A 57,355-nucleotide genomic window follows, 5' to 3' on the forward strand; every position below is an offset into this window, starting at 1 on the left:
CGGAGGTGTAACCTATGTCCCCGAACAGGTGTCAACCATGTCCCCGGTCCATACAGAGGGGAGGGTGGGAAGGGAGGCGTGGGCGACGAAGCATCGGGACGCGGTCGCGCCTAGATCAGCTGCAGCGTGACGGCCGCGAGGAGCGTGTAGCGGCCGAACTTGGCCAGCGCGACGAGGAGGAGGAAGCTCCAGAGCGGTTCGCGCAGGAGGCCGGCGGCGACGGTGAGCGGGTCGCCGATGACGGGGGCCCAGCTCAGCAGCAGCGACCAGCGGCCGTAACGCGCATACCAGCGGGAAGCGCGAGCGAGCGCGGCGGGGCCGGCCGGGAACCAGCGCCGGTCCTGAAAGCCGAGCGCCGCGCGGCCGAGCACATAGTTGACCGTCGCGCCCAGCACATTGCCGATGCCGGCGACGAGGACCAGCGCCAGGACCGGATGATCGCCGGCGACCAGCAGGCCGACCAGCACCGCTTCCGACTGCGCGGGCAGCAGCGTCGCGGCGATGAAGGCGGCCGCGAAGAGGGCGGCATAGGCAGACAGTCCGGTCATGCGGGGCATCCGGCGGGGCGAGGGGCGGCTCTCTCATAGAGCGCGGCGGGCCAAAGGGAAAGGCAGCGGGCGTGCAGGCCCGTTCTTGCCAAGGCGGCGGATTTGCCCGACGCTCGGTGCCGGCCGAAGCATCCGCGCGGCCGGAGCATAGCGACAACGGGACAATTCGCGTGAGCCTTTCGACACCGGCCGCCATGGCGCGGCGCCGCGGCGCATGCTGATCGACGCCAATGGCTTTCCGGCCGGGACGGAGCTTGCGGCCGATATCTGCATCATCGGCGCCGGCGCAGCCGGGCTGATCGTCGCGCATGAACTGGCGCAGACCGGGCGCGACATCCTGGTGCTGGAATCGGGCGGGCCGGGCCCGGCGCCGGCCACCGCCGCGCTGATGACCGGGCGCGCGGTGACGCGGCCGCCCTTCCAGCTGGCCGGGGCGCGGCGCCAGCTCGGCGGGTCGTTCAGCGACTGGGGCGCCAATTGCGCGCTGATCGACGCGGCCGATCTTGCCGCGCCGGCCGAAGCCGGCGGGCCCTGCTGGCCTTCCGCGCTGGCGCAACTCAACGGGCTGGCGGCGCGCGCGGCCGATTATCTTTCGGGCTTCCGGGGCTTCGGCGATTTCAGCCTCGACGAGACCGCGGCGCTGCGGCCGATGCCGGGGCGCGGCGATGGCGATGCGGCGGGCGGGGCGTGGCGCGAGAAGCTCTATCTGCGCGGTGCGGCCGACGCGGCGGCGCGGCTGGCCGGGCGGCTTGCCCGCGCCGACAGCCCGGTGCGGCTGGTGCTGCATGCAACCGCGCTCGAGATCGCGATTGCCGACGGCGAGGCGACGGCACTCCATTTCGCCAATCTTGCCGGGGCGCGCTCGACCGTCCGTGCCCGGACATTCGTGGTCGCCGCCGGGACCGAGAATGCGCCGCTGCTGCTGCGCTCGTTCGGGCCCGACAGCGCGGCGGCGCGGCGGCGGCTGCCGGCGCTGGGGCGCTTCCTGCATGCGCATCTGCTGTCACTGCACGGTTTCCTGCTGCCCGGGGGCCCGCGCAAGCGGCTGCATCGCTATCTGCTGCCGGTGACGCGGGACGGGATCGGCGAAAGCCCGCGGCCGCATTTCTCCGGGCTGGTGCCGCCGGCCACCATCGCGGCGCCCGACGAAGGGCTCGGCCATTGCCTGTTTCTCGAACCGGCGATCCATGACGCGCCGCTGCTGACGCGCGAGACCGTGGCGCGGGCCGGGCGCTGGCGGCGCATTCCGCGCCATCACAATCCGCGCTTCATGGCCGCCGCCAAACGCGTCGGCTGGTCCTGTGCGCCGGCGATCTACGGGCTGCGCCATTACATGGAACAGCCGCCGCGCTGGGAGGCGGAGGTATCGCTGGGGGCGCCGGCCGGGCCGTTCGGCCTCGGCGCGGCGCAATTCCGCTGGCAGATCGGCGAAGCCGAAAAACGCCAGATGATCGCGGCCTGTGCAAGCCTGGCGGCGCTGGCGCCGGGTGACGGGTTCGGCCGCGCGGTCGATCACCAGGAAATCGCCGATGCGGCGGGGGCCGATTTCGGGCGCAACGCGCATCCGATGGGCGGGACCGTGATCGGCACCGACCCGGCGCGCAGCGTGGTCGACGAAAATCTGCGCGTGCATGGCGTCGGCAATCTGCATGTCTGCGGCGGCTCGGCGATCCCGCGCAGCGGCACGGCGATGACGACCAGCCTGATCGCGCAGCTGGCGCTGCATCTGGCCGACCGTCTCAAGCGCGACGGGGCCGGGCGATGAGTTCGGCCTCGACGCCGCGGCAGGCGGTGCTGGTGCTCGGGATCGCGCGTTCGGGCACCTCGGCGCTGAGCGGCGCGCTGGCGGCGATGGGGATCGATTTCGGGCGCGGGCTGAAGCCGCCCGACCGGCAGAACCCCAGAGGCAATTTCGAGCATTTCGAATTGTCGCGGCTCAACCAGCAGGCGCTGGCGCATTTCGGCCTGGACTGGTCGTCGGGGCGGCCGCTGCCGGCGGGCTGGCTCGACGCGGCGGCGATGGCGCCGCTGCGGGCGCGGATCGAGGCGATCCTCGCACGCGATTTCGACGCGGCGCTTGCCGGCATCAAGGATCCGCGGCTGGTGGCGCTGTGGCCGCTCTACCGGCAGGCGCTCACGGCGGCGGGCTGCGAAACGACATTCGTGACGATCGAACGGGCGGCGGGTGAAGTGGCGCAATCGATCCGGGCCTCGGGCTATCTGCACGGGCCCGAGACGCCGGGGCGGCTCGCGGCACTCCACCGCTTCTACATGGACGAACTCGACCGGCTGGTGGCGACAGAGGGCGCGCTGCGCATCCGCCACGCGGCGTTGATGCGCGACCCGGCCGCGACGCTGGCGGATCTCGCCGGCCGGCTGCCCTTCGGCAAGGCCGGGGTCAGCGCCGATATCGATGCCGGCGCGGCGACGATCGACCGGGCGCTGCATCGCCAGCGCGGTTAGACCGGGTCAGGCGTCGAGACGGGCGAGGCTTTCGGCGGTGTCGACGGCGGATTGTTCCCAGCTCCGCGGCTGCCAGCCGAGCAGGCGGATCGCCTTTTCGCCGGTGGCGTGTTTTTCCTTGCCGAGTTCGGGCAGCACCAGTTTCAGCTCGGGCATCCGCATGGCGGCGATGAAGACCAGCCAGTTGGGCAATTGGCGCGTCGGCACCCTGGCCGCCGCCTTGCCCAAGCGCGCTTTCAGAAGTTTCGCGATATCGCGCATCCAGACATAGTCGCCGGCGATGGCGAGGAAACGTTCGCCCTTTGCGGCCGGATCCGTCATCGCGCGGATGTGGAGATCGGCGACATCGCGCACATCGACCAGGCCGAAGGAGAGTTTCGGCATGGCGGGCACCGAACCGTCGATCAGGCCCTTGACGATCTGGATCGAGGTCGAGAAGTCGGGGCCGAGGACGGGCCCGAGCACGCCGACCGGATTGACCACCGACAGTTCGAGGGCGCCGCCTTCGCGGGCGATGAAATCCCAGGCGGCGCGTTCGGCGATGGTTTTCGATTTCGTGTAGGGCGAGAGATCGTCGCCGTCGAGATTTGTCCAGTCGGTTTCGTCGAAGGGCTGCTTGCGGACGGGGTGGCCATAGCCGATGGCGGCGAAGGAGGAGGTCATCACGACGCGCTTGACGCCGGCGTCGCGCGCGGCGCGCAGCACCCGCAGCGCGCCGTCGCGGGCGGGCACGATCAGTTCGTTCTCGTCCTTCGGCAGGCCGGCCGGAAAGGGCGAGGCGACATGGAGCGCATAATCGCAGCCCTCAGCGGCCTCGGCCCAGCCCTTGTCGGCTGTCAGGTCGGCGGCGAAGAAGGAAAGGCGCGGGCCCGGATCGGCGGCGCCGCCCGCCTTCAGCATGGCGCGGACTTCCGGCTCGCGGGCCAGATTGCGGACCGTGGTGCGGACCGCGTGGCCCTGGCCCAGAAGCTGGAGGATGGAATGGGCGGCGATGAAGCCCGAGCCGCCGGTGACGAGGATGGTGGACATTTTTTCTTCCTTCGAGTCGGCGCCCCCGCCCTTCGCTTGTGCTCCGGGCGTTCGGCGCTCGAAAAGGTCCACCGGACCTTTTCGTTTGCTGGCGCAAACTGCGCCTCACCCCCTCACCCTTCCGCGAGCTGACGCTCGCTCCCTCCCTCTCCCCAATGGGGAGAGGGAAAGGATCGTTGCGCGCCGGCTAATCCGCCGCCTGAGCGAACTGGCCGGCGGCGGGCGAGAGCTTGTGGTTCTTCAGCGGGAGCTGGCGGATGCGGGTGTCGGTGAGTGCGAAGACCGCGTTGGCGACGGCGGCGGCGATCGGCGGCGTGCCGGGTTCGCCGAGACCGCCCAGGGCCGCGCCGCTTTCGATGAAATGCACCTCGATCGCCGGCGTCTCGGCCAGTGTCAGCATTTCGTAGTCGGTGAAGTTCGACTGCGCCACGGCGCCGCCCTCGATCGCGATCTCGCCGTAAAGTGCGGCGGTGAGGCCGTAGATGATGGCGCTCTCGACCTGCTGGCGGGCGGTGTCGGGATGGATCACCTCGCCGCAATCGACGGCGGCGGTGACGCGGTGCACGCGCACGCGGCCTTCGGCGTCGATCGAGATCTCGGCGACCTCGGCCGCGATCGAACCGAAGCTCTGCTGGATGGCGATGCCGCGGGCGCGGCCGGCCGGCAGCGGCCGGCCCCAGCCGGCCATTTCGGCGGCCCGTTCCAGCACTGCCAGATGACGCGGCTGGTGCTGCAGCAGCGCGCGGCGATAGGCGAAGGGGTCCTGCCCCGCTTCATGCGCCAGTTCGTCGGTGAAGCTTTCGGTGAAGAAAGTGTGCTGCGTATGCGCGACCGAACGCCAGGGACCGAAGGGCACATGGAACGTGCGGTCGACGACGCGGATCGACTGATGCGGCACGGCATAGGGAATATGCGCGGCCTCGGCCGGTTCGTTCCTGCCGATGTAGCGGTTGTCCCAGGCGACCGGCAGGCCCTTGTCGTCGAGCGCGGCGCGGAAGGTCGAGACAATGGCCGGGCGGTACTTGTCCTGGCGGATGTCGTCCTCGCGCGACCAGACCAGCTTGACCGGCGCGCCGACCTGCATCGCGATCAGCACCGCCTCGTCGACATAGTCGAGCGAGCCGGTGCCGCGGCGGCCGAAACCGCCGCCCATATAGAGCGGATGCACGGTGACGTCGTCGAGGCCGAGGCCGGCCAGTTTCGCAACCCGGGCCGCGGTGCCGAGCCCGTCCTGGGTGCCGGTCCAGATCTCGGCCTTGCCATTCTCGACCCTGGCGGTGCAGTTCATCGGTTCCATGCAGGCATGGGCGAGATAGGGCACGCGGTAGGTCGCTTCGAGGACGCGCGTGGCGGCGGCGAGCGCGCGCGGCGCATCGCCCGTTTCAACATCCTTGTCGCCCTTCTCGGCAGCGAGGATCTTCTCCTGTTCGACGAAGATCGTTTCCGACGTCACCGCGCCGAGACCGGCATCGGAGAAACGCGGTTCGAGCGCGGCCAGCGCCTGCTTGGCGCGCCAGTAGCTGTCGGCGACGACGGCAACCGCATGGGGCAGTTCGACGACCTGCCTGACGCCGCGGCGGGCCAGTGCCGGGGCGGCATCGACGCTTTCGAGACGGCCGCCGAAGACCGGCGCATGAAGAATCGCCGCATAGAGCATGCCCGGCACGCGGGCATCGATGCCATATTGCGCCGAGCCGTCGACCTTGGCCGGAATGTCGAAGCGGGCCGGCGCGGTGCCGACGATGCGGTAATCGGCTCTTGCCTTCAGCTTCGGTGCGCGGGGCGGCGACAATTCGGCCGCCTCGGCCGCCAGTTCGCCGAAGCTGGCGCTGCGGCCGCTCGCGCGGTGATGGACATGGCTGAGTTCGGCGACGACTTCGGCCTGCGGCACACCCCAGCGGCGCGCGGCGGCGCGCGTCAGCATCTCCTTTGCCGCCGCGCCGGCGACGCGCATGCCGTAATGGCCGGTGAAGCGCACCGCGGTCGAGCCGCCGGTCAGCTGCAGGTTCATGAATTCGGCGATCTTCAGCATCGAGAAATCGGTGACGCCGAGAAGCGCCGAGGGAATGGCGATGTCGCCGGCGAGATAGCCGCGGGCCAGCCCGTCATTGGCGAAGGCGCGCGCCGCCGGCGCCTGTTCCATGCGCACCAGCTGCCAGTCGGCTTCCATTTCCTCGGCCGCCATCATCGGCAGCGCGGTGTGGATGCCCTGGCCCATGTCGGAATGGGGCACATAGATGGTGACCGTGTTGTCGGGGGAAAGCTTGATCCAGGTCGTCAGCAGGCGTTCGTCGCCGGTGGCGACGGCGCGCGCGGCCGAGGTCAGACGCGAAGGACCGGCAAAGGCGAAGCCCAGCAGCAGGCCGCCGCCGGCAACGCCGCCGGCGACGAGGAGCTGGCGGCGGGTCGGCTTTTTCAGTTCGATGGCCATGATGCTCTCCCTCAGGCGGCGGTGACGGAACGGATGGCGGCGCGGATGCGCGGATAGGTGCCGCAGCGGCAGATATTGGTGATCGCCGCGTCGATATCCTCATCCGTGGGCTGAGGATTTTCGGCGATGAGCGCCGAGACCGCCATCAGCATGCCGGACTGGCAGTAACCGCATTGCGGCACCTGGGCCTCGATCCAGGCCCGCTGAAGATCGCTCAGCATGCCCTCGGCGGCGCCGGAGACGGCGGCAAGGCCCTCGATGGTGGTGATCTCCGCGCCGTCGACCGCCTCGACCGGGGTGACGCAGCTGCGCGTGGCGACACCGTCGACCTGGACCGTGCAGGCGCCGCAGGCGGCGATGCCGCAGCCGAATTTGGTGCCGGTCAGGCCCAGCTCGTCGCGCAGGGCCCAGAGGAGCGGCATCTCGGGTTCGATGTCGAGCGTGCGGGGCTCGCCATTGACGCGGAGGGTGATCGGCATGGGCGGTTCTCCGGCAGTTCGATGGATTGCGGGTGTTCGGGACGCGACTGACCGTTTTTACCATTTCGGTCAGTCTGTTGCCAGCGACAATCGCCGCCTGGCGGCCCCGGTCACGGATTCGTGAAGCCGGCGGTGGGCGCGGCGGCGCGGAGAGCCTATGTTTGCCGGAGATCCGTTGCCTTCAGGAGGATATTCCATGCGCCTTGCCCTGTTTGCCCTTGCTGCCGCCGTCGCCGCCCTGCCCGCCTGGGCCGCACCGCAGGCAAGCGCCAGTTTCAAGACCCATGACGGCGGGGCCGCCGGCATGGCGGCGATCAGCGAAGGGCCGAGCGGCGTGCTGCTGCGGATCGAGACGGAGGGACTCGCGCCCGGCTGGCACGGCGTCCACTTCCATGCCGTGGGCGATTGTTCGGACGAAAAGTTCATGGCTTCCGGCGGACATCTCAACCATGCGGAGGAGGCCGAAAAGGCGCCGCACGGGCTGCTCAATCCGGACGGCCCCGATTTCGGCGACCTGCCGAATCTCTATGTGCATGCAGACGGGACCGGCAAGGCCGAGATGTTTTCGGCGCTGGTCAGCTTCGACGGCGCGGGCGGGCGCGCCGCGCTTTTCGACGCCGACGGCGCGGCCATCGTGATTCACGAGGCTGCCGACGACCATACAAGCCAGCCGATCGGCGGCGCGGGCGCGCGGGTCGCCTGCGCGGTGATCGAGCGCGCAGAATAGAAGGCTGAACGCAGCGCCGAATTCCGGGTCAAGGACCCGGACGGCGAAGCGGCGCCCTGCAAGATGTTCGACTGAAATGATCCATCTTTCAGAGGATCAGCCGACTTCGAGCCTTGTCGGCGCGCCAGCGGCCGGGGCGAGGCTGGCCGGCGGCGCGGCGCGCACCGGCAGGTGGCAGGCGACGCGGGTGCCAATGCCGGGCGTCGATTCCAGCGTCACCCAGCCGCCATGCAGTTCGATGAAGGAGCGCACGAGGCTGAGGCCGAGGCCCGCGCCGCGGCGGCGGTCGCCCGACCCATGGGTCTCGAAACGGTCGAAGACATTGGACTGGAATTCCGGCTTGATGCCGTCGCCGGTGTCGGCGACCCAGAGCTCGACCGAATTCTCGAAGCGCGCCGCGCCCAGCGTGATGGTGTCGCCGGGGCTGGTAAAGGCCAGCGCATTGGAGAGCAGGTTGATCATGATCTGCTTGATGCGCTTCTCGTCGGCACGGACGATGCCGATGTCCCGCGGGCAGTCGATTTTCAGCACGACCCTGTTCTTCTGCGCCGGGCGCTGGGCGAATTCCTCGGTCGCATAGATCACTTCCGACAATTCGACATCGGAGAGGTCGAGCGTCATGGCACCCGCCTCGATGACGGCGAGATCGAGAATGTCGTTGACGACATCGATCAGTGTCTCGGAACTCTCGAGAATGCCCTGCATGTATTCGTGCTGGCGCGGATTGAGCTGACCGAACATTTCGGTCTCGAGGATCTCACCGAAGCCCAGAATGTTGGTCAGCGGCGTGCGCAGCTGGTAGGAGACATGGCTGATGAATTCCGATTTCAGCCGGTCGGCGGTTTCGAGCGCGTCGTTGCGCTCGCGCAGCGCGTTTTCCATGCGCGTCGAATCGGTGACATCGACATAGGTCAGCAGCGTCGCGCCATCGGGCAACGGCACGCGCGCGAAATCGATCACCGCGCCATCGGTGCGCTCAAGACGGCCAGTCGCCTGGGACCGGGTGCCCGACATCTCGGTAATGCCGGCCTTCATCGCGGCCCAGTCGGCCTCGCTGGCATAAAGCCCGCGGCAGAGATCGGCGATGTCGTTGACATGTGGCTCGCCCTCGAGGTCGGCCGGATCGAGATTCCAGATCCGCGCCCAGGCCGGGTTCGAGAGTTTCAAGCGGCCGTCGGAGCCGAACACCGCGACGCCTTCATAGAGATGATCGATCGTCTCGCGCTGCACGCTGGCCAGCGTGTTGTAGGAGCTTTCGAGATTGAGCCGCTCGGTGATGTTCTCATAGAGATAGACGACGCCGCCGAAGGGGTGGGCCTGGCCGATCAGCTTGATCGTGCGGCCATCGGGCAGATGCCAGAATTCCTCAATCGGATCGGGCGATGTGTAGAGTTCCATACGGGCCTGTTTCCAGGCCTGGAAATTGGCCTGTTCGGGCAGGCGGCGGCGGGCGCGCAGCTCGTCGAGAATCTCGCCATCCGACGGACCCTGATCGAGCCATTGCGCCTCGAGCCCCCAGAGCGCCTCGAAGGCGCGGTTGCGGAAGGCAAGGCGCTTGTCCGGTCCGCAGATCGCGACCGCCGTGGTGACGCGGTCGAGCGTGGCGGCATGGCTTTCAATATGACGGCGGAGTTCACCCTCGGCCGCGTCCAGCGCCGAGACGTCGATGGCGATGCCGGCAACGCCATCGCTCATTCGCTGTTCGATGATGTCGAGCGTGCGGCGCTCGCCAGCCATGATGGCGCGGCTGCGCTCACGGGCGCGGGGCCGGTCGAAGAGCCCGCGGCGCAGCGCGGCAAGCGTCTCGTCGTTCAGCAGTTCGAGCCCCTTCAGCACTGCCTCTTCCGGCGAGGCCGCATCGACCGCCTCGGCATAGGCCGCATTGACCCATGCCAGGCGGCCATCGCCGTCGCGGCGCCAGGCGGGCAACGGCGCCGTCATCAACTGTTCCTCGAAACGGGCGCGTGCCGTATCGGCATGGCGCAGGCGATCCTTCAGGCGCGAGACTTCGGCGCGTTCGCCCGAGACATCGCGCAGCCAGAGCACCGCCAGCGCGCCGGCCGGGCGGCCCTCGGCCTCGAAGGTCCGGCCGTCCAGCGACTGCACATGCAGCGAGAAGCGCGCGCCGCGCGTGCGCAGCCGCTCGACCGCCGTATTGAGGCGGCCGGCATTTTCAGGTTCGAGCCTTGTCAGCAGATAGTTGAAATCGAGATCGCCGGAGGAAGGATCAACCAGCGTCGCCGTCGAACCGACAATACGGGGGCGTGCCTGGAAGGTGCCGGGTGCCGCGCGCAGGCTTTCGGGCGTCCAGATGAAGACGGCATCGGGCTCGGCAGCCAGGATCGCTTCGGCCGCGTCGAGCCGTGCGGCCAGGGCGCCGGCATCAGCCTCGCGCGTCAGCGCAACGCGACGTGCGGCCCGAGCTGCACGCAGGCCGACAAGGGCGGCGAGTGCGCCAACAAAGGCGATGCCACCGGCCACCGCATAGGCCGCGGCGATGCCCGGATCGACGGCCGCCTCCGGCGGCAGACCGATCGCGGTCAGCCTGTCGAGCAGGCCGCGCGGCACGATTTCCTGCGCCGGCGCGGCAGACGGGATCAGCGCGGCGCCGATGCCCGCGGCCAACTTCCCCATTCCTGACCGGCGATCCTGCGCCCTCATGCCACACTTTCCGCCTGCCGGCTCCCCCCGGAGAGCTCAAGCCCTTTCGCCCGCAAATCAGCGGGCGCCGCCCATACTACACGATCGGCGGACATGTCGCGAAAAACGACAAAAAGGGCCCGGCGTTTCCGCCGGGCCCCGATTTCGCCAGCCGATGCGCCGCCGGTCAGTAGCGGTAGGTCTCGGGCTTGAACGGACCGGACTGCGCAACGCCGATATAGGCGGCCTGCTTGTCGTTCAGCTTTTCGAGCTTCACGCCGATCTTTTCGAGATGGAGCATGGCGACCTTTTCGTCCAGCGCCTTGGGCAGGACATAGACCTTCTTCTCGTAGCTGTCCGGCTTCGTCCAGAGTTCCATCTGAGCCAGCGTCTGGTTGGTGAAGGAGGCCGACATGACGAAGCTCGGATGGCCGGTGCCGCAACCGAGATTCACGAGACGGCCTTCGGCCAGCAGGATGATGCGCTTGCCATCCTGGAACTCGATTTCGTCGACCTGCGGCTTGACGTTGTGCCATTTCAGGTTGCGCAGGCCGCCGATCTGAATCTCGCTGTCGAAATGGCCGATGTTGCAGACGATCGCGCGGTGCTTCATGTTCCGCATATGGTCGACGGTGATGACGTCGATATTGCCGGTCGTCGTGACGAAGATGTCGCCGCGCGTCACGGCCTCATCCATCGTCGTGACTTCATAGCCTTCCATCGCGGCCTGCAGCGCGCAGATCGGATCGATTTCGGTGACAATCACACGGCAACCGGCCTGGCGCAGCGATGCGGCCGAGCCCTTGCCGACATCGCCGAACCCGGCGACGACGCCGACCTTGCCCGACATCATGACGTCGGTGGCGCGGCGGATGCCGTCGACCAGCGACTCACGGCAGCCATAGAGATTGTCGAACTTCGATTTGGTCACGCTGTCATTGACGTTGATCGCCGGCCAGAGCAGCGTGCCCTTCTTCTGCATTTCATAGAGGCGGTGGACGCCGGTGGTGGTTTCCTCCGTCACGCCGCGCACGCTTTTCGCGACCTGATTGTACCAGCCCGGCTTGTGCTTGAGGCGGCGCTTGATAGCGGCGAAAAGCACTTCCTCTTCCTCATTGCCCGGCGTTTCGAGGAACGCCGTGTCGCCGTCCTCGGCGCGCTTGCCCAGATGGATCAGCAGCGTCGCATCGCCGCCATCATCGAGGATCATGTTGGGTGTGCCGCCGTCCGACCATTCGAAGATGCGGTGGGTATATTCCCAGTAGTCTTCAAGACTTTCGCCCTTGATGGCGAAGACCGGGATGCCGCGCGCGGCGATTGCGGCCGCGGCATGATCCTGGGTCGAATAGATGTTGCAGGATGCCCAGCGGATGTCGGCGCCGAGTTCGGCCAGGGTTTCGATCAGCACGGCGGTCTGGATCGTCATGTGGAGCGAGCCGGCGATGCGGGCGCCCTTCAAGGGCTTCTTCGCGCCGAATTCCTCGCGCGTCGCCATCAGGCCCGGCATTTCCGTTTCGGCGATGTCGATTTCCTTGCGACCCCAATCGGCGAGATTGATGTCCTTGATCGCGAAATCGCGCGGATCGGCTTTGGCAGCTTGGCTCATGGGGCGGAGGCTCCTTGGAAGGGCTTGATTTCAGGCGGCCGGCGCGGGCGGCGCAATGCAGCGCCTCGGCCCGCGAGGCGGCCGGTTCGGAGGGGTTATAACAAGGGCGGCCATCAGGGGCAAGAGCGATATAAAGAAATCTTTATATGTATCTTCCGAGGCGATCACCCGACGAGCGGGCCGGCCGGCAACCAGCGTGCAGTCCGTCTGCTGCAGGAACAGGCGCCGACCCGTCAGTCGCGCTCGCCGAAACCATCGGCAACCAGGGCCTCGAGGGCATCGAGGGCCGCTTCGGCATCGGCGCCCTCGGCCTCGATCAGAATGCAGCAGCCGGGCGCGGCGGCCAGCATCATCAGACCCATGATCGAGGTGCCGGGGACGGTGTAGCCTTCGCGTGAGACGCGAATGTCGGCATCGTAGCGTTCGGCCACCTGAACGAATTTCGCCGAGGCGCGGGCATGAAGGCCGCGGGTGTTGACGATATTGACAAGCCGGGATGCGGGGCGCGCCGCCCCGCCGCTTTCGACAGTCACTTGCCTTCGCCCGCCAGGACGCGGCTCGCAATCGAAATGTATTTGCGGCCCGATTCCTGCGCCTGATCGGCCGCCTCGCCGAGGCTCGCCGTTTCGCGCACACTTGCCAGCTTGATCAGCATCGGCAGATTGACGCCGGCGATCACTTCGACCTTCGCCTTGTCCATGACGGAAATCGCCAGATTGGACGGCGTGCCGCCGAACATGTCGGTCAGCAGGATCACGCCATCGCCGGAATCGGCCGCCGCAACGGCCTTGAGAATGTCCTTGCGGCGCTGCTCCATGTCATCGTCGGGACCGATGCTGATGGCCGCCACCTGCGCCTGGGCGCCCACGACATGTTCCATAGCGGCGACAAACTGGCTGGCCAGTTGACCATGCGTTACAAGTACCAATCCGATCATCGACCGCCCTCATTGCCGCAACCCGTCCGCCCCTGCGGGCGGGGCGGCGATACCGCACCCCTGCGAGGGGCGTATCGTGACCTCATTCCGGCGTCAATGACAAGCGCTGCGATGCAACAATCGGCATCGAGGCAACGCTTTTTCCAGGTGAGGAGACGTGCGGTCACAGCCGGCCATCGGCGCCGGGAAAACCATTGTCCGGTATGGCCGCCAGCGCGAGACGAAGCTTTTCCGGCGTCGTCGCGTCAAAGGCATGGAACGCCAGAACCGGCAGCGACAGTCCGGCGACCACCTCGTGGCGCGGCACAGGCAGGCGCGGCACGGTGTCGCGCGGCACGAGATCGACGATCAGCGCGACAGGGCCCTGTGCCACAGCCGGCACCGCCACCAGACCGAGACCGCGCAGTTCAATGAGGCCGGCGAGGGCTTCGGGCGCCGAGGCGACGAGCCTGCCGCCGTCGCGGACAAGGCGGACCTGATCATCGGCCACAAGGCATGTTTCGCCGGCCGGATCGGTGCGGATCAGGCGGAAGGCCAGGTCGGACTTGCCGGCACCCGAAGGCCCGCGCAGCAGCAGGGCGCGGGTGCCGCAGGCCACACATGTACCATGCATGTATATGGCGTCTTCGTTCGACGGAAGGGTGGGCGGGGACATCGGCGATCAGTCCGCGGCCGGCAGATCGACGATGAACTGCGCCCCGCGGATTGTTTCGCCGTCCATCAGATTGGCGGCATGGATGAGGCCGCCATGCACCTCGACGATCTGGCGCGAGATGGCCAGGCCGAGGCCGGAATGCTTGCCGAAACTGTCGGGCCGGTCGGTGTGAAAGCGATCGAAGATGCGCTCGAAACTGTCGGGCGGAATGCCGGGCCCCTCATCCTCGACCCGGATGACAATCCGGTTGCGCTCGCGCGCGGCGGAAACCCGGACCGTGCTACCTTCGGGACTGAAGGACAATGCATTGTCGACCAGGTTGCGGACAACCTGACCGAGACGCATGTCGAAGCCTTTCACGACCATGCGCTCGCGGCCCGGCGGGCCCGGATCGATCTTGAGCACCACCTGTGCATGGCTGGCGACGCCGGTTTCGGTGAAGAGATCGCAAACCGTCTCAAGCAGCGTCACGACATTCACATCCTCCATTTCCTCGCGCGACAATTCGGCATCGAGCCGCGAGGCGTTGGAAATGTCGCTGATCAGACGATCGATGCGCCGTACATCGTCCTGGATGATCTGCATCAGTCGTTCCTTGGCTGCATCGTCCTTCGCCAGCCGGAAGGTTTCGACGGCGCTGCGGAGCGACGTCAACGGATTCTTCAACTCATGAGCAACGTCGGCTGCGAAACTCTCGATCGCATCGATGCGATTGTAGAGCGCATTGGTCATGTCGCGCAGCGACCCCGACAATTCGCCGATTTCATCCCGGCGGCCGGTGAAGTCGGGAATCTGGGCACGCGCGTTCTTGCCCCGGCGAACGATTTCGGCCGCCTGTGCCAGGCGACGCACCGGTTCGGCGATGGTGCCGGCCAGCACGACCGACAGCAGGATCGTGACGCCGAGCGCCACCAGAAAGACCTGCATGATGGCGAACCGTTCGGCACGTACGATCGCATCGATATCGCCGCCTCGCGTCGAAAGCATCAAGGCACCGAGCACCGCACGATAGCGCTGGATCGGCACGGCGACCGAAACGATCAGCTCGCCGCGATCATTGACGCGCTCCATGCTCGAGGGCGTTCCGGACAATGCGCCGATGACCTCGGCATACATGGTGCCGTTCTGGCTTCCCGCCTCCCGGAAGCGCTCGAGATTGCGCCCCGGAAGCAGACTCCGCATCCAGTCGGCGATACCTTCGAGAAAGCCTGGATCGTCAGCACCTTCCGGCGGCGGCAATTCGAAGGCGACGACCTGGCCGGACGCCGAGAGCTGCCGCGAATCGAGGATCAGCCAGCCCTCCTTGTCGTAGAGGCGCGCGCGGGTCTGTGTCGGCAGCACCAGACGGCGGAGAATCGGGGCGGCGTTCTCCGGAACGATCGGTAATGTCCGTTCGGCCATTTCCGTCTCGATGTCGGCGGGCGGGCGCGCCGCGCCGATGCGATTGGCGGCAAGCGGGTCGATCACCTGGGCATCCTGCGTCGAGGTCGCGCCCTGGGCAATGGCACCGGCAATGATTTCGGCCTGTGTCAGCAGGCTCTGTCGGCGGGCATCGATCAACCCTTCGCGAAACTGGTTGAGATAGAGGATGCCGGTCAGCAGAACGAAGAGCGCCGCAACATTGAAGGCAACGATGCGGCGCGTCAGGCTCGAAAAGCGACCGCGCGCCAGAAAGCCGCGAAAGGCCGCAAACAGGCGCGCCACCCATGCCGACAGCCGGTCGGCCAGCATGGCGTCGGACGCCGCGCGCGGCGAGGCGGCAGGCGCGATCCGCCCGCCGGTCTCGTCTTCGTCCTCGCTCAGGCTCGCCATGACATCTCTTTGGCCTTGTCGTGCCGCGGCACGGTTATGCAGGCTGGCGCCGCAGCCGGGCCTCAGGCCTCACGATAGCGGTACCCGACGCCATACAGGGTTTCGATGGCGTCGAAATCGTCGTCGACTTCCTTGAACTTCTTGCGCAGGCGCTTGATATGGCTGTCGATGGTCCGGTCGTCGACATAGACCTGGTCGTCATAGGCCGCATCCATCAAGGCATCGCGGCTCTTGACGTAGCCAGGACGCTGGGCCAGCGCCTGCAGGATCAGGAATTCGGTGACGGTCAGCACGACCTGCTTGCCGCCCCAGGTGCAGGTGTGGCGCTCGGGATCGAGCAGCAGCGAACCACGCTCCATCACCTGATTGACCGCGCCCTCGAGCGGCGCGCCCTCGGCCTTCGGGCTGACGCGCCGCAGCACTGCCTTGACGCGCTCCACCAGCAGCCGTTGCGAGAAGGGCTTGGTGATGTAATCGTCGGCGCCCATCTTCAGGCCGAACAATTCGTCGATCTCGTCATCCTTCGATGTCAGGAAGATCACCGGCAGATCGGATTTCTGGCGCAGGCGGCGCAGAAGTTCCATACCATCCATGCGCGGCATCTTGATGTCGAAGACGGCGACATCGGGCGGGTTGGCGGCAAGGCCCGCCAGCGCCGCCGCCCCGTCGGTATAGGTCTGGACATGATATCCCTCGGCTTCAAGCGCGATGCTCACCGAGGTCAGAATGTTGCGGTCGTCGTCGACCAGCGCAATGGTCGGCATTTGCCCCTGTCCCTTTTGACGGTCGCGGCCCTTTTTCGCTTCGGGACCGTTTCCGCTCAATTCGTTCCGGACCTCTTCCATCGCGTACCCCGCTCTCAGATCCGCCCGCCCAGCGGCGACGAGGCATAGGGACGCTTTTGGCCCAAAATGTGGCGGCAGTATAAGGGGTTGAATGCTCAAGTGATAGGCCGGAAGGCAGGGTGCGGCGCTGCCGGCAGGATCGGCCGATTTGACAAGGCCGGGGCGGCGCGGTCATTGAAGGGACGTGGCGGAACGCGGGCTTCCGGCAAGCGGACTATCTGGGGGGACCATGACAAAACGCATTCTCATCGGCCTTGCGGGCCTTGTCGTTCTGCTGATCGTCATCGTTGTCGGGCGGACGCTGATGATACCGACGCTCGATATGAGGTCGGCCGGCGAGGCGTCAAGCATCGATGCCGAACGCGCGGCGCAGCATCTTGCCGAAGCCGTCCGTTTCGAGACGATTTCCCACCAGCGCGGTGCCGACCCCGCGGCCGTCGCGCGCTCGGAGGCGGCCTTTACCGGCTTTCGCAACTGGATGGACGCAACCTATCCAGCCTTCACGGCTGCCAGCAGCCGCGAAATCGTCGGCGGCCAGACACTCTTCTATACATGGCAAGGCCAGGACACGTCGCTCGATCCCGTGCTGATGATGTCGCATATCGACGTCGTGCCGATTGCGCCGGGAACCGAAGACCAATGGGAGCACCCCCCCTTCGGGGGCGTCATCGCCGATGGTTATGTCTGGGGGCGCGGCACGATCGACAACAAGGGCTCGCTGATCGCCATGGTGGAGGCAGCGGAACTTCTGGCCGCGCGCGGGTTCCGCCCGACACGCACCATCATGTTCGCCTTCGGTCATGACGAGGAAATTGGCGGCCCACGCGGCAACAAGGCGCTGGCCGAACTGCTGCAGCAGCGCGGCGTGCGGCTGGCCTGGGTCAAGGATGAGGGCGGCGTGATCGGTCATGGTCTGCTGCCGGGCGTCAATGCGCCGGTCGCCATGATCGGTGTCGCCGAAAAGGGTTCGATCTCGCTCGACATCGTCGCCTATTCGCGCGGCGGCCATTCCTCGATGCCATCGCCCGCGGCGCAGACCGCGATCGGACGACTCGCCCGCGCGCTCGACCGGATCGGCAACACGCCGTTCAAGTCGCGCGTCGACGGCGCAACGCGCGGCATGGTCGAGGGGCTTGCCCCCGCCGTGCCGTTTCTGCAGCGCATGGTCTATGCCAATCTCTGGCTGTTCGAACCCGTGGTGCGCGGCGTGATGGAAAAGAGTCCGACAAGCGCCGCCCAGCTTCAGACAACGATCGCGCCAACGATCATCGAAGGCGGCAACAAGGAGAACGTGTTGCCGCCGGAAGCGCGTGCAGTCGTCAATTTTCGCATACATCCGCGCGACAATGCCGAGAAGGTCATCGCCCATGTGCAGGCGGCGGTCGACGATCCGGAGGTGACGATCGAAGCCCTGCCCGGCGTTCGCGAGGCGTCGCAAGTCTCCAACATCGAGGGCGACGGGTACCGGTTGCTGACGCGGATTATCGGGGAAAGCTTTCCCGGCACGATTACCGCCCCCTATCTCGTGGTCGGCGGCACCGACAGCCGTCACTACCTGCCGATTACCGACAATGTCTTCCGGTTCATTCCGATCCGCATGGGCCCCGACGACATGGCGCGCTTTCACGGCACCAATGAACGGGTATCGGTCGCGAACATGGGCGAGGCCGTGGCCTTTTATGTCCGGCTGATCGAGGCGATGGAGTCCGCCGCCGAATAACGCCGTTTTCAGGGTTAAACTGCCGCTTTTTGCGGCAGAACCCGTCCCCCGGGCGGGCATCGGGGACGCTTCGCCGCAGCCATTGCGGATGACCGCAAAGCGGTTGCGCCGGACCGGGGCCGCCAGTATGTTGGCGCCGAATTTCCGACCGTCTGAAGAAAGTCGGGGGCCGCTGGCCCCGGCCTTTCCCTAATTTCCGGCGGATCAGACGCGCGCCGACCAGGCCCGCGCAAGACAATCGGCCCGGCGGGATTTCCGACAACGGGCGACAGGGACGCGACCAAGCCAGACGGCCCGCTGGGGCCTCTCGGGATCACGAGGAGAGAATTGTGAAACAGACCGGGCCTTACATCAGCAGTCATGGCGCCGACAAGAACGGCTTCAGGAATCTTGCCGCCCTGCACTGGAACTACCGCCCCGCTTCTCTTTATGAAGAGTCGATAAAACGGGGCGAGGGCCATGTGGCCGCCAACGGGCCCTTCGTCGTCAAGACCGGCGTTCATACCGGCCGCTCCGCCAAGGACAAGTTCATCGTCCGCGACGCTTCCACCGAAAAGACCGTCTGGTGGGACAACAACAAGTCGATGACGCCGGAAGCCTTCGACCTCCTCCATGCTGATATGCTGAAACATGCCGAAGGCAAGGAACTCTTCGTTCAGGACCTTTTCGGCGGTGCCGACACCACCCACCGCCTCGCCACCCGCGTCTTTACCGAATACGCCTGGCACTCGCTCTTCATCCAGAACCTGCTGATCGAACCGAAGCCCGAAGAGCTTGACGATTTCATTCCGCAATTCACCATCATCGACCTGCCGAGCTTTGAGGCCGATCCCGCCAAATACGGCGTGCGGACAGGCACTGTGATTGCCTGCAATTTCGACAAGCGCATCGTGCTGATCGGCGGCACTTCCTATGCCGGCGAAATCAAGAAGTCGGTCTTCTCGATGCTCAACTACGAATTGCCGCCCAAGCGCGTGATGCCGATGCATTGCTCGGCCAATGTCGGCGCGGAGGGCGACACGGCGATTTTCTTCGGTCTTTCGGGCACCGGCAAGACGACGCTCTCGGCGGTTGCCACGCGCACGCTGATCGGCGATGACGAGCATGGCTGGTCGGAAAACGGCGTCTTCAATTTCGAAGGCGGCTGCTATGCCAAGATGATCAAGCTGTCGGCCGAGGCCGAGCCGGAAATCTATGCGACGACGCAGCGTTTCGGCACCGTGCTCGAAAACGTGGTGATGGACGAGAATACGCGCGAACTAGATCTCGACAGCGCGGCACTTGCCGAGAACAGCCGTGGCGCCTATCCGCTCTCCTTCATACCGAATGCCAGCGCCACGGGCCGTGCGCCGCACCCGAAGAACATCATCATGCTGACGGCGGATGCCTTCAGCGTGCTGCCGCCGGTGGCGCGTCTGACGCCCAGCCAGGCCATGTATCACTTCCTGTCGGGTTATACGGCGAAGGTCGCCGGCACCGAAAAGGGCGTGACGGAGCCGGAAGCGACCTTCTCAACCTGCTTCGGCGCGCCCTTCATGTCGCGTCATCCGACCGCATACGGCAATCTGCTGCGCGACCTCATCGCCGAGCACAAGGTTTCGTGCTGGCTGGTCAATACCGGCTGGACCGGCGGCGTCTACGGGACCGGATCGCGCATGCCGATCAAGGCGACGCGCGCCCTGCTTGCAGCGGCGCTTGACGGATCGCTCAACGGCGTTTCCTTCCGCACCGATCCGAATTTCGGTTTCGAAGTGCCGGTCAGCGTGCCGGGTGTCGACGACAGGATTCTCAACCCGCGCGAGACCTGGGACGACAAGACCGCCTATGACGCGCAGGCACAGAAACTCGTCAGGATGTTCATCGACAATTTCGCCAAGTTCGAAGCGCATGTCGATCCGGATGTCCGCGCCGCCGCGCCGGCCGCCGTCCGCGCTGCCGAGTAAGTACGCACTTCATATGAAACGGCAAAGCCCGGAGGGAAACCTCCGGGCTTTTTCACTTCGATAGTGCGGCGACGCCGCTACTTGCGCGGATTGTGTCCGTCACCGGCATGCGTGCCGGTCCATGCAGGTGGATCCGACGCCGGGAAACTCTCGTCAAGCGCTTCGTCGATCTTCTCCTCGTCCGCCGCGTTTTCCGCCTTGCGTTCGGCGCGCTTCGCATCGGACTCGGGAGTCGCCTTGTCGCTGTTCAACGCCGGCGCGTCGGAAGCGGGAAAACTTTCCTTCAAGGCTTCGGTCACCTTTCCGGATTCATTCTTTCTGTTCGGCATCGCGCGGCCCTCCGTTTGTTGCGTGGATCGCCGTTTCCGGCCGTGTTGAACCGTGTAGACCTAAAATGCGGCAAAAATGGACCAGAACGGTCATCTGTCTAATGCGCCTCGTCCCAGTTTCTGGCGGCGCGTGCATCGACGTCGAGCGGCACGGAAAGCGCAACGGCCGGCGCAGCGGCAGCCGACATCACTTTCGCAACTTCCTTGCAGGTCTTTTCGGCTTCCTTTTCCGGTGCTTCGAAGATCAGTTCGTCATGCACCTGCAGCAGCATGCGGCCCGAGAGATTTGCCTTTGCGAGCGCGTCCGGCATGCGGATCATCGCGCGGCGGATGATGTCGGCGGCGGACCCTTGAATCGGCGCGTTGATGGCAGCGCGTTCCATGAAGCTCTTTTCGGCCGGATTCTTCGAATTGATCTGCGGTAAGTGAATGCGGCGACCGAAAATGGTTTCGACATAGCCGTTCCGGTGGGCGAAGTCCTTGGTGTCGTCCATATAGGCGCGGATGCCGGGAAAGCGTTCGAAGTAACGCGCGATGTAGTCGCCCGCCTCCTGGCGCGAAATGCCGAGCTGGTTGGCGAGACCAAAGGCCGAGATGCCGTAGATGATGCCAAAATTGATCGCCTTGGCGCGGCGGCGGATGCCGGGGTCCATGTCCTTCAGCGGCACCGAGAACATTTCGGATGCCGTCATCGCATGAATGTCGAGTCCGTCGGCAAAGGCCTTTTTCAATGCCTCAATGTCGGCGATATGTGCCAGCAGCCGCAATTCGATCTGACTGTAGTCGGCCGAGATCAGCAGGTTTCCTTCTTCGGCAACAAAGGCGGTGCGGATCTTGCGGCCGTCCTCGGTGCGGACCGGGATGTTCTGCAAGTTCGGTTCGGTCGAGGCGAGGCGGCCGGTCGATGTTGCGGCCAGCGAATAGGAGGTGTGGATGCGGCCGGTATCCCTGTCGATGAACGCGGGCAAGGCATCGGTGTAGGTGCTCTTGAGCTTGGCGAGGCCGCGCCAGTCGAGCACCGCACGGGGCAGTTCGTGACCCTGTGCCGCCAGCGCCTCCAGCATCTCGGCATCGGTCGACCAGGCGCCCGTCTTGGTCTTGCGCCCCCCGTCGAGACCCTGTTTGTCGAACAGGATCTCACCAAGCTGCTTGGGCGAGCCGATGTTGAAGCGCTCGCCGGCCAGCGTGTAGATCTCGTCCTCGAAACGGGCCATCTTCTGCGCGAAGTCCGCCGACAGACGCGCCAGTACCGCCTTGTCGACCTTGACGCCGGCGCGCTCCATTTCGACGATGACCGGGACCAGCGGCCGCTCCAGCGTTTCGTAGACCGTCATGCGATGCTCGGCGACGAGACGCGGCTTCAGGATGTGCCAGAGACGCAAGGTGACATCGGCGTCTTCGGCCGCATAGGCGACGGCCTTGTCGACCGGTACGCGGTCGAACGTGATCTGCGCCTTGCCCTTGCCGGCAACTTCGGAAAATGGGATCGGCTTGTGACCGAGATGGAGCTCGGAAAGCTCGTCCATGCCGTGACCATGGACGCCGGCGTCGAGGGCATAGGACATCAGCATCGTGTCGTCGACCGGTGCCAGCGCGATGCCGTGCTGGCGGAAGACAGTCATGTCGAATTTGAGATTCTGGCCGATCTTCAGCACCGCCGGATCTTCAAGCAGCGGCTTCAGCGCCTTCACCGCTTCCTTCAGCGGGATCTGCTGCTGTCCGCCGGCATCGGTAAAGTCGAGACCATCGCCGGCGCCGTGCTGCAGCGGCATGTAGCAGGCCTCACCGGGGGTCAGCGCCATCGACACGCCGACAAGGCGGGCCTGCATTGCATCCAGCGAGTCCGTTTCGGTGTCGACGGCGACATAGCCCTGTTGGCGCGCGCGGGCGACCCAGCTTTCGAGATCGGCGAGCGCCGTCACCGCCGTGTATTTCGCCTCGGCGAAGTCGGCATCGATACCCTTCGGCGTTGCGCCGGGAACGCCGCCGCGGGCGCCGCGCGTTGCGACCTGTTTTTCCTTTCCGGTCTCGTCCGCATCCACTTCGGCCTGGGGCGGGTGCGCACCGGCCGCCGGAATCGCATCGACATCGAGATTGAAACGCTCGCCGACGCGGCGCGTCAATGTGTTGAACTCCATGTCCTTGCAGAAGCCGATCAGGGTTTCGGGATCGGGATCGCGAACTTCCATCGTGTCGAGATCGATATCGACCGGCACATTGTCGTCAAGCTCGACCAGTCTTCGCGAAATGCGCGCCTGTTCGGCGAATGCGATCAGATTTTCGCGCCGTTTCGGCTGCTTGATTTCCGCGGCACGGGACAGCAGCGTTTCGAGATCGCCATACTCCTCGATCAGTTGCGCCGCCGTCTTGACGCCGATGCCGGGGACGCCGGGCACATTGTCGGTCGAATCGCCGGCCAGCGCCTGGACATCGACGACCTTTTCGGGCGGGACGCCGAATTTCTCGATGACCTGGTCGCGCGCGATCGTTTTCAGCTTCATCGTGTCGAGCATGTCGACATGATCGTTGACCAGCTGCATCAGATCCTTGTCGGAGGAGACGATGGTGACACGGGCGCCGGCCTCGCGCGCCAGCCGCGCATAAGTGGCGATCAGATCGTCGGCCTCGTAACCCAGCATCTCGATCGAGGGCACGCCGAAGGCGCGGGTCGCGTCGCGAACCAGCGCGAATTGCGGCCGCAGATCCTCGGGCGGTTCGGCGCGGTTGGCCTTGTATTCGGGATAGATGTCGTTGCGGAAGGTCTTCGAGGAAGCATCGAAAATGACGGCGAGATGCGTCGGCTCGAATTCGTCCTTTGTGTCCTCGATCAGCTTGTAGAGCATGTTGCAGAAGCCGGCGACGGCACCGACCGGCAGGCCGTCGGATTTGCGCGTCAGCGGCGGCAATGCGTGATAGGCGCGGAAGATATAGCCCGAACCGTCGACCAGAAAGAGATGGTCGCCCTTTTTCAGCGGCCTGCCCGGCCCATCGGTTTTCTTTTGTGCCTTGCCGCTTGCCACGCGCCTCGCCTTCCCTATCTATGAGGCCTATGCTTGCCCTCCGCCGTCCGGCGGGACGCCACTATAACGCGTTCGCCGCCCCGCAACAGAACCCGCATCAGAGCCCGAAAAAGAGCCCTCTTCATGGCCCATTCGCTTGCCGACAACAATCCGCCCGTCGAGACCCGCATGCCCGCCGAACCGGCGCCCCAGAAGGCAGGACGCTTTGCCATCGAGGCCCGGACCTTGCGAAAGGTCTACAAGGCCAGCGGCAACCAGCCGGCCAAGGAAGCGCTGAAGGGGATCGATCTGGCGATCCCGCGCGGTTCGATCTTCGCGCTGCTGGGGCCGAACGGTGCCGGCAAATCGACCTTCATCAACATCCTGGCCGGACTTGTCATCAAGACATCGGGCGCGGCCTCCGTCTGGGGTTTCGATATCGATGTCAATCCGCGCCAGGCCCGCGCCTCGATCGGCGTGGTGCCGCAGGAACTCAATATCGATCCCTTTTTCACGCCGGCCGAAGTGCTGGAGATGCAGGCCGGGCTCTACGGCGTACCGAAGCGCGAACGCCGCACCATGGAAATCCTCGCGGCCATGGGGCTCGAGGACAAGGCGGATGCCTATGCGCGCACGCTGTCGGGTGGCATGCGCCGGCGGCTGCTGGTTGCCAAGGCGATGGTGCACAACCCGCCGGTGCTGATCCTCGACGAGCCGACGGCCGGCGTCGATATCGAGCTCCGGCGCCAGCTCTGGGACTATGTGAAGGGGCTGCATGCGCGCGGCACGACCATCGTGCTGACCACGCATTACCTCGAAGAGGCCGAGGCGCTGTGCGACACCATCGCCATCATCGACCGGGGCGAGGTGGTCTGCTGCGAACCGAAGGAGCAATTGCTGGCGCGGATCAGCGACAAGAAGCTGATCGTGCGGCCGGCCGCGCCGGTGGCGGCGCTGCCGGCGGCGCTGGCCGGGCTGAAGGCCGAGATCCGGCCGGATGGCGCGCTGGCGATCCAGTATAATCCGGCCGAAACCGGCGTGATGGCGATCCTCGGGCAGATCGGCGCTGCGGGCATCGAGATCGGCGACATTTCGACCGAGGAATCCGATCTTGAAGACGTTTTCCTGCAATTGACCGCGCCGCATTGAGGGCTCAGGCGGAGGCGCGCTTGACCAGTTCGCCCATCACCATGTCGACGCCCGAACCGGCCGAGAGCGGCAGCAGCACGGCCTCGATTTCGGTCGCCGGGCCCGCCTTGGCAAAGACCGCGGCGCCGTAGACGCGCAGCGGGCGGCGCAGCTGGCAGACCACGCCCAGCACCTTGGCGATGGCGGCGGCCGGTTTTTCCGAAATATCGCTTTCAAGCGTGCGGCCGGTGAAATCGCGCGAAAAAAGCTCGTTGAGCGCCGTGCCCATCAGGCGGACGCGGAAATGCGCCAGCGCCAGCGCCGGGGGCGCCGCATCGACCAGAAAAACCGAGGGCAGATGGCTGACAATGTCGGCCGGGCTGACATCGGCGCGGGCCGGACAGGGCCGGCCGGCGCGCTTGCCGTTCCAATAGGCCAGCATGTCGCGGAGACGGGCGTCCTGAAGGGACAGGAGCGGGTCGATGAAGACATCGAAAGGCGCGAGCCGCAGGGCTTCGGGCGCTTGGGTCGACATGGGAACGCGGAACTCTTCTCAGGGGCCCGGCGCAGAAAACCCGCGCCGGCCGAACTCGCCGGCCCCTTCCTATAGGCGGATTCGAGAGACCCGCCAAGGCGGCAGACGGCCGCTCAGGGCGCGGCGACAAGGCGCAGAATGGCGCGGGTTGCCTCGCGGGCGCTGAAATCGGCCTCGCCTGTGGCGCCCATATGCGGCCGTGTCATCGCCATGCCTTCGATGAAGGCGACGGCCTGACGGGCGCGGCGCGCGCGTTCGCGCGGCGTCAGCGCCGGATTGAGCGTTTTGACAATGTTTTCAAAGCCCTGGAGATAGACCGCGTAGTAGCGCGAAAGCGCCTCGGCGATGGCCTGGTTGCGGGCGGCGAAGGAGGCGACTTCGAGCATGAAGATGCCGCAATCGCGGCGGTAAGCCTCGTCATTCAAAAGGAAATCGAGGGCGCGGTGGAGGCGCTGCTCGCCGCTGCCGGGCGCCTCGAAGCGGGCGCGGATCTCGGCGCTGTAGCGCTGGACGAAGCGATCGAGCAATTCGGCAAGGATTTCTGCGGGATTCGGGAAGTAATACTGGACATGGCTGAGGCGCAGACCGGCACGGGCGGCGACGCCGCGCGCGGAAAAGCGCGCATAGCCTTCGTCGAGCAGCAGGGCGGTGGCCGCTTCGAGGATGGCCTCGCGGCGGGTCGCGCCTTTTTCGGTGGCGGGGGCGCTTTGCGTCATGGCCGGGAGACTAGCGCGGGCGCCCGGCCTTGACAAAATTGGTCACATGACCAATATCCCGGCGAGCGACATCGAGGCGCAAGGGAGAGACGCGATGACGAAACGCATTCTGCTGGCCGGCGGCTATGGCGTGGTGGGGGCGCAGACGGCGCGCCTGATGCGCCGGCACCACCCCGATGTCGAGATATTGATCGGCGGACGGCGCGCGGCGGAAGCCGAAAGGCTGGCGCGCGAACTCGGCAATGCACGCGGCGTGACGCTCGACGCGACGGCCGCGGCGCCGCTGGACGGGATCGAGGGCATCGATGCGGTCGGCGTTTTTGTTCACGAGACGGACGATCGCCTGCTGCGCGCCGCGATTGCGCGCGGCATCGGCTATATGGACATGACGCGCGGCTGGGAGGCGATGACGCGCGGCCTGGCGACGGCGGCGCTGTTCGACTTGCGCGCGCCGGTGCTGTTCAGCTCGCACTGGATGGCCGGCGGGCCGGCGCTGATTGCGCGGGGGCTGACGCAGGGGCTCGACAGCGTGGAGCGCATCGACATCTCGATCCTTTATTATACCGGCGATAAAATGGGCCCGGATTCGGCCAGCGCCGGCGACGGCATGACGCAAGCGTTCGTTGCGCGCGTAGGCGGGGAATGGCGCCGCGTGGCGCCGCTGAGCGGCGAGAAGACGGTGCGCTTTCCCTCCGGCGCGGCTCGCCCCGTCTACCGGATGAACATGGGCGATGTGGTGACGCCGGCGCTGGCGAGCGGCGCGGCGGAGGTGGGCGTGCGGCTCGGCCTCGACAAGGGCAACGCGCTCGGCACGATGCGGCGGCTGATCCGGCTCGGGATATGGGGCATACTGATGAAACTGCCCGGCATGAGCGCCATCGCCGCGACCAAGCCCGGACCGGGCGCGGCACACGAGATCGTCATCGAGGTTGCGGGGCTGAAGGACGGACGGCGCGTGCAGCGGCGCGCGGCGCTGGCCGATCCGCAGGGCCAGTCGCATCTGACCGCGGTGGGCGCGCTTTATGCGCTGGAACGCGTGGCCGGGCTCGGGCCGGCGCCGCTCGGCCCCGGCGCGGCGCTGCCGGAGCGCGGCTTCAGCGCGGCGGGACTGGCGCGGCTCGAGGCGCTGCTGGCTTCCGAGGGCGTGGCGCTGACGCGGGCGGAGGCCTGAAATCGCCCGATTGTCAGGCGGGATGCTTTGTTCTACCTTGCGCGCGCCCGACCCGGCCCCGCACCGGCGACCGCCCTGGCGGTCATGGCACCCGTAGCTCAGCTGGATAGAGCGCTGCCCTCCGAAGGCAGAGGTCAGAGGTTCGAATCCTCTCGGGTGCGCCACCCCCCTGCCCCGCGACCTGGCCCCCGACCTGCCCCCGCTCTGTCCCCGCCCGGGGGAGCGGTTTATCCCCGGGTTTATCGCCGGGTTTATCGCCGGGGGTTGCCCCGGGTTTATCCCCGGGCCCGGCCCCCGGGGACAAGTGCCGATCCGACAGCATTGTGACAGCGCAGACCCCCCCTCTGTCACGCAACTGTCACAAAACTGTCACAAAAGCCCCGGAAATCGCTCCGTATGCGGAGCATTGGCCGGGTTATCCCCGGGTTTGTCCCCGGGGGGCGGCGCGGCGGCAGCGGGCGCCGGCAAAGGACAGGGGGGCCTCGTGAAATCCCGCGATCCACAGCGCGGCGCGCGGCCGGCCGGCAGACCACAGGCTGAAGCGGCGATTTCCGGGACTCGACTCCGGCGCGCTGTTGTTCCTATTTTGTTCGCATGGTCAGACACTGGAAAGGCGAGATCAGGACGCTCAGGGACGCGGTGTGCGCCCGGCGGCTGCTTTGGGGCCTCTGCCGCCATTGCGGCCATGCCGCGCGGCTGGACCCGCGCAGCCTGGCTTTCCGTTATGGCGCGCTCGACCTGGCGACGGTGGGCGCGCGGCTGCGCTGCCGGCGCTGCACGCAACAGCGGGCGGCGATCGTCGTCAACGATCAGGAATGGGCGGATATGAGATGAGGGGGGAAACGATCGATAATACCCAATCCGGGGTGGATCAACCCCATTACAGGTATGTTATTGATATAACATCATCATACCTGCATTCCTTGAATATCCCCAAAATGGGGTCTATCATGCCCAATATGGGTAATGCACTGAAAAAGATGACGATATCGGACGCGCTGTTTTCCAGCACGCGGCAGCGCGTTCTCGGCCTGCTCTTCGGCAATCCGGACCGCAGCTTCTACACAACCGAGATCGTCCGACGCGTGCGATCGGGAACGGGAGCGGTGGAACGCGAATTGTCGCGCTTTCAGCGCAGCGGGCTCTTGTCGGTTTCGAAGATCGGCAACCAGAAACATTATCGCGCCAATCCGGATTCGCCGGTCTTCGCCGAGCTGTGCGGTCTGGTGCTGAAGACATTCGGCCTGGCCGAACCGCTGCGCGCGGCGCTGGCGCCCCATGCGAAAAAGATCGACGCCGCTTTCGTCTATGGCTCGGTCGCCAGCCGGACCGACACGGCGCAGAGCGACATCGACGTGATGGTGATCGGCGACGATCTGAGCTACGCCGATCTCTATGCCGCCTTCCAGCAGGCCGAGGCCGTTCTCGGCCGCAAGGTCAACCCGACCTTCCTTTCGCCCGGCGACTGGACGCGCAAGCTTGGCGCGAAGGACTCGTTCGTGGACAAGATCCGTACACTGCCGAAGATATTCCTCCATGGCACGGAGGCGCAGCTTGATGGCTAGGCCGGAACTCGAGAACCTTGTCGAATATGAAGGCCACGCCGAGGTGGACGCGCGGCTTCTGGGCGAATTGATCGACTCAGCTCGCCGAACGTCTTTTGACTAGGCGAACGTTAGAACTTGGTCTATACATCAAGAACACAACAAGAACAATGATCGGCACAATGTCGCTGAGAGCTTGGGAATGAAGGCCGTTAGCTACATTGCCGTCTTCGTCGGCGGAGTTGTGGTTTGCTATCTGCTGTTCTCCTTTGGAGTGATCGACCGGGTGGATGGCATCCTTGGCGGTCAAGAAAGCCCCGATTTCGGCTTGCCGACCTATCTTAGCTTTCTAAGTGTAATGCTAACTGCTGTGACGACAGTGCTCGGCGCACTGGCGATCGGCATTGGCGTAGTCGCCGCTTACACTTTCCGCGAGATGCGCGCAGACGCGCAGAAAGCTGTCGTGGAGAAGATTGAAGAAGCACTCTCGGAAGATGCAATCAATAGCCGGATTGATGAGATCGCGTTCGGTCGCAAGCAAATGCCGACTGTTGCCGAGCTAGAAGAGGGTTTTGACTCAGAAGATAATGGTAATCGATAGGAGGAAGTATGGCCTCGAAAGAGCTTGCACGTGTGACACCTCAGCAACGAGAAATCCTTGATAGGTATCTGTCGGAATGCCCGGTAAAGCTGGGTCAGCTGGCCAAAGAACTTGGCGTCGCCGTCAAGGTTTCAAGCCTCGGCACAGGTATATCAGGCCAAATCTCCCGCGAGGGAAATCAGTACGTGGTCAGAGTAAATAGAAACGAAGCGCGCGAGAGACAGCGCTTCACAATTGGACACGAGCTGGCACATTATCTGCTTCACCGGCATATAGTTGACAACTCACCGGACGGCATCAAGGACACAGTCCTCTATCGATCCGGCGCTCCTGCAAGCATCGAATACGAAGCCAATCGGTTGGCAGCAGATATAGTCATGCCAATGGAGCTAGTTGAGCAGGAGCTATCGCGTCGCTTTGGCGGAGTCGTGACCGAGGGGACCATCGAGAGCCTAGCCGCTTGCTTTGGGGTATCCAAAGCCGCAATGGAAATCAGGCTCTCCGCATTTGCAGAAGCATAGAGAGTCCGGATGGTCCTTGAAAACAAGAGCTATGTGCCAACGCTGGCGATACGCGCTAGTGAAATGAATGCGCTGGAGTTCTTGCCGGGCAAGACGAAGGAACGCATGACGCCATGTATCCTTCTTGCTCCCTGGGCCAATTCTTCAACACTACAAAAAGCAGTAGACAGAGTTGAAAAGGCGTTTCGAAATCAACATTATTTTCTCGATGTCGATCGGGATTACGAATTCACAAATCTGGAAAGCGCGCCGCAGCAAGAACTTCTGGCGCTCCTGAATCCCGCAAACGCTTTTGAAAACTGGTGTCGGTTTGTAGATGAACATGATTGGGTTTGGCCCTGTGTTCAGACACGCGGGCAAAGTGAAAATGACATAAAAAGTCAGATTATGCGCTTCCAGAAAGCCGGTCGTGCGTATTGCATGCGCGTGTTCATGGATCGAATTCCAAGCAATATAAGCGAAGTGGTCGCCGCCTTTGCTGCATCAGGCGCTGCCGACTATGCAATCATCCTCGAAGGTGGCTGGACACGCGACCCCCTGAGCTTGGCAGCATCGTTTGAGGGCGTCATCAGCGGCCCCCTACAGGTCATCGATGCCACTATCCCAATTATTTTGTCGTGCACATCAATCCCACGGATGTTCACGGACTTCGATGGCGGCGTGACGCGCGTTCCATTTACCAATCGGCTGTTGATCGAACAGATCGCGCGACAAACGAACCGCGCAAGAATTATCTACGGCGATTGGGGAAGTACGCGACCCCGCGAGCCGGGCAGTTTTGCCAACCGTCCTCTGGACCGTGTGGATTACCCAACTAGCAACAGCTGGTACATCGCGCGCAACAAAGCAGGTAATTGGGATTTCCATCGCGCTGCCAGCGCCATTGTAAATAGTCCAGATTGGGATGGTCACCTTGGAATCTGGGGCGAGGAACTTATCAGGAATACCGTAATTGCTCCCGCAATTGGTATCGATACGCCTCAAAAGAATGTCGCAGCGCGCGTGAACATTCACCTACATCGCCAAGCGTTCTTCGGAGAAGGCGATCTTGGCGGAATGAATCTTGATGAAGACTGGGAAGATTAATTTCCGCAGTGTTCAAACAGAAGCGCCGCCCGACAAATCCATCTCGATGGTTTTCATGATCCTGTCCGTTTCGGCGAGGATCTTGACGATCTTCTGGTAGTGCTTCACGTCATCGAAGGACAGCGCGCGGGCCTTGCGGTCCTTCAGCCATTTCTGCGCCGGCTGGTAGCCGCCAATGATGAAGTTCCATGCGACTTCCGGTACGCTGTCGAAATACTGCACGGCATTGATGTAGACCTTGCCCTTCTCGAAGCGTGGCTTGTCCACGATGTTGTCGCCCGCGCCTTTGAAGGGATAGGGCGTCTCGCCCACGGCGTCGGCTTCCATCAGATGCAGGCGGCGCAACGCGCCGCCTTTCTCCGCCACGTCCCAGAATTCCCCTGGGCTTGTGGGCCAGGGGATGCGTGGGAAGTCCGATTTCAGAAATTCGGCGTAAGTCTCACGATAGGCGGGACAGTGCAGCACGCCGTAGATGTAGTCGAAGGTTGCAATCTCATCGGGCTCGCCATGCTTTTTGTCCTTCGCCAGACCTTTAAGCTTCTTCCACAGCTTCGGATGGAAATTCACACGTCGTGTTTGATCGAGGTCGGATTCGGACGGGTAGAGGTAGAGGGGGCAGAAGTAGCCACGCTCTTTCGACTTATTTGAGAGGAAGTTGTCGTCACCAAGCTTGCTAGAAATGAATGCGTGGGTCCAATGCTCAGAAATTGACTGGCGACACACAACCAAAGCAAGGTTCGAGGCGTCCTTCATACTCGACATAAGGCTCTCGCGGCCCCAATCCACCATATCCGGGCGGTACAGCATTGCTCTGTCGTCAAACAAACGGTAGTTGGCGATGGAGATGTCCTTATCGAACTTCCCTTGGCGTAACTGTTCTCTTGCTTGCTCTAATTTCCAACCTCGAGTATCCCCCGCAGCATACTTTCCATCCTTCCTGCTCCCGAAAAACTGTGATCGAACTTGATCGGTCGAGTGGTCCGGGTCGATGAACTCCATCAACTTCGACTCGAGAGCGCTTTGATCAAAATCGACTACTAGATTATCTCTGGCGGTTATAATTCCAGGCGCATTGCGTGTCATCAGATCGGTGACTGCAAAGCCGTCGCGGTAGAATTCGTAGTTTTCGAAATTTTGTTCGACAAAAGCATATTGAGGAGAATTGAGACGAATCTTTGCCCAGTCAGGGTCGTCTAATCGGCAAGCCTCCAATCGGTCATATTTGCTCTGTCTGCTTCCTATGAAATCCCGACGGAATACAGTCCCAAATTCTTTCTCTGCCAAGTTTCTTCTTTTTACCGCGACGATAATAGAAACGCCCTGCTGAATATCGAAGACATTCTTATCTGCATCACCATTGGGTGAGCGCGTACTTCTTTTGGTGCTTCCATGTAGGTTCAAAACGTATATGGAATCGAATGTTTTGAGGAGATGCCAGCGCATTCCTCTGAACGTCGGGTTATCGAGATAGCCGTGATTGGTGATGAAGCCGAGAACACCTTCACCGTTTTTTTCGATCAGGTGTTCCGAGAGGCGGATGAACTTCACATAGTCGTCATGCAGCCAGTGCTTGCGTTCGCCAAAATGCTTTCCATCGACGTACTTGTAATCTTCGATCAGATTGACGATCCAATCACCCATGTTTTGCGAAATGCCCGAGTAAGGCGGGTTGCCGATCACCACCATGATCGGCATGTCGCGCTTGATGCTGTTGGCCTGTTTCACCTCGTTAGACAGCCATTGCGCGAAGGGCAGCGTCTGGTTCGCCGGTTCGCCTTCTTCAAGACTGTTGGTCAGATAAACGCTGAGGCGCGGCGGCGCGCCTGTCGGCTTGTAGCCGAGTTCGGTCAGCACCATGTCGAGCTTCATGTGGCACATGGCGTATGACGCCATCAGAAGCTCGAAGCCGTGCAGGCGCGGGATCAAATCCTTCTCGATGTAGGAGGACCACATCCCTTCGGCAACATCCTTCACCCTGGGCGCGATCTGCTTGACGACTTCGGCGAGGAAGGTGCCGGTGCCGACGGCCGGATCGAGAATCTGGACGCGGTGAACCTCCTTCTTGATCGTAACCGCTTTCGCCTTCTTGTCGGTCTGGCCGGTGTCCCAATCGACCGTCACCTTAGACGTGTCGGCCAGACCGTCCGGCAAGCCGAATTCCTTCTGCAACACTTCGTCAACCGCGCGAACGATGAAATTCACCACCGGCTCCGGCGTGTACCAGACGCCGCGCGCCTTGCGCTTCGTCGGGTTGTAGGCGGCGAGGAAGGTTTCGTAGAAATGCAGGAAGGGGTCGTTGCGGCCCGTCAGTTTTCCGAAGCCGCTCATCAGCTTGCCGAGGTCGCAGGCCTGAAAGACATCGGCCAGATCGTCAATGATCCATTTGATGCGGTCGTCAAGATCGGGGCCGGCGATGTAGCTGAAGAGATTGCGCAGGAAGGGATTGGACTTCGGCAGAAGTTCCAGCGCTTCCTGACGCGAGAAGGTTTCGAGCGTGGTGTCGTGCAGCCGCGCGGCGAACATGCCATAGGCGATGGTCTCGGCATAGAGATCGGCAAAATCTTCCGGCGTAATGTCGTGGATCAACTGTTCCCTGAAGACGTTGTATTGTTCCGAGAGCGTCGACTGAAATTCCTTGTCGGCGCGCAGCACGTTGCCGAAGACGTCCTTGATCAGCGCGGCCTTGCCGGCCATCATTCCGGCAAGCACGGCGGGCGAGGTGATCGTCTGCGGCGTCTGCGCCAGAAAATCGTTGAGCAGATTTTCAAGCTCTTCGAACTTTTCGGGCTTCGGCTCGACGCCCTTGCCGAGCGTCGCGACCGAGACACGGGACATGCGCTCGCCGTCGCGGAAGAATTCGAAATCGAGGCCGTTGGTGTAGATCAGGTTCGGCAGGCCCTTGAGGTAGCGTTCCTGCTGTTCCTTGTTGGCGCCCTTGAGGGCGCGCAAATCCACATCGAGGTCCTTGGCCTCGACATGGCCGATGACGATGCCCCGGCGCTCGATGATGAAATCGGGGGCGCCGCAATCGACCCGCTTCGGCTCGTTGAGCGCCATGACGGACTTGTCGAGCGAATGAAAGAGCGACTCAATGGCCGAACGGTAGGAATGTTCGGTGGCCTTGCCGCTTTTCGCGATGGCCTGAATTTTCGAGAGATAGTCGCCGATAGCGCTCATGCCCGCCCCTGACTTCATGCTTGTCCGGCAGACTACCGGCTGGAGACGCATTGCGTAAGGGGTTGTGGCCGATCGGTGGACGGGGCACGACGCGGGCGTGAGGAATCACTTGCGGTTATGGCCGCATATCATTCACGCGCTGCGGCAAGCGGCGCTGCGAGTGGGTCCCGGGGACGAGCCCCGGGATGACATTGTTTTTTTGGCAGGCGCTGTGCCTTCGAGGCGGGTGAGCGTAGAAGTTCGGCGCATCATCGATCGCGCGTCATTTGCCGATAGCGGAGTCCCCCTCCCCGAAAAATTCTTCGAATTTTTCGACCCGCCCCCCAGGGGCGGGTGGGAAGAGAGGGATTGGGCGGGCGCTGTGGTTTTGAGCGGGCGGCGCGCGGGTGCGTGTGCGACCTCAGAGCCCGAGTTCGGCGCGCTTCTTCCTGCTGAGGCCGGCGGCGACGAGGGCGTGGGAGGTTTTGAGGTATTGCTTCAGCTCGCGCTTGCCGAGGCCGGGTTCGTGGTTCTGGATCCATTTCATGCCGCGGGAAGCCAGATAGGGCGCGGGGCGGCAGCCCGGCGCGTCGCGCAGGATTTCCCAGGCGATGCCGGAGACCTTGAAGGTGATGCCGGGATGCGCGCCCCGCTGCCAGCCGCCGATCGCGAAGACCTTGCCGCCGACCTTCCAGACATGCGCGCCGCCCCATTGCACGACATGGGTGGTGGCGGGGAGATCCTCGCAGAAGGCGTTGAATTCGCGACAGGTCATGGGCATCAGGCGATGGTGGCGCATGTGCGCGCGGGGGCGCAAGGACTTCCGCGCGCGTTCTTTCCACCGGGTTGCCTGAAGGGCCGCCCTTGAAAAGAGGCAGGCGTTTGCGGGTTGCGTCGTCGCTTCGCTTCTCGCAATGTCGGTCCCGGGACGACACCGGGTCTCCGGGTTGGGAATCCGGCAACGGCTCACCTTGAAATGTGCCGAGGAGGCAAGGCGTTGAAAGCAACTGTCGCTGTTGTGATGCTCGTGTTGGCCGGGCTGATGATCACAAGGTATGTCGTCGAAGACCGCGACGGCCGTTCCGACAATCAAAGAACCCACACTTATGCAAACGGGGCCACCTATGCCGGCGAATGGCACGACGGCAAGCGCCATGGTCAGGGAACATACACATTCGCGAACGGGAACGTTTATGCCGGCGAGTGGCACGACGGCAAGCGCCATGGTCAGGGCGTTTTCACATTCGCGAATGGCGAGGAATATGTCGGCGAGTTCCGCGACAACAAGCGTCACGGTCAGGGAACCTACACATTCGCGGACGGACGCACATATGTCGGCGAATTCCGCGACAACGAAGCCCGGGGTTCAGGAACCCTCACATTCGCGAATGGCGAGAAGTATTCCGGCGGGTTCCTCGACGGCAAGCGCCATGGTCAGGGCATGCAGATATTCCCGGATGGCACGCGGCGTGTCGGCGAGTGGCGCGACGGCGAATTCGAGAGCGGCACCGTCATTGTCTTCGAGACAGTCGACCCGTGGGGCGACGATGATCGGGGCGACGCCGACTAGACGCTGCCAGCCGCCGATCGCGAAGACCTTGCCGCCCACCTTCCAGACATGCGCGCCGCCCCATTGCACGACATAGGTGGTGGCGGGCAGGCTGGCGCAGAAGGCGTTGAATTCGCGGTAGGTCATGGGCATCAGGCGATGGTGGCGGTGCGGGGGAGGACGCGCAAGGGGTTTGTGGGGGTATGAACGAGGGGGGTTTTTTCAATTGTCGAGTTGGCGCGGGTGCCGCGTTTTTCACAACCCACAGTCGTCATGGCCCGATTTATTCGGGCCATCCACGTCTTGGCGTCATTCAAAAGAGGAAGAAAGACGTGGATGACCCGGACAAGCCGGGTCATGACGGTTTTAGGTTGAGGGGTGGGGAGAGAGCGTTGCGCCTGCGTTTGACGCGCCGCCCATGGATCCCGGCTTTCGCCGGGATGACATTTTTATTTTGGGCGGGTGCCGCGTGCAACGCTTCAGGCGGATGAAGAGTCCTTGCGAAGAGAGACGGCGCTTGCGCGCCTTCTGGATGCCCGGATCAAGTCCGGGCATGACGATGTTGGGGGGTTGTGGGGCCGGGCGGGAGTGCTCCGTGGACGGAGCATTACCACGTATCGATGAAGCCCCTGCCCTTGCGCTCGCGCAGGGGGCCGGCGGATTTGAGGCCGCGCATGATCCAGCTTCGCGTGTCCTTGGGGTCGATGACGGCGTCGATTTCGAGGAAGGAGGCCATGTTGATGGCCTTGCCGTTTTCGTAGTACCTCGCGACCATTTTCTGGAAGAAGGCTTCGCGCTCGTCCAGATCCTCGATCGCTTCCATTTCGCGGCGGTAGCCCAGCCGCACCGCGCCTTCGAGGCCCATGCCGCCGAATTCGCCGGTCGGCCAGGAGACGATGAAGAAGGGGGCGTGGAAGCTTCCCGCCGCCATGCCCTGGGCGCCGAGGCCGTAGCCCTTGCGCAGGACCACCGTGAAGCAGGGCACGCGCAAGGCGGCGCCGGTGACGAACATGCGGGAGACATGGCGCACCTGCGCGCGCTGCTCGATCTCGGGGCCGACCATGAAGCCGGGCGTGTCGCAGAGCGAGAGCAGCGGCAGACCGAAAGCGTCGCAGAGCTGCATGAAGCGGGCGGCCTTGTCGCCGGCTTCGGCGTCGATGGCGCCGCCCAGATGCATCGGGTTGTTGGCGATCAGGCCCATCGGCCTTCCCTCGATGCGGACGAGGCAAGTGAGAATGCCGATGCCGAATTTGGGGCGCAGTTCCAGCACCGTGCCCTTGTCGGCCAGGGCGTGGATCACGGTGCGAATGTCATAGGCGCGCAGGCGGTTTTCGGGGATCAGGCGGCGGAGGTCGCGCTGGTCGGCGGCCTCCCAGCGCGGCAGGGACCCTTGAAAATAGGAGAGATACTGCTTCGCGGCCGCGACGGCTTCGGCCTCGTCCGCGACCTCGATATCGACGACGCCATTGGCCGTCTGCACGTCGATCGGGCCGATGTCTTCGGGCGCATAGACGCCCAATCCCCCGCCCTCGATCATGGCCGGGCCGCCCATGCCGATGTTTGAGTCCTTCGTCGCGATGATGACGTCGGAGCAGCCGACCAAAGCCGCATTGCCGGCAAAGCAGCGGCCGGAGACGACGCTGATGAGCGGCACCTCGCCCGAGAGCCTGGCGAACTTGACGAAGCTCGGCGTGTCGAGGCCGGCGACGCCGGCGGTATCGGTGTCGCCGGGGCGGCCGCCGCCGCCTTCGCCGAAGAGGACCAGCGGCAGGCGCCAGTCCTCGGCGATGGTCAGCATACGGTCCTTTTTCTTGTGGTTCATCGCCCCTTGTGTGCCGGCGAACACGGTAAAGTCATAGGCCAGCACCATGGTGCGGGCCTTGTCCTCATCGAAGTCGCGCCCATTGACCGAACCCACGCCGGCGATCATGCCGTCGGCCGGGCTCATCTTTATCAGTTCGTCCATCGGGCGACGGCGGCGCTGGGCGGCCAGCGCCAGGGCGCCATATTCGACGAAGCTGCCTTCATCGACCAGGTCGGCGATGTTCTCGCGCGCCGTGCGCTGGTTGCGCTTGCGGCGGCGGGCGACCGCTTCCGGCCGGCCCTCGTCGAGGCCGATGCGGTGGCGCTCGATCACCTCGGCGAGGTCGGGGCGGATATGGTCGGGGTCGATTTCGGCCTCGGCCTCGCGCGCCTGCGATGCGGCATCCGCCGACGGCTCGATGAAGAGGAGCGGCTCGGCCTCGAAGAGATTGTCGCCGGGTTTCGCGGCAAGCTTGCGGACATAGCCGCCGACAGGCGCCGTCAGCACATGTTCCATCTTCATCGCTTCGAGCACGGCCAGTTGCTGGCCTTCGGCGACCAGCGCGCCTTCGGCGACGTCGATCGAGACGACGCGGCCCTGCATCGGCGCGGCGACGGCCTCCGTCCCCGCCGGGGCATCGACTGCCTTCGCGGCTGCGGGGGCGGCGGCGGTGACGGCCCCGTGGAAGAGTTGCCGGTGGCTGCCGTCATGCGGGCGGGCGAGGTCGGCGGCGTGGCGCTCGACGAATCCGGTGTCGACATCGTTGGTGACGAATTCGGGGCGCTTCAAGAGGTTCCGGTGGAAGGCGATGTTGGTGGCGACACCTTCGAGGCGGAATTCGCAAAGCGCGCGATAGGCCCGCGCGGCGGCATCGGCGTAATCGGGCGATGGCGAATGGGCGATCAGTTTCGCCAGCAGCGAATCGTAGTTGGGGCTGGTGCGGTAGCCGGCATAGCCGAAACTGTCGATGCGGATGCCGGGGCCGGACGGCGGCTCGAAGGCGGTGATGGTGCCGCCGGCCGGCTTCGCTGCGCCATCGGCGGTCATGGTTTCCATGTTGATGCGCAGTTCGATCGCGTGGCCGCGCGGGGCCGGAATGTCGGCCTGGCGGAGGCCGAGGCCTGCCAGCGTCGCGCCGGCGGCCAGGCGCAATTGCGTCTTCACCAGATCGATGCCGGTCACTTCCTCCGTCACCGTGTGTTCGACCTGGAGGCGCGGATTGGCCTCCATGAAGGCGAAGGTTCCGGCGCCTTCGGCTGAAGCGTCGAGCAGGAATTCGAAGGTGCCGAGGCTCTTGTAGTTCGCCGCTTCGGCGAGGCGGAGGGCGGCGGCGCAAAGCGCCGCGCGCGTGGCGCTGTCGAGGGTCGGCGAAGGCGCGATCTCGACAAGCTTCTGGTTGCGGCGCTGCAGGCTGCATTCGCGTTCGCCGAGATGCGTGACGTGGGTGCCGTCGCCGACGATCTGGATCTCGATATGGCGGGCCCGGCGCAGCAGGCGCTCGACATAGACATCGCCGCGGCCGAAAGCGGCGGCCGCTTCCGACTGGCAGCGGGCGAAGGCATCGGCGATCTCGGCGGCATCGGTCACCGCGCGCATGCCGCGGCCGCCGCCGCCGGCCACCGCCTTGATCATCATCGCGGCATCCTTGCCCAGCGAGGCGAAGAAGGCTTGCGCCTCTTCAAGGCTGGTCGGGCCGTTGGTGCCGGGGAGCAAAGGCACGCCGCAGCGTTCGGCCAGCGCGCGGGCGGCGGGTTTGTCGCCGAAAAGGTCGAGCATTTCGGGCGTCGGGCCGACAAAGGTGATGCCGGCCGCGGCGCAGGCGCGGGCGAAGCCGGCATTCTCCGACAGGAAGCCATAGCCCGGATGCAGCGCGTCGCATTGGGTGGCTTTCGCCAGCGCAATGATGGCCGGCCCGTCGAGATAGGCGGCCGCGCCGGCGCCTTTCAGCGGGTGGGCCTCGTCGGTGGCTTTCACATGCAGCGAGGCGGCGTCGTCCTCGGCGAAGATCGCGACCGTCTCGAGGCCGAGTTCGGCGGCGGCGCGGGCGATGCGGATGGCGATCTCGCCGCGATTGGCGATCAGCAGTTTGCGGATGCTCATGCGGCAGCCGCCGCGACGTGGTGTTGCGTCATTTGTCTCTTCCCCGATTTCAATGGCCCGCAAGATAGGGGCGGGGGTCGCGGGGGGTCAAATGGGGTTCCCACCCTCCCCCTGAGGCCCTGCGAGATTCATACAAATCGTCAGGCGGCCTTCCACGCTCACCCAAAATCCGAGTGTCACCCCGGCGAAAGCCGGGGCCCATTGGTTCCCTCAGCAAGGGCGACGACGTGCGGCGCCGGCGCCAACCAGCCAATTGAGCGCTGCGGCAAGAGGCGCTGCGAGTGGGCCCCGGCTTTCGCCGGGGTGACACCCTTGTTTTTGGCAACGACCGACCACGCTTTTCGCCCCTCCCTTTCCCCTCACCTGCGGCAATTATGCAACTGGAAATGCGAGTCACTTGCATTTACAGGCGGCGATGAAATTTGTATGACAGCGTTTGATAGTCATTCGCAGTAACGGCGCCGGGGCAATGCCGGGGCCGGACGTCTCAAGGGGAAAACAGATGCGTTCACGGATTTCAACCGCCGCCCGGCTGATGCGCGGCTGCAGCGGGCTGGCGCTCGCCACCGCGCTGATGGCGGCGCCCGCCCTCGCCCAGGAACCCGCCGCCGAAACGGCGCCGGCCGCAGAGGGCGCCGAGGCGGGCAAGGTTCACATCCTGAAGGGACTGCTCGTCACCAGCACGGCGGCCGAGACCGCCAATATCGGCGGCGCGGTCACCTTCATCGACCAGGAAGAACTCGAAAAGTTCTCCTATACCGACGTCAACCGGGTGCTGCGCGCGGTGCCGGGGGTGCAGCTGCAGGAAGAGGACGGCCAGGGACTGCGGCCCAATATCGGCATTCGCGGCTCGGGCAGCGACCGCAATGCCAAGATCGTGGTGATGGAAGACGGCGTGCTGATGGCGCCGGCACCCTATGCGGCGCCGGCGGCCTATTACTTCCCGTCGATGGGGCGGATGGAAGCGGTCGAGGTCACCAAGGGGGCGGCGGCGATCAAATACGGGCCGTCGACGGTGGGCGGCGCGATCAACCTGTTCTCGAGCGCGATCCCCGAACGCGACGGCGGCGGGTTGTCGGGGCGGCTGAAGGCGATCGGCGGCCAGGACGGGACGCTGCGCGTGCATGGGGCGGGCGGCGGCTGGGCGGCGCTCAACGAGGCCTGGGATGTCGGCGTGCTGCTCGAGACGCTGCAGAACCGCAGCGACGGCTTCAAGACCATCGATGGCGGCGGCGATGCCGGTTTCCGGCAGCAGGATTATGTCGGCAAGCTCGGTTTCCGCAGCACGGCCGGATCGGGCCTGCGGCAGAGCCTCGAATTCAAGCTGCAATATTCCGACGAGACCTCCAACGAGACCTATCTCGGGTTGACGCCGGCCGATTTCGCGGCCAATCCCTATCGCCGCTATGCGGCCAGCCGGCTCGACGAGATGAATGTCGATCACACGACCGTGCAGGCGACGCATCGCGCCGAATTCAGCAACGAGACCCAGCTGACGACGACCGCCTATTACACCGAGACGGCGCGGGCCTGGTACAAGATCAACGATGTGCGGCTGACCGGCGCGCCCGGCTGGACCAGCATTTCCGACGCGGTCGGCAATCCGGCCAATGCGGCCGAACTCGCCGTGCTGCGCGGCGCGGCCGGCGAGATCCGCGTGCGCAACAACAACCGCGAATATTACACAGCCGGCATCCAGTCGGTGCTGGGCACGACCTTCCTGACCGGCGAGGTGGCGCATTTCGTCGAAGTGTCGGCGCGCTATCACCAGGACGAGGAAGACCGCTTCCAGAACGACGACATCTACACGATGGCCGGCGGCCAGCTGACCTTGTCGGCGGCCGGCGCGCCGGGCAGCCAGGCCAATCGCGTCGGCGACGCCAAGGCCTGGGCCTTTTTCGTGCGCGACACGATCGACTGGGGCCGGCTCACCGTGGTGCCGGGGCTGCGCTACGAAACGATCAAGCTCAGGCGCACCGATTATGCGCTCAACGATCCGGGCCGGACGGCGCCGACCGCGGTCAGCGAAAACTCGGTCGATGTGCTGATCCCCGGCATCAGCGCCACCTATAATCTCAGCGATGAATGGCAGCTGCTGGGCGGCGTGCATCGCGGCTTCGCGGCGCCCGGGCCCGGCTCGACGTCGGATGCCGAGAAGTCGGTCAATTACGAAGCGGGCTTTCGCTATGGCGCCGGCAAGCTTTCGTTCGAGGCGATCGGCTTCTTCAACGACTATTCGAACCTGCTCGGTACCTGCACCGCCTCGACCGGCGGCGGCTGCGTCATCGGCACGCAGTTCGATGGCGGCGAAGTGGAGGTCAAGGGGCTCGAAGTGGCGGCGGGCTATGACGCCGGCGCGCTTCTGGGGCTCGGGCTCGGCGTGCCGCTGTCGGCCGCCTATACCTATATCGAGAGCGAGTTCCAGACCAGCTTCGCCAGCGGCTTCGGCCCCTGGGGGACGGTGACGGCGGGCGACGAACTGCCCTATGTGCCGGAACACCAGCTCACCGTCTCGGCCGGGCTCGAGGGCGGCAACTGGCGCGGCAACCTGCTGGTCTCCTATGTCGACGCGACGCGGTCGGTGGCCGGCACCGGCGCGATCCCGGCCAACCAGCTGATCAACGAGCGGGTCGTGCTCGACCTTTCGGCCGAATACGACATCGCGCCCGGCGTGACGCTGATCGGCGTGGTCGAGAACCTGACCGACGAAGTCTACAACGTCTCCTTCGACCCGGCCGGCGCCCGGCCCGGCAAGCCCAGGACGGTGCTGGGCGGGGTCAAGTTCAGCTTCTGACGGCGCTTCCCGCCTCTCCCCGTCCCCCCGGGGCGGCCCTGCCACAGCGGGGCCGCCCCGTTTCATGTCAAGTCCTTGTCACAAAAGCGAAAAACGGCCCGGCGCGGCAGCGATGCATTCCGGCCACAGGGCCGGGCTGTCATATCACTGTCACAAAAGCGCAGCCCAACTGTCACATAGCTCTGTTACTTGCGGAGGCCATGGGGGTGTTCGCGGCGTCTGTCGCGGCTGCCGATCCTGCAACAGAAGCTCATCCACAGAAACGGAGACGTCACATGACGTTGCGCAACATTCTGCTGGCCGGCACCGCACTCGGCGCCGCCGCATTCCTCTCGGCCCCGGCCTTCGCCGCGACCAACGCCCAGGCCGAACTCGACGCCCTCAAGGCGCAGATCGAAGCCCTGCAGCGGAAGATCGACGATGTCGAAATCCAGCATGGCAACAAGATCAAGTCGCTCGAAGAGCGCAAGAGCGACGTCGAGGTCAGCCTCAAGGACGGCCGCCCGGTGTTCAAGACCGCCGACGGCAACTTCACCTTCGGCATTACCGGCCGCGCCCATCTCGATGTCGGCGCCTATGACCAGGATGCGGCCAGTGCAGCCAATTTCGGCGGCCTGCGCGGCAACGCCAATTTCCGCCGCCTGCGCGTCGGCCTCAACGGCACCTTCGCCAAGGACTTCAAGTACAATATCGAATTCAACTTCGGCGACAGCGGCACCGAATCCAACGCCCGCATCTACGAAGCGGCGCTGACCTATACGGGCATCGACGGCGTCAACCTCGTGCTCGGCGCAACCAAGCCGAAGATGACGCTGGACGATTCGACCTCGTCCAACGACATCACCTTCATCGAGCGTGCGACGGCGGTCAATCTCGCCATCACGCCGGCCGCCGGCGAAGCGCGCATGACGGCGGGCGGTACCTACAACACCGACAACTTCTTCGGCGGCGCCTACTACACCATGAGCTCGGCGGCAGCGGGCGGCGGTCTGGACGACTATGACAGCTCGAACATCGTCGGCCGTCTCGCCTATGCGACCTCGCCGAAGGAAGGCCTCAACGTCCATATCGGCGCCTCGGGCTCGCACTCCTTCAACGTGTCGGGCGATACGTTGCGCCTGCGCGACCGTCCGGAACTGCGCGTCGATCCGCTGCGCTATATCGATACCGGCAATATCGGCGGCATCGACACCGTGTCCGTCTACGGTCCGGAACTCGCCCTCAATTACGGCCCGTTCCGCGCCCAAGGCGAATACTACATGTACGAGATCGACGGCATCGGCGGCGGCAGCGCCGAGTTCGATGCCTGGTATCTGCAGGCGTCGTGGATCATCACCGGCGAAGCCTACAGGTACGACATCAAGAAGGCCGCCTATTCGGGCGTCAAGCCGGCCAACCCCTTCGGCTTCGGCGGCAAGGGCATGGGCGCCTGGGAAGTCGCCGCGCGTTACAGCTCGGCCGACCTCAACGACGCCAGCGCAGGCATTGCCGGCGGCCAGCAGGACATCATCACGGTGGGCCTCAACTGGTACGTCAACAACAACCTCCGCTTCATGCTCAACTATCTGAACGTGGATGTGGAAGACCGCGGCGGCGTGCTGAACCCGAATTTCGGTCACGACGCGGTTGCCCTGCGTACGCAGTTCAACTTCTGAGTCTTCTGGCTGATCCGATCCTCGCAGATCATCAGACGGGAACCCCGGTGGATTCATCCACCGGGGTTTTTCCGTTTGCGCGCTCGACGCGCGCGGGGGGGTGGATTCATCCACCGGGGTTTTTCCGTTTGCGCGCTCGACGCGCGCGGGGGGCGGATTCATCCATCGGGGTTTTCCCGTTTGAGCGCCGCCGGACGTCAATCGAGACCGAGGGCCTTGCGGTCTTCCGCCGCAAAAACATATGGCAGCGCGAAATAGCCCGCGATGACCGCATCGCGCTGGCCGTCCCGCGACAAGACATAATCGATCATGTTTCGCGCCGCCGCGCCGCGCGCCTCGATGCCGACGATGCGCGCCAGCGGCCAGAACCCACGATGCGCATTGGCCTCGCTGGGTGCCATGCAGTCGCCGCCATCGGAAAGCCTGAGCGCGCGCACGGCATCGCTGCGGTAGCCGGCCGGCGCGAAGGAAACCGCCCCCGGCGCGGTGCCGATCTCGCGCAGCAGAATCGAGGCGCGTGCGACGACTTTCGCATCGGGTGCGACCGCACCGCCCTTCAACCCGGCCTCGACAAAGAAGTCGCGCTCGCTGCCCGCCGGACGATCGAGGACGACGACCGGACGGGCCGCCCAATCACCGTCAAGGCCCGCACTGCCCCAGGTCGCGCCGCCGGCAAAAAGCACGGCCAGATCTTCAAGCGGCAGGCAGACAAGCGGATTGTCCTTGTGAACAAAGACGGCGAGCGCCTCGATGGCGGCGCGTGCGGTCACCGTGTCGGACGGCGGTGCATCGAGCGGCCCGATCCGCACCGCCGGGTGACGGGCACCGAACCCCTCGCGCCAGAGCAGCATCAGCCGCGCATTGGCGGGCCTGGCCGCGACCTCAATCGCGCCAGCGAGCGCCGGCGCTGCCACATAGGGTGCGTAGCGTTCGTCGACCGCGCAAGCGTCGCCCGCAGCGACGAGTGAAATCAGGCCGACAAGGGTTGTGAGATGTTTCATTGCCGATCCGGCTGTCCTTGCATCCCGACCAGCCATGCCGGAAGTTTGCGACGATCGCGTGACACAACTTCGTCAGACATGCCCCGGCGTCACGGCCCCATCGTCAGCACCGCAGCGCCGGTCAGGCGGCCGTCGCGCAGGCGCGCCAGCGCCTCATTGGCCTGTTCGAGCGGCAGGGTTTCGACCGTGGTCACCACCGGCACACGCGGCGCGAGTGCGAGGAATTCCTCGCCATCGGCGCGGGTCAGATTGGCGACCGAATGGATCGACCTTTCGCGCCAGAGGATGTCATAGGGAAAGGACGGGATGTCCGACATGTGGATGCCGGCACAGACCAGACGGCCGCCCGGCGCCAGCGCGCGCAAGGCCGCCGGCACCAGCGCGCCAACCGGCGCATAGATGATCGCGGCATCGAGCGCCGCGGGCGGCGTCTCGTCGGAGCCGCCGGTCCATTCGGCTCCCATCACGCGCGCGAAATCCATTGCCGCCCGGTCGCCCGGCTTGACGAAGGCAAAGAGCCGCCAGCCCTGGTGACGCGCCAGTTGCGCGACGATATGGGCGGCGGCGCCGAAGCCGTAGAGACCGAGCGCACCGGCCGCATCCGGCCGCTGCGGATCATGCGCCATTTTCAGCGAGCGATAGCCGATCAACCCGGCACAGAGCAGCGGCGCCGCTTCGGCCGCGCCGTAGTCTTGCGAAAGGGGAAAGACGAAACGCGCATCGGCGACCATGTATTCGGCATAACCGCCGTCGCGTGTGTAGCCGGTAAAGCGCGCTTGCTCGCAGAGATTCTCGCGGCCGCTCCGGCAATAGGTGCATTGACCGCAGGTCCAGCCGAGCCACGGCACCCCGACACGATCGCCCAGGCGGAAGCCCGTCACGCCATCGCCCAGAGCGGCAATGCGCCCGACCGCCTCATGCCCCGGCACCAGCGGCAGCGTCGGATCGGGCAGTTCGCCATCGACGACGTGAAGATCGGTGCGGCAGACGCCGCAGGCCTCGAGACGGATCAGCACTTCGCCGGAAGCGGCGCGCGGCAGCGGGCGTTCGACGCGACGCAGCGGCCGGCCCGGCGCCTCCAGCAACATGGCGCGCATGGTGGCGGGCAAGGCGGGTGCGGACATGGCGGGGCTCCTCTCGTCCCGGCCATGCTCGCATGGATCGCTGCGCCGTTCGAGCGCGAAGCGGCGTCACTTCAGCCCGTGGTTGCGCGCCCTTTCGAGGTCTTCCTTCAACGATGCGGCGCCGAGGAAGAAATGCACGGCTGCCCAGGGCCAGACGACCATGACGGTCAGCAGGGCGTAGCGCAGCGATTCCTGGCCGAAGGTGGGCGCGTAGAGGTCGCTGATCAGACCGACCACCTGGGGCCCGAGGCCCATACCGATCAGGTTGAGGATCAGGAAAAGTACCGCGGAGGCGACCGCACGCATGCGCAGCACGACGAGGCCTTGCGTCATGGCGAGGCTCGGGCCGATATAGGCCGCACCCGCAAAGGCCGGCACAAGAAAGAAGAACATCGCCCAGTATTTGTCGGGCGACAGATAGAGACCGATCGAAAGCGGGAAGCAGGCCAGCATCACGATCGCGACCACCCACATGTTCCAGCGCACGTCGCGCTTGGCGAACCGATCTGCCGCCCAGGCCGTCGCATAGGTGCCGGCGCCGCCGACAAAGCCGATGATCAGCGCCAGCCAGGTGCCGATCTCGCCGGGGGTCATCTGGTAGGAGCGCATCAGGAAGGCCGGTATCCAGGTGACGCCGGCATAGCCGCCAAAGGCGGCCAGCGCGCAGGCAATCGATATGTGCCGGAAGGAACGCTGCGACCAGAGCAGGCGGAAGACCTCGCCGACCTTCGGCGCGTCGCCGGCGGCCTGCGCCGTGGTGCCGTCGGCATGGCCGCGCTGCGGTTCCTTCAGCGTGAAACGGATCAGCAGCGCGATCAAAAGGCCCGGCGCGCCGACGACGAGGAAAGCCGCGCGCCAGCCATACCACTGAGTGACCCAGCCGCCGACCAGGAAGCCGATCAGGATGCCGATATTGATGCCGAGCGAGTAGATGCCCATCGCCGAAGCGCGTTTCTCCGGCGGGAACATGTCGGAGATCATCGAATGCGAGGGCGGGCTCGACCCCGCCTCGCCAATGCCGACGCCGATGCGCGCCAGTGCCAGCTGCGCAAAGCTCGTCACGAAACCGCAGACGACCGTCATGGTGGAAAAGATGGCGATGGCGGCCGCGACGATGTTGCGGCGGTTGGTGCGGTCGGCGAGCATGGCGATCGGAACGCCAAGCGTCGCGTAGAAGATCGCGAAGGTGATGCCGGAGAGAAAGCCGAGCTGCGTGTCGCTGACGCCGAGATCCTGCTTGATCGGCTCGAGCAGGATCGCGAGGATCTGGCGATCGACGTAATTCGCCGTATAGCCGAGCATCAGGATGAAAAGCGCGTAGTTGCGATAGGCCGGCGTGAAGCCCTGCGACGGCGCATCGGCTGCCGCGGCGCCCGAAACGGCGCCTGCGCGATCTGTCATTGTCGTCCTCCCGAATTCCCTCTTGCGGCGACACTAGCAGCGGCCCGGGCGAACTCAAGCGCTCCGATCGGGTGCCGCATGGGCAACGCCCGGCCAGAGACGGCGATGTCCGATTTTGGCGAGCGGCGGCGGCCCGTCCGTCCTAGACTTGCGGACATGAAACAGACCGCCGCCCTTGCCGCGCCCGCGCTCGATCCCGCGCGTTGCTACCGCGCCATCCTTGCCAAGGATGCGCGCTTCGACGGCCGCTTCTTCGTCTGTGTCCGCTCCACGGGCATCTATTGCCGGCCGGTCTGCCCGGCGCGGGTGCCGAAACGGGAACATTGTCTTTTCGTGCCGAGCGCGGCCGCAGCCAAAGCGGCAGGGTTTCGTTCCTGCCTGCGCTGCCGGCCGGAAACGGCGCCCGGCACGCCAGCCTGGGCGGGCACGGCCGCCAGCGTTTCGCGTGCCCTGCGCCTCATCGATGAAGGGGCGCTCGACGAAGGCAAGCTCGACCAACTCGCCGCCCGCCTCGGCATGGGCGAGCGGCAGCTCAGGCGGCTCTTCCTTGCGCATGTCGGCGCCGGACCGCAGGCCGTCGCGGCCAACCGGCGCCTTCTGACCGCCAAGCAGTTGATCGGCGAAACGCGGCTGCCGCTGGCGCAAGTCGCGCATGCGGCCGGCTATCGCAGCCTGCGGCGCTTCAACGATGCGATCGTCAAAGCCTATGGCGTCGCGCCTGGCGACATCCGGCGCGCGTCGGAGGCAGCCATCGGCGCCGAAATCCGCATGCGGCTTGGCTACCGTCCGCCCTTCGACTGGGAGCGGCTCATCGCCTATCTCGCGGGACGGGCCATGCCCGGGGTCGAAAGCGTGACGGCACGGCGCTATGCACGCAGCTTTGCGCTGGACGGGGTGAGCGGCGTTCTCTCCGTTGCGCCGGCCAAGAAAGGCCACGCGCTTGAAGCCCGCATTGCACTTGCCGACGTGCAGAAAGGGTCGGCGCTGCCGATGCGGCGCATCGCGGCGCGGCTCCGGCGATTGTTCGATCTCGATGCCGATCCGACAGCGATCGCTGCCGCCTTCCGCGGCGACCCGCTGATCGGTCCGCGCCTTGCCCGCGCGCCGGGCCTGCGCGTGCCGGGCGCCTTCGACGGCTTCGAACTCGCGGTCCGCGCCGTGCTCGGCCAGCAGATTTCGGTGAAAGGCGCGACGACCATTTCCGGGCGTATCGTGGCGAGGTTCGGCACGCCCATCGACGGCGCCGAAGAAGGCATCACGCATCTCTTTCCGACGCCAGCACAACTTGCCGGTGCCGATCTTTCGGGTCTGGGGCTCACCGGCGGGCGCATCGCAACGCTGAAGGGTCTTGCCGGTGCCGTTGCTTCCGGCGCGCTCGATTTCGGCCCGCGCGAAACGCTCGAGGCCAAGATTGCCGAACTGACGGCGCTGCCGGGGATCGGCGACTGGACCGCGCATTACGTCGCCTTGCGCGCGCTGGGCGAGCCCGATGCCTTTCCGGCTTCCGATCTCGGCCTGCGCAAGGCAGCGGGGAGCGGCGCAGTCGTTTCGACGCGCGACCTCGAAACCCTGTCGCAGGACTGGCGGCCCTGGCGCGGCTATGCGGCGCTGGCGCTGTGGACATCATAAAGGTGAAGCCGATGAAACTCCCCGACGACGACACGCTTGCCACGGCGACGCTCGACACGCCGATCGGCCGCTTGCGGATCGCCGCCATCGCGAGCGGCCTTGCGATGGTGCTGTTTCCGAACCAGAAGGATGTTGCGTTCGCGAAGCGCGAAGGCAGCGCGCCCGCGCGCATCCATCGCGACAAGGCGCTGAAGGCACTCGATCTCTATTTCGAAGGGCGCAAACGGGATTTCGGCGGGCTGAAACTGGCCGCCGCCGGCACGGCGTTCCAGAAGAGCGTCTGGCAGACGCTTGCCGCCATTCCCTTCGGCGAGACGCGCTCCTATGCCGAAATCGCGCGTGCCATCGGCAGTCCGAAGGCCATGCGCGCGGTCGGGCTTGCCAATGGCCGCAACCCGATCCCGATCATCGTGCCGTGCCACCGCGTGATCGGCGCCGACGGTTCGCTGACCGGCTTCGGCGGCGGGTTGCCGACCAAGAAATGGCTGCTCGAATTCGAGGGCATCATGGGCCCGCGCCTGCTCTGAGCGGTTCCCTTGCCGGCGACAAGGCACTAGGCTTGCCGGATCGTTCCGCGTCACAAGGGAGCAACCGATGCCCGGTGGACCTTTCGGAAGCATATTCGGCCTGCTGCTGCTGGTGGCGGTGATCTATGCGATCGTCCGCATCGCGCAGAGCGGCGCCGAGCCGGTGTGGAAGGCCGTCTGGATCGCCGGTGTGATCGTGGTTCCGATCGTCGGGCTGATCCTCTGGGCGCTTTTCGGCCCGAAATAGGCCAGATACGGACAATTCCAGCCCGCTGCGGCCTTCATTCCGCCTTGCTTGAGCCGGATAATCAAAACCGGCTCGAAACGAGACAAAGAGGATTCACCGCATGCTACTCAATCTTGTCATCACACTGATCGTCGTGGGCGTGCTGTTGTGGCTCGTCAACAACTACATACCGATGGATTCGAAGATCAAGCAGATCCTCAACGTCGTCGTCGTGATCGTCGTCGTCGTCTGGCTGCTGCAGCTCTTCGGCGTACTCGGTGCCATCGGCATCCGCTGACGGCGACCGTTCCAGACGACAACAAGGAAAGAGCCCGCGTCCTGAGCGCGGGCTCTTTTCATTCCGGCGCCGGCGCGCGCCGCCGGAGCTTCAGAAGAGATCGCCGAGCGCGCGCGTCTGGCCGCGCGGCAGAATGCGCACGGCCACACCACCCGAGAAGCGCGCAATGGCCGCTGCCGTTTCCTCGACCGGCACAGGGCCGGGCGCCGCTTCGCTGACGACAATGGCGCGGGGCAGCAGATTTTCGGCCCGCATCACGGCCAGCGCGGTCAGCGTGTGGCTGATCGTGCCGAGATAGGCGCCGACGACGAGGAGCGGCGCCAGGCCGATCCGCGCATCGAGCGCCTTCATCCAGTCAAGCACGGTATGGTTGTCGTCGAGCGGCACCATCAGCCCGCCGACGCCTTCGATCACCAGCGGGTCGTGTTTCGCCGCCGCGTCCACACATTCGTCGACCAGCGCCTCGAAATCGATCGCAAGTCCTTCGCGTTTCGCCGCCATGTCCGGCGAAAGCGCCGCCTTGAAGCGCCAACGCGAGACGCGCGCCGCATTTTCAAACAGAACCTCTTCGCCCATCGCAGCCAGCAGCATCGCCGGATCGCTCTCGGGAAATGTCGTCTCGTCGAAACCGCTGACCAGCGGCTTGATCGCGCGCACCTTCAACTCGCGCGTCAGCATGGCCGAGACCCAGGTCTTGCCGATTTCGGTGCCCGAGGAGGTGACGAAGATCGCGGTCATGTCATTCAGCCGCCCGGCGCGGCATGATCCGCTCACGGACAATATCGACAAGACGGGCGACATCCTCGTCCCTGTGTTCGGCCGTGAAGGTGAAGCGCAGCCGCGCCGTGCCGGCCGGCACGGTGGGCGGGCGGATGGCGGTGACCAGAAAGCCCTCGGCCTCCAGAAGCGCCGAAGCGGCCAGCGTCTGCCCGGCATCGCCCAGGATCAGCGGCACGATGGGACTTTCGGGCGCGGCCAGTCCCAATGCACGGGCGAAGCCTTGCGCCTTCTCGACCGGGCGGCGACAGTAAGCCGGATGGGCGCGGATGAAATCGAGCGCGGCGATGGCGGCGGCCACCGTGCCGGGCGGCAGACCGGTCGAATAGATCAGCGTGCGGGCGCGGGTGCGGATCAGATCGCAGACGGCGCGGCTCGCACAGAGATAGCCGCCATAGGCGCCGATGGCTTTCGACAGCGTGCCCATCTGCAGCGGCACGGCCGATTTTTCCTCTTCCATGAAACTCGAACCGCGGCCGTCGCGGCCGACCACGCCGATGCCATGGGCATCGTCGGTCATCAGCCAGGCGTCATGCCGCTGTGCCAGCGCCGCCAGCGCGGTGACCGGCGCGGCATCGCCATCCATGCTGAAAATGCCGTCGGTCAGGATCAGGCAATGGCGCGCGGCGGCGCGGCGGGCGGCGAGCAAGGTTTCGAGATGGGCGAGATCGTTGTGGCGGAAGATGGAAAATTCGGCGCCCGAAAGCTTGGCGCCCGACATCAGACAGGCATGGGAAAGCTCGTCGGCCAGAATCAGGTCGCCTGCGCCCGCCAGCGCCGGCACGATGCCGAGATTGGCCATGTAGCCCGAGCCGAAGACGACGCAGTCCTCCGTCAGCTTCCAGTCGGCGAGGCGGCGTTCGAGTTCGGCGAAAAGCGGATGATTGCCCGAAACGAGGCGCGAGGCGCCCGCGCCCACGCCATATTTCTCCGTCGCCGCCATGGCCGCCTGCTTGATGTCTCGATGCTGCGAGAGATTGAGATAGTCGTTGCAGCAGAAGGAAATCAGGTCGCGGCCGCTGCGCGTCGCGCGCACCCCTTCGCGGCGGTCGGTCTCGACCAGGCGGCGGCGCAGCGCTTCCTTCTCCAGCGCTGCCAGTTTCGCCGTTACGAAATCATCGAGTGAATTGCGCTTGCCGCTCATGCCGTCATCCCGATCACCGGCTTGCCGATGCTTTTGCGTTCCAGCAGATTCTGCAGCACTTCGCCCGCCTTTTCGAGCGGGAAGACGGCGGCGGGTTCGGGATGCAGCCTGCCCTCCCCGATCCATGCGGCGAGCTTCTCCATCAGCGGCAGATTGGCGGCCGGATTGGCGCGGATTTCGCCGCCCCAGTCGACGCCGACCAGCGCGGCACGTTTCAGCAGCGCCAGATTGAGCGGCAGCCTGGGAATCTCGCCGGCCGCGAAGCCGACCACCAGATGCCGGCCGCCCGGCGCCAGCGAACGGAAGGCCGGTTCCGAGAAGGCGCCGCCGACCGGATCGTAGACCAGATCGAGGCCCGGTTTGCCGACAAGCGCCTCCAGCGCCTTGCGCCAGTCGGCTTGCGTGTAATCGAGCGCCATGTCGGCACCATGGGAAAGGGCGGCTGCCAGCTTTTCCGGCGTCGAGGCGGCCGCGACGATGCGCGCGCCCATGGCCCTGGCAACGTCGATCGCCGCCATGCCGACGCCGCCCGCCGCGCCCAGCACCAGCAGCGTTTCGCCGGCACGCAAATGCCCGCAAGTCTCGAGCCCGTAAAGCGCCGTGCAATAGGAGACGATGAAGCCGGCCGCAGCTTCGGCGCTCATGCCTTCGGGCACCGGGCTCAGCATGGCGGCCGGCAGCGCCAGCTTCTCGGCCAGCGCGCCGCGGTTCGACAGCGCCATGACGCGGCGGCCGACAAGATTGTCGGCAACGCCCTCGCCCACCGCAATGACCCGGCCCGCCACCTCGCTGCCCGGCACGAAGGGCAAGGGAAGTTTGACCTGATAGGTGCCGCGCACGAACAGCGCATCGACATAGCCGAGGCCGGCCGCCTCGACGGCAAGCAGGGCCTCGCCGGGCCCGGGCACGGGATCGGGCAATTCCGCGACGGCGAGGTCGCGCGGTTCGCCATAGTTGACGCAACGGATGACGCGCATAAACGGGTAACTTTCCTGCGGATGCGGATTTTCGGAGGCGACCCTAGCCTGCCTTGCAATGCGGGGAAAGCCGCCTATGCTGCCTCGCAATCATCCGACTGGCAGCAGAAAGTCAGGCCTCATGACGATCCAGACCCGCATCGGCGAAACGCCAGCGCAGGGCGGCACCCTGCCCGCACGCACCAATCCGGACCAGCTGCGTCACGACTGGACGCGCGACGAGTTGCAGGCGCTTTTCGACCTGCCCTTCAACGATCTCCTGTTCGAGGCGCAGCTCGTCCATCGCCGCTGGTTCAAGGCCAATCAGGTGCAGATGTCGACGCTCTTGTCGATCAAGACCGGCGGCTGTCCGGAAGATTGCGGCTATTGCGCGCAAAGCGCCAAGTTCGAAACCGGCCTCAAGGCCTCCAAGCTGATGGAAGTCGAGAAGGTGCTGGCCGAGGCGCGCAAGGCCAAGGAAGCGGGTGCGACACGCTATTGCATGGGCGCCGCATGGCGCGAGCCCAAGGACCGCGACATGGACATGGTCTGCGCCATGGTCGAGGGCATCAAGGAAATGGGCATGGAAACCTGCATGACGCTGGGCATGCTGTCCGGCCAGCAGGTGCATCGTCTCGCGCAGTCGGGTCTCGACTACTACAATCACAATGTCGACACGTCGGAAGAATATTATCCGAATGTCATCAGCACACGGACCTATCAGGACCGTCTCGATACGCTGGAACGCGTGCGCAATGCCGGCATCAATGTCTGCTCGGGCGGAATCGTCGGCATGGGCGAGAGCGCGGACGACCGCATCGGCATGCTGATGACGCTGGCGACCCTGCCGGAACATCCGCAAAGCGTGCCGATCAACATGCTGATGCCGATGGAAGGCACGCCGCTCGGCCGCAGCGAGAAGGTCGACCCGATCGATTTCGTGCGCATGATCGCGGTGGCGCGCATCGCCATGCCGCAGTCGGTGGTGCGGCTTGCGGCGGGGCGCGAACTCATGTCGGAAGAGATGCAGGCGCTCTGCTTCCTGGCGGGTGCCAATTCGATCTTCGTCGGCGACAAGCTGCTGACCGCAAAGAACCCGGAAGAAGACAAGGATCAGCGCCTGTTCGCCAAGCTCGGCATCGAGCCGATGCCGGCGCATAGCTGCCCGTCGGAGAAGTGACGGGCGCGCCCTTGTCCGTCCCGCCCGCCAACCCGCTCGTCAACGATCCCCCCGCATGGCTCTCGGAGGGCGCGCCGCATTTGTGGCTGCCCTATACGCAGATGCAGACCACGCCGATGGCGCTGCCGGTCGTCCGCACGGATGGGGTGCGGCTGACGCTGGCCGACGGGCGCGAACTGATCGACGGCACCTCGTCCTGGTGGACGGCCGCGCATGGCTACAATCATCCCCATATCCGCGCGGCGGTGACGGCGCAGCTCGAAAAGATGCCGCATGTGATGCTGGGCGGGCTTGCGCATGAACCGGCCTGCCGCCTCGCCACGCGGTTATCGGCGCTGCTGCCCGGCGATCTCGGCCATGTGTTCTTTTCCGAATCCGGTTCGGTTTCGGTCGAGATCGCGATGAAGATCGCCGTGCAATACTGGATCAACAACGGCACACGCGGCCGGACGCGCTTCGTTGCCTTCAAGGGCGGCTATCACGGCGACACGCTGGCCACCATGTCGGTCTGCGACCCGGATGAGGGCATGCACACGCTGTTCAAGGGTGCGATCGCCGAACAGCTGATCGCCGAACTGCCGACCGACGCCGAAAAGACCGCGGCGCTCGACGCCTTTCTCGCCGCCCATGCGCATCAGGTGGCCGCCGTCGTCACCGAACCGCTGGTACAGGGCGCCGGCGGCATGCGTTTTCACGACGCTGAAACGCTGCGGCGGCTGCGCGCGCTTTGCGACAAGCACGGAATGCTGCTGATCCTCGACGAGATCTTCACCGGCTTTGCGCGCACCGGCAGCATGTTCGCCTGTGCGGCGGCCGGCATTGTGCCCGACATCGTGACGCTGTCGAAGGCGCTGACCGGCGGCACCATGGCGCTGGCGGCCACGGTTGCGCGCGCACCGGTCTTCGAGGCGTTTCTCGGCGCCGATGGCGGCCGCGCGCTGATGCACGGGCCGACCTATACCGGCAATGCACTGGCCTGTGCGGCCGCCAATGCCTCGCTCGATCTTTTCGAAAGCGAGCCGCGTCTCGCACAGGTCGCGGCCATTGCCGATCAGCTCACCCGCGAGCTGGCGCCCGCCCGCGCCATCGCCGGCGTCCGCGATGTGCGCGTAATGGGCGCCATCGGCGTCATCGAACTCGAGCGGATGGGCGACCTCAACGCCATCAAGCAGCGCTTCATCGAGGAGGGCGTCTTCATCCGCCCCTTCGGCAATATCGTCTACATCACGCCGCCGCTGGTCATTGGCAGCGAGGATCTCGCCCGGTTGACAGGCGCGATGCTCAAGATCACGGCAGAAATCGCCGCCTCCTGACCGCAGGCTGTGGCGGCAGAACCACATTTTATAGCGTGAACTCGCTTTTTCACTTCAACATGTTGAGCCAGATTGGGTCACACATTAGTCTCGGCACGGGGGCTGATTCGGCCTTTTCGATATTCGTCCAGATCCCGTGTCGGTGGGTCGCAAGGTGCGAAAGCGCTTTCGGACCGCGGCGGCAGCATTACGTTCCATGCGACCGCGGTTGTCTCCGTCGCGGTCCGACAGCAGGAATACGAAAACCATGCACGTCATCGCGTTTGCCTCGCAAAAGGGTGGTTCCGGCAAGACCACGCTTGCCGGCCATATCGCCGTCGAAGCCGAACGGCAGGGCGCTGGGCCGGTCGCGCTGATCGACACCGACCCGCAAGGCAGCCTGTCGCAATGGTGGAATGCGCGCGAGGCCGAGCGGCCCTTCTTCGCGCGCGCCTCGAACAGGGGACTCGAAGAGGATCTCGCAACGCTGCGGGATGGCGGTGTCCGCCTCGTCGTCATCGATACGCCGCCGGCCATTACCGCCACCATCGGCCATGTCATCGGCCTTGCCGATCTCGTGGTCATTCCGACCCGTCCGAGCCCGCATGACCTCCGGGCCGCCGGCGCGACCGTGCGGCTCTGCGAGGAAGTCGGCAAGCCGCTGGTCTTCGCCGTCAACGGCGCCAGTCCCCGGGCCCGCATCACCACCGAGGCCGTGATCGCCCTTTCCCATCACGGCGCCGTTGCGCCTGCGATCCTGCATCAGCGAATCGATTTCGCCTCCAGCATGATCGACGGCCGCACGGTCATGGAAATCGGCTCCCAGACCAAGTCGCCCGAAGAAGTGGGCGAACTCTGGCGGTTCCTCGACGACCGCCTGAAGGGGCGCGAAACCGCGCCGTTGGCCAGCGCCACCTTTCTGACCGGCAGCAGCGCCGAGCGCGACCTCAGAGGCGCCGCCTGATGTCAAAGAAGCCTGCCTCATTGACGAGCGACCTGCTTGCGCGCAAGGGTGAGGCGGAGCCTTCCCCGGCCGATCCGTCGTCGCGTGTCACGCTGACGGCCGGCCGGCAGCCGGACCTTGGCGGTTTCGGCAGCGGTTTCGGCCGTCCGGAAGGCCCGCCCCAGGGGCCCGATTCCAGCGGCCCCGCCATGGAGAGGCCGGAGATGCAGGGAATGGACGAGGAGGAGCGGCCGCGCCCGCCGGAGCCCGAAATCATCTATACGCCGGAAGATTACGAGAGCGGCGGCCGGACGCGGCTGGTCGCCGGTGCACTAGTCGGCCTGGCGCTGATCGCCGGCGTCATTGTGGCGCTGTCGCTCAACGGCAATGACGGCGTCGCGCCGGTTTCGCCCGATATCGTGGCGGCCATACCCGACGCGCCGCAGCCGGCTGCGGCCCCGTCAGCCCCGACCGAAGCGGCGCCTGTGGCCGATACCGCCGTTCCCGAAAGCGCCACACCGGCCGAGGCGGCGACGCCCGAAGCCGAACCGGAGCGCCCGGCAATCGAGACAGCCGAGGCTCCGCTTGTGCCCGACAGTGCGGCGGAACCCGCGGCACCGGCCGCAGCCGAAACAACAGCGGTCGCCGAAGCGCCGGTGGCAGCACCCGCCGCTGCGCCCGTGCCTCAGACGCCTGCCCCTTCGGCCGCGCCGGCAACGGGCGGCGCCTTTGTGGTGCAGCTGATGGCCGTGCGCGAGGAAGCGGCGGCCCGGCCCGCCTATGAGGCCCTGCAGACAAAGCATGCGGCCCTGCTGGGCGGTCATGCGCTCGATATCGAGCGGGCCGATCTCGGCGAGCGCGGCATCTTCTACCGCGTCCGCGCGGCGGGCTTTGCCAGCCGCGATGCGGCGGTCCGCACCTGCGCCAGCCTCAAATCGGCCGGCCAGGACTGCATGGTTCGCCCGCGCTAGCCGCCTGCCCGCTGCCCGTGTAGGTTCCCGCCAGACGAAACCTGGCAAGCGGAGCATGAGATGGTCGAGGCGGTGATCTGGGATTTCGGGGGCGTGCTGACCACGAGCCCGTTCGAGGCATTTGCACGTTACGAGCGCGAACGCGGTCTGCCGAAGGACCTTATCCGCAACATCAACGCCAGCAATCCCGACAACAATGCCTGGGCGCTGTTCGAACGCAGCGAATGCACGCTCGACGAATTCGACCGTCTGTTCGCCGCCGAAGCGCAGGCGCGCGGCTACAAGGTGCCCGGCCGCGACATCATCGAATTGCTGTCAGGCGACATCCGTCCGGAAATGGTCGAGGCGCTGAAGCGCTGCAAG

Annotated in this window: 48 protein-coding genes and 1 tRNA gene (1 of these 49 cut by a window edge); 24 read left to right on the top strand and 25 right to left on the bottom strand. The window is 65.3% G+C overall.

Annotated elements, in window-relative coordinates:
- Positions 1-110: 110 nt before the first annotated feature.
- Positions 111-548, bottom strand: a complete 438-nt coding sequence (locus tag AAC071_RS11885) for a YqaA family protein (RefSeq protein WP_339832800.1) — start codon at positions 546-548, stop codon at positions 111-113.
- Positions 549-762: 214 nt separating this feature from the next.
- On the opposite strand from AAC071_RS11885, the gene AAC071_RS11890 reads away from it, so the two are divergent.
- Complete coding sequence (locus AAC071_RS11890) at positions 763-2,313, top strand: FAD-dependent oxidoreductase (RefSeq protein ID WP_339832801.1); 1,551 nt, start codon at positions 763-765, stop codon at positions 2,311-2,313.
- Entirely contained in the window at positions 2,310-3,011 is a 702-nt protein-coding gene (locus AAC071_RS11895) for a hypothetical protein (RefSeq protein ID WP_339832802.1), read from the top strand. Before AAC071_RS11890 ends, AAC071_RS11895 begins: the two co-directional genes overlap by 4 nt.
- Before the next feature lie 6 nt (positions 3,012-3,017).
- Here AAC071_RS11895 and AAC071_RS11900 read toward each other — a convergent pair whose 3' ends face one another.
- The 3 genes from AAC071_RS11900 to AAC071_RS11910 form a co-directional block, all read right to left on the bottom strand.
- Positions 3,018-4,040: an aldehyde reductase gene (locus tag AAC071_RS11900; protein WP_339832804.1), complete on the bottom strand. Its 1,023-nt coding sequence runs from the start codon at positions 4,038-4,040 to the stop codon at positions 3,018-3,020.
- A gap of 187 nt (positions 4,041-4,227) precedes the next feature.
- On the bottom strand, positions 4,228-6,471 hold the full coding sequence (locus tag AAC071_RS11905) for a molybdopterin cofactor-binding domain-containing protein (protein WP_339832805.1): 2,244 nt from the start codon (positions 6,469-6,471) through the stop codon (positions 4,228-4,230).
- Between the two features lie 11 nt (positions 6,472-6,482).
- Complete coding sequence (locus tag AAC071_RS11910) at positions 6,483-6,950, bottom strand: (2Fe-2S)-binding protein (protein ID WP_339832806.1); 468 nt, start codon at positions 6,948-6,950, stop codon at positions 6,483-6,485.
- A 196-nt stretch (positions 6,951-7,146) separates the two neighbouring features.
- Here AAC071_RS11910 and AAC071_RS11915 point away from each other — a divergent pair, with 196 nt between their 5' ends.
- Positions 7,147-7,677: a superoxide dismutase family protein gene (locus tag AAC071_RS11915; RefSeq protein WP_339832808.1), complete on the top strand. Its 531-nt coding sequence runs from the start codon at positions 7,147-7,149 to the stop codon at positions 7,675-7,677.
- Between the two features lie 96 nt (positions 7,678-7,773).
- Here the strand turns inward: AAC071_RS11915 and AAC071_RS11920 are convergent, their stop codons facing one another.
- From AAC071_RS11920 to AAC071_RS11950, 7 genes are all read right to left on the bottom strand, one after another.
- Complete coding sequence (locus tag AAC071_RS11920) at positions 7,774-10,311, bottom strand: PAS-domain containing protein (RefSeq protein ID WP_339832809.1); 2,538 nt, start codon at positions 10,309-10,311, stop codon at positions 7,774-7,776.
- 193 nt (positions 10,312-10,504) lie between these two features.
- Positions 10,505-11,923 carry an adenosylhomocysteinase gene (gene ahcY, locus AAC071_RS11925; protein WP_339832810.1) on the bottom strand — a complete coding sequence of 473 codons (1,419 nt, stop codon included), beginning with the start codon at positions 11,921-11,923 and terminating at the stop codon, positions 10,505-10,507.
- A 233-nt stretch (positions 11,924-12,156) separates the two neighbouring features.
- On the bottom strand, positions 12,157-12,456 hold the full coding sequence (locus AAC071_RS11930; RefSeq protein ID WP_339832812.1) for an HPr family phosphocarrier protein: 300 nt from the start codon (positions 12,454-12,456) through the stop codon (positions 12,157-12,159).
- The gene (locus AAC071_RS11935; protein WP_339832813.1) at positions 12,453-12,860 is read right to left on the bottom strand and encodes a PTS sugar transporter subunit IIA; all 408 of its coding nucleotides are present in this window, start codon (positions 12,858-12,860) and stop codon (positions 12,453-12,455) included. The genes AAC071_RS11930 and AAC071_RS11935 overlap by 4 nt, the downstream gene beginning before the upstream one ends.
- A 163-nt stretch (positions 12,861-13,023) precedes the next feature.
- Entirely contained in the window at positions 13,024-13,473 is a 450-nt protein-coding gene (locus AAC071_RS11940; protein ID WP_339832814.1) for an aldolase, read from the bottom strand.
- 48 nt (positions 13,474-13,521) lie between these two features.
- On the bottom strand, positions 13,522-15,327 hold the full coding sequence (locus tag AAC071_RS11945; protein WP_339832816.1) for a stimulus-sensing domain-containing protein: 1,806 nt from the start codon (positions 15,325-15,327) through the stop codon (positions 13,522-13,524).
- 62 nt (positions 15,328-15,389) lie between these two features.
- On the bottom strand, positions 15,390-16,091 hold the full coding sequence (locus tag AAC071_RS11950; RefSeq protein WP_339832818.1) for a response regulator transcription factor: 702 nt from the start codon (positions 16,089-16,091) through the stop codon (positions 15,390-15,392).
- A 310-nt stretch (positions 16,092-16,401) separates the two neighbouring features.
- On the opposite strand from AAC071_RS11950, the gene AAC071_RS11955 reads away from it, so the two are divergent.
- Both AAC071_RS11955 and AAC071_RS11960 read left to right on the top strand, forming a co-directional pair.
- Complete coding sequence (locus tag AAC071_RS11955; protein WP_339832820.1) at positions 16,402-17,892, top strand: M20 family peptidase; 1,491 nt, start codon at positions 16,402-16,404, stop codon at positions 17,890-17,892.
- A 329-nt stretch (positions 17,893-18,221) separates the two neighbouring features.
- The gene (locus tag AAC071_RS11960; protein WP_339832822.1) at positions 18,222-19,835 is read left to right on the top strand and encodes a phosphoenolpyruvate carboxykinase; all 1,614 of its coding nucleotides are present in this window, start codon (positions 18,222-18,224) and stop codon (positions 19,833-19,835) included.
- Positions 19,836-19,912: 77 nt separating this feature from the next.
- Here AAC071_RS11960 and AAC071_RS11965 read toward each other — a convergent pair whose 3' ends face one another.
- Both AAC071_RS11965 and polA read right to left on the bottom strand, forming a co-directional pair.
- Positions 19,913-20,164 (bottom strand): hypothetical protein, encoded by a 252-nt coding sequence (locus tag AAC071_RS11965; RefSeq protein ID WP_339832824.1) that lies wholly within the window; start codon positions 20,162-20,164, stop codon positions 19,913-19,915.
- Between the two features lie 98 nt (positions 20,165-20,262).
- The gene (polA, locus tag AAC071_RS11970) at positions 20,263-23,136 is read right to left on the bottom strand and encodes a DNA polymerase I (protein WP_339832914.1); all 2,874 of its coding nucleotides are present in this window, start codon (positions 23,134-23,136) and stop codon (positions 20,263-20,265) included.
- A gap of 171 nt (positions 23,137-23,307) precedes the next feature.
- On the opposite strand from polA, the gene AAC071_RS11975 reads away from it, so the two are divergent.
- A complete protein-coding gene (locus AAC071_RS11975) occupies positions 23,308-24,312 on the top strand; it encodes an ABC transporter ATP-binding protein (RefSeq protein ID WP_339832826.1) in 1,005 nt (334 codons plus the stop codon).
- Positions 24,313-24,316: 4 nt separating this feature from the next.
- Here the strand turns inward: AAC071_RS11975 and AAC071_RS11980 are convergent, their stop codons facing one another.
- Positions 24,317-24,826 carry a PAS domain-containing protein gene (locus tag AAC071_RS11980; protein ID WP_339832828.1) on the bottom strand — a complete coding sequence of 170 codons (510 nt, stop codon included), beginning with the start codon at positions 24,824-24,826 and terminating at the stop codon, positions 24,317-24,319.
- 113 nt (positions 24,827-24,939) lie between these two features.
- Entirely contained in the window at positions 24,940-25,542 is a 603-nt protein-coding gene (locus AAC071_RS11985) for a TetR family transcriptional regulator (RefSeq protein ID WP_339832830.1), read from the bottom strand.
- Positions 25,543-25,636: 94 nt separating this feature from the next.
- On the opposite strand from AAC071_RS11985, the gene AAC071_RS11990 reads away from it, so the two are divergent.
- The 7 genes from AAC071_RS11990 to AAC071_RS12020 all read left to right on the top strand — a co-directional run bounded on the left by AAC071_RS11990 (position 25,637) and on the right by AAC071_RS12020 (position 30,465).
- Positions 25,637-26,713 (top strand): hypothetical protein, encoded by a 1,077-nt coding sequence (locus AAC071_RS11990; RefSeq protein WP_339832832.1) that lies wholly within the window; start codon positions 25,637-25,639, stop codon positions 26,711-26,713.
- Positions 26,714-26,800: 87 nt separating this feature from the next.
- Positions 26,801-26,877, top strand: a tRNA-Arg gene (locus AAC071_RS11995).
- 430 nt (positions 26,878-27,307) lie between these two features.
- Complete coding sequence (locus AAC071_RS12000) at positions 27,308-27,547, top strand: hypothetical protein (RefSeq protein WP_339832834.1); 240 nt, start codon at positions 27,308-27,310, stop codon at positions 27,545-27,547.
- Between the two features lie 116 nt (positions 27,548-27,663).
- Positions 27,664-28,278 carry a transcriptional regulator gene (locus AAC071_RS12005; protein WP_339832836.1) on the top strand — a complete coding sequence of 205 codons (615 nt, stop codon included), beginning with the start codon at positions 27,664-27,666 and terminating at the stop codon, positions 28,276-28,278.
- A gap of 181 nt (positions 28,279-28,459) precedes the next feature.
- Positions 28,460-28,858, top strand: coding sequence for a hypothetical protein (locus AAC071_RS12010; RefSeq protein ID WP_339832838.1), 399 nt, complete (start codon positions 28,460-28,462; stop codon positions 28,856-28,858).
- A gap of 8 nt (positions 28,859-28,866) precedes the next feature.
- A complete protein-coding gene (locus AAC071_RS12015) occupies positions 28,867-29,379 on the top strand; it encodes an ImmA/IrrE family metallo-endopeptidase (protein ID WP_339832840.1) in 513 nt (170 codons plus the stop codon).
- Positions 29,380-29,388: 9 nt separating this feature from the next.
- Complete coding sequence (locus tag AAC071_RS12020) at positions 29,389-30,465, top strand: beta family protein (protein ID WP_339832842.1); 1,077 nt, start codon at positions 29,389-29,391, stop codon at positions 30,463-30,465.
- Positions 30,466-30,477: 12 nt separating this feature from the next.
- On the opposite strand, the gene AAC071_RS12025 is transcribed toward AAC071_RS12020, so the two are convergent.
- From AAC071_RS12025 to AAC071_RS12040, 4 genes are all read right to left on the bottom strand, one after another.
- Entirely contained in the window at positions 30,478-33,642 is a 3,165-nt protein-coding gene (locus tag AAC071_RS12025) for a type ISP restriction/modification enzyme (protein ID WP_339832844.1), read from the bottom strand.
- Positions 33,643-34,042: 400 nt separating this feature from the next.
- Complete coding sequence (locus tag AAC071_RS12030) at positions 34,043-34,396, bottom strand: MmcQ/YjbR family DNA-binding protein (RefSeq protein WP_339832846.1); 354 nt, start codon at positions 34,394-34,396, stop codon at positions 34,043-34,045.
- 591 nt (positions 34,397-34,987) lie between these two features.
- On the bottom strand, positions 34,988-35,317 hold the full coding sequence (locus tag AAC071_RS12035) for a hypothetical protein (RefSeq protein WP_339832848.1): 330 nt from the start codon (positions 35,315-35,317) through the stop codon (positions 34,988-34,990).
- 460 nt (positions 35,318-35,777) lie between these two features.
- Positions 35,778-39,074 (bottom strand): carboxyl transferase domain-containing protein, encoded by a 3,297-nt coding sequence (locus AAC071_RS12040; protein WP_339832850.1) that lies wholly within the window; start codon positions 39,072-39,074, stop codon positions 35,778-35,780.
- 502 nt (positions 39,075-39,576) lie between these two features.
- Between AAC071_RS12040 and AAC071_RS12045 the strand changes: the two genes are divergently transcribed.
- Positions 39,577-41,868: a TonB-dependent receptor gene (locus AAC071_RS12045; RefSeq protein WP_339832852.1), complete on the top strand. Its 2,292-nt coding sequence runs from the start codon at positions 39,577-39,579 to the stop codon at positions 41,866-41,868.
- 275 nt (positions 41,869-42,143) lie between these two features.
- Positions 42,144-43,523 (top strand): porin, encoded by a 1,380-nt coding sequence (locus AAC071_RS12050; protein WP_339832854.1) that lies wholly within the window; start codon positions 42,144-42,146, stop codon positions 43,521-43,523.
- Between the two features lie 197 nt (positions 43,524-43,720).
- Here the strand turns inward: AAC071_RS12050 and AAC071_RS12055 are convergent, their stop codons facing one another.
- From AAC071_RS12055 to AAC071_RS12065, 3 genes are all read right to left on the bottom strand, one after another.
- Positions 43,721-44,524, bottom strand: a complete 804-nt coding sequence (locus AAC071_RS12055; RefSeq protein ID WP_339832855.1) for a hypothetical protein — start codon at positions 44,522-44,524, stop codon at positions 43,721-43,723.
- Positions 44,525-44,613: 89 nt separating this feature from the next.
- Positions 44,614-45,621 (bottom strand): zinc-dependent alcohol dehydrogenase family protein, encoded by a 1,008-nt coding sequence (locus AAC071_RS12060; protein WP_339832915.1) that lies wholly within the window; start codon positions 45,619-45,621, stop codon positions 44,614-44,616.
- Between the two features lie 93 nt (positions 45,622-45,714).
- A complete protein-coding gene (locus AAC071_RS12065) occupies positions 45,715-47,049 on the bottom strand; it encodes an MFS transporter (RefSeq protein WP_339832856.1) in 1,335 nt (444 codons plus the stop codon).
- Positions 47,050-47,205: 156 nt separating this feature from the next.
- Between AAC071_RS12065 and AAC071_RS12070 the strand changes: the two genes are divergently transcribed.
- From AAC071_RS12070 to AAC071_RS12085, 4 genes are all read left to right on the top strand, one after another.
- Positions 47,206-48,678 carry an AlkA N-terminal domain-containing protein gene (locus tag AAC071_RS12070; RefSeq protein ID WP_339832857.1) on the top strand — a complete coding sequence of 491 codons (1,473 nt, stop codon included), beginning with the start codon at positions 47,206-47,208 and terminating at the stop codon, positions 48,676-48,678.
- Between the two features lie 11 nt (positions 48,679-48,689).
- Complete coding sequence (locus tag AAC071_RS12075; RefSeq protein ID WP_339832859.1) at positions 48,690-49,205, top strand: methylated-DNA--[protein]-cysteine S-methyltransferase; 516 nt, start codon at positions 48,690-48,692, stop codon at positions 49,203-49,205.
- 67 nt (positions 49,206-49,272) lie between these two features.
- Positions 49,273-49,452 carry a PLD nuclease N-terminal domain-containing protein gene (locus tag AAC071_RS12080; RefSeq protein WP_339832861.1) on the top strand — a complete coding sequence of 60 codons (180 nt, stop codon included), beginning with the start codon at positions 49,273-49,275 and terminating at the stop codon, positions 49,450-49,452.
- Between the two features lie 100 nt (positions 49,453-49,552).
- Positions 49,553-49,729: a Thivi_2564 family membrane protein gene (locus AAC071_RS12085; RefSeq protein ID WP_339832863.1), complete on the top strand. Its 177-nt coding sequence runs from the start codon at positions 49,553-49,555 to the stop codon at positions 49,727-49,729.
- A 90-nt stretch (positions 49,730-49,819) separates the two neighbouring features.
- Here the strand turns inward: AAC071_RS12085 and bioD are convergent, their stop codons facing one another.
- From bioD to AAC071_RS12100, 3 genes are read right to left on the bottom strand one after another with little or no spacing between them, the layout of a single operon-like run.
- On the bottom strand, positions 49,820-50,467 hold the full coding sequence (bioD, locus tag AAC071_RS12090) for a dethiobiotin synthase (protein ID WP_339832865.1): 648 nt from the start codon (positions 50,465-50,467) through the stop codon (positions 49,820-49,822).
- Between the two features lies 1 nt (position 50,468).
- Positions 50,469-51,650, bottom strand: a complete 1,182-nt coding sequence (gene bioF, locus AAC071_RS12095; RefSeq protein WP_339832867.1) for an 8-amino-7-oxononanoate synthase — start codon at positions 51,648-51,650, stop codon at positions 50,469-50,471.
- Positions 51,647-52,627: an NADPH:quinone oxidoreductase family protein gene (locus tag AAC071_RS12100; RefSeq protein ID WP_339832869.1), complete on the bottom strand. Its 981-nt coding sequence runs from the start codon at positions 52,625-52,627 to the stop codon at positions 51,647-51,649. The genes bioF and AAC071_RS12100 overlap by 4 nt, the downstream gene beginning before the upstream one ends.
- Before the next feature lie 121 nt (positions 52,628-52,748).
- On the opposite strand from AAC071_RS12100, the gene bioB reads away from it, so the two are divergent.
- From bioB to AAC071_RS12125, 5 genes are all read left to right on the top strand, one after another.
- Positions 52,749-53,786 carry a biotin synthase BioB gene (bioB, locus tag AAC071_RS12105; RefSeq protein ID WP_339832870.1) on the top strand — a complete coding sequence of 346 codons (1,038 nt, stop codon included), beginning with the start codon at positions 52,749-52,751 and terminating at the stop codon, positions 53,784-53,786.
- Positions 53,787-53,797: 11 nt separating this feature from the next.
- Complete coding sequence (locus tag AAC071_RS12110) at positions 53,798-55,099, top strand: adenosylmethionine--8-amino-7-oxononanoate transaminase (protein ID WP_339832871.1); 1,302 nt, start codon at positions 53,798-53,800, stop codon at positions 55,097-55,099.
- 247 nt (positions 55,100-55,346) lie between these two features.
- Positions 55,347-56,042, top strand: coding sequence for a ParA family protein (locus AAC071_RS12115; protein WP_339832872.1), 696 nt, complete (start codon positions 55,347-55,349; stop codon positions 56,040-56,042).
- Positions 56,042-56,992, top strand: a complete 951-nt coding sequence (locus tag AAC071_RS12120; protein ID WP_339832873.1) for an SPOR domain-containing protein — start codon at positions 56,042-56,044, stop codon at positions 56,990-56,992. Before AAC071_RS12115 ends, AAC071_RS12120 begins: the two co-directional genes overlap by 1 nt.
- A gap of 60 nt (positions 56,993-57,052) precedes the next feature.
- Positions 57,053-57,355, top strand: partial view of an HAD-IA family hydrolase gene (locus AAC071_RS12125; protein WP_339832874.1) — the 5' end (the start) only. The gene runs 339 nt beyond the window's last position; only the first 303 of its 642 coding nucleotides appear in the window; its start codon is at positions 57,053-57,055; the stop codon falls past the right edge of the window.

The sequence above is a fragment of the uncultured Parvibaculum sp. genome (assembly GCF_963975745.1).
In the GTDB taxonomy this organism is placed as follows: domain Bacteria; phylum Pseudomonadota; class Alphaproteobacteria; order Parvibaculales; family Parvibaculaceae; genus Parvibaculum.

What these genes read in the sequence shown, in the direction of transcription:
- AAC071_RS12075 (WP_339832859.1), top strand. Translation starts at nt 48,690, where the DNA reads ATGAAACTCCCCGACGACGACACGCTTGCCACGGCGACGCTCGACACG.
- AAC071_RS11885 (WP_339832800.1), bottom strand. Translation starts at nt 548, where the DNA reads ATGACCGGACTGTCTGCCTATGCCGCCCTCTTCGCGGCCGCCTTCATC.
- AAC071_RS12060 (WP_339832915.1), bottom strand. Translation starts at nt 45,621, where the DNA reads ATGCGCGCCATGTTGCTGGAGGCGCCGGGCCGGCCGCTGCGTCGCGTC.
- AAC071_RS12050 (WP_339832854.1), top strand. Translation starts at nt 42,144, where the DNA reads ATGACGTTGCGCAACATTCTGCTGGCCGGCACCGCACTCGGCGCCGCC.
- AAC071_RS12065 (WP_339832856.1), bottom strand. Translation starts at nt 47,049, where the DNA reads ATGACAGATCGCGCAGGCGCCGTTTCGGGCGCCGCGGCAGCCGATGCG.
- AAC071_RS12010 (WP_339832838.1), top strand. Translation starts at nt 28,460, where the DNA reads ATGAAGGCCGTTAGCTACATTGCCGTCTTCGTCGGCGGAGTTGTGGTT.
- AAC071_RS12005 (WP_339832836.1), top strand. Translation starts at nt 27,664, where the DNA reads ATGCCCAATATGGGTAATGCACTGAAAAAGATGACGATATCGGACGCG.
- AAC071_RS12045 (WP_339832852.1), top strand. Translation starts at nt 39,577, where the DNA reads ATGCGTTCACGGATTTCAACCGCCGCCCGGCTGATGCGCGGCTGCAGC.
- AAC071_RS12035 (WP_339832848.1), bottom strand. Translation starts at nt 35,317, where the DNA reads ATGACCTACCGCGAATTCAACGCCTTCTGCGCCAGCCTGCCCGCCACC.
- AAC071_RS11980 (WP_339832828.1), bottom strand. Translation starts at nt 24,826, where the DNA reads ATGTCGACCCAAGCGCCCGAAGCCCTGCGGCTCGCGCCTTTCGATGTC.
- AAC071_RS12085 (WP_339832863.1), top strand. Translation starts at nt 49,553, where the DNA reads ATGCTACTCAATCTTGTCATCACACTGATCGTCGTGGGCGTGCTGTTG.
- AAC071_RS11895 (WP_339832802.1), top strand. Translation starts at nt 2,310, where the DNA reads ATGAGTTCGGCCTCGACGCCGCGGCAGGCGGTGCTGGTGCTCGGGATC.
- AAC071_RS11910 (WP_339832806.1), bottom strand. Translation starts at nt 6,950, where the DNA reads ATGCCGATCACCCTCCGCGTCAATGGCGAGCCCCGCACGCTCGACATC.
- bioB (WP_339832870.1), top strand. Translation starts at nt 52,749, where the DNA reads ATGACGATCCAGACCCGCATCGGCGAAACGCCAGCGCAGGGCGGCACC.
- AAC071_RS12080 (WP_339832861.1), top strand. Translation starts at nt 49,273, where the DNA reads ATGCCCGGTGGACCTTTCGGAAGCATATTCGGCCTGCTGCTGCTGGTG.
- AAC071_RS11985 (WP_339832830.1), bottom strand. Translation starts at nt 25,542, where the DNA reads ATGACGCAAAGCGCCCCCGCCACCGAAAAAGGCGCGACCCGCCGCGAG.
- AAC071_RS11965 (WP_339832824.1), bottom strand. Translation starts at nt 20,164, where the DNA reads ATGCCGAACAGAAAGAATGAATCCGGAAAGGTGACCGAAGCCTTGAAG.
- ahcY (WP_339832810.1), bottom strand. Translation starts at nt 11,923, where the DNA reads ATGAGCCAAGCTGCCAAAGCCGATCCGCGCGATTTCGCGATCAAGGAC.
- bioF (WP_339832867.1), bottom strand. Translation starts at nt 51,650, where the DNA reads ATGAGCGGCAAGCGCAATTCACTCGATGATTTCGTAACGGCGAAACTG.
- AAC071_RS11940 (WP_339832814.1), bottom strand. Translation starts at nt 13,473, where the DNA reads ATGCATGGTACATGTGTGGCCTGCGGCACCCGCGCCCTGCTGCTGCGC.
- AAC071_RS11900 (WP_339832804.1), bottom strand. Translation starts at nt 4,040, where the DNA reads ATGTCCACCATCCTCGTCACCGGCGGCTCGGGCTTCATCGCCGCCCAT.
- AAC071_RS12025 (WP_339832844.1), bottom strand. Translation starts at nt 33,642, where the DNA reads ATGAGCGCTATCGGCGACTATCTCTCGAAAATTCAGGCCATCGCGAAA.
- AAC071_RS12120 (WP_339832873.1), top strand. Translation starts at nt 56,042, where the DNA reads ATGTCAAAGAAGCCTGCCTCATTGACGAGCGACCTGCTTGCGCGCAAG.
- AAC071_RS12030 (WP_339832846.1), bottom strand. Translation starts at nt 34,396, where the DNA reads ATGACCTGTCGCGAATTCAACGCCTTCTGCGAGGATCTCCCCGCCACC.
- AAC071_RS11975 (WP_339832826.1), top strand. Translation starts at nt 23,308, where the DNA reads ATGGCCCATTCGCTTGCCGACAACAATCCGCCCGTCGAGACCCGCATG.
- AAC071_RS11955 (WP_339832820.1), top strand. Translation starts at nt 16,402, where the DNA reads ATGACAAAACGCATTCTCATCGGCCTTGCGGGCCTTGTCGTTCTGCTG.
- AAC071_RS12070 (WP_339832857.1), top strand. Translation starts at nt 47,206, where the DNA reads ATGAAACAGACCGCCGCCCTTGCCGCGCCCGCGCTCGATCCCGCGCGT.
- AAC071_RS12015 (WP_339832840.1), top strand. Translation starts at nt 28,867, where the DNA reads ATGGCCTCGAAAGAGCTTGCACGTGTGACACCTCAGCAACGAGAAATC.
- AAC071_RS11890 (WP_339832801.1), top strand. Translation starts at nt 763, where the DNA reads ATGCTGATCGACGCCAATGGCTTTCCGGCCGGGACGGAGCTTGCGGCC.
- AAC071_RS12020 (WP_339832842.1), top strand. Translation starts at nt 29,389, where the DNA reads ATGGTCCTTGAAAACAAGAGCTATGTGCCAACGCTGGCGATACGCGCT.
- AAC071_RS11950 (WP_339832818.1), bottom strand. Translation starts at nt 16,091, where the DNA reads ATGCCGACCATTGCGCTGGTCGACGACGACCGCAACATTCTGACCTCG.
- AAC071_RS11990 (WP_339832832.1), top strand. Translation starts at nt 25,637, where the DNA reads ATGACGAAACGCATTCTGCTGGCCGGCGGCTATGGCGTGGTGGGGGCG.
- AAC071_RS12000 (WP_339832834.1), top strand. Translation starts at nt 27,308, where the DNA reads ATGGTCAGACACTGGAAAGGCGAGATCAGGACGCTCAGGGACGCGGTG.
- AAC071_RS12100 (WP_339832869.1), bottom strand. Translation starts at nt 52,627, where the DNA reads ATGCGCGTCATCCGTTGCGTCAACTATGGCGAACCGCGCGACCTCGCC.
- AAC071_RS11920 (WP_339832809.1), bottom strand. Translation starts at nt 10,311, where the DNA reads ATGGGGAAGTTGGCCGCGGGCATCGGCGCCGCGCTGATCCCGTCTGCC.
- AAC071_RS11935 (WP_339832813.1), bottom strand. Translation starts at nt 12,860, where the DNA reads ATGATCGGATTGGTACTTGTAACGCATGGTCAACTGGCCAGCCAGTTT.
- AAC071_RS12115 (WP_339832872.1), top strand. Translation starts at nt 55,347, where the DNA reads ATGCACGTCATCGCGTTTGCCTCGCAAAAGGGTGGTTCCGGCAAGACC.
- AAC071_RS11905 (WP_339832805.1), bottom strand. Translation starts at nt 6,471, where the DNA reads ATGGCCATCGAACTGAAAAAGCCGACCCGCCGCCAGCTCCTCGTCGCC.
- AAC071_RS11915 (WP_339832808.1), top strand. Translation starts at nt 7,147, where the DNA reads ATGCGCCTTGCCCTGTTTGCCCTTGCTGCCGCCGTCGCCGCCCTGCCC.
- bioD (WP_339832865.1), bottom strand. Translation starts at nt 50,467, where the DNA reads ATGACCGCGATCTTCGTCACCTCCTCGGGCACCGAAATCGGCAAGACC.
- AAC071_RS12040 (WP_339832850.1), bottom strand. Translation starts at nt 39,074, where the DNA reads ATGAGCATCCGCAAACTGCTGATCGCCAATCGCGGCGAGATCGCCATC.
- AAC071_RS12055 (WP_339832855.1), bottom strand. Translation starts at nt 44,524, where the DNA reads ATGAAACATCTCACAACCCTTGTCGGCCTGATTTCACTCGTCGCTGCG.
- AAC071_RS11945 (WP_339832816.1), bottom strand. Translation starts at nt 15,327, where the DNA reads ATGGCGAGCCTGAGCGAGGACGAAGACGAGACCGGCGGGCGGATCGCG.